The following is a 56,774-nucleotide window of genomic DNA, read 5'->3' on the forward strand; positions in this document are numbered from 1 at the left end:
GTTCCCGGGAAACCGGGGCGAGGATGCGCTGCATGTGCAGCAGCGTGTAGTTCTCGGCGTAGGCGGTCGCGAAGTGATGGCGAATGCCGTCGACGGCCTGCCAGCCGAGGATCGCGGCGGGCACCAAGGAGAGTAGACAGGCCAGCAGCAAGGCCATGGCCGACTTGCCGCGCAGCCCCCAGCGAACTGCCATGTGAATGTCCCTGCAAAGCGTTGGCGGCCTTGGATGAGGTTCTTGGCTGGCCGCTGTCGGCTAAACATGCCACAAACCCGCCTTTTAGACGAGTCTTGTCCGCCATCGGGACTGGCCGCGTTCCTGTTTTGTCATGACGAGCGGGCGATGCGCCGTGCCCGGCCGCGCCAGGCCAGCCAGAACGCCGGCGCCCCGGCCAGCAGGTAGCAGTAGTAGGTGACGAAGCGCCAGACGAGGATCGCCGCCGCCGTGTGACGGCCGCCGAGCATGGGCGTCAGCAGGGCGGCGACGGCGAGTTCGCTGCTGCCCGCGCCGCCCGGCAGCACGCTGACCTGACCGGCGGCCATGGCCAGCATCTGGATCAGGAAGGTCCAGGCCCAGTCGATCTGCCCGCCCAGGCCGCGTACGGCCAGATAAAGCACGCTGTAACGCAGCAGCCAGTGCAGGGTCGCGAGGGCGAAGACCGTCACCAGGATGCGGCGGGGCAGACGCAGGGTGGCGATCAGCGCGCGGCGGAAGTGCAGCAGGCGGCGTACCAGCCCGAGACGATGGCGCAGTGGCAGGCCGAGCCGACGTAGTCCGACGCCGGTGATCCGCAACAGGCTGCGGAAGTGGCGCAGCGTCAAGCCCGCCAGGCCCAGCGCCATGATCAGCGAACCGGCCAGCCCGGCCACCCAGACCGGCTCGACGCCGCTCGAGCCGCTGAGCAGATAGAGCGCCACGGAGAGCAGGGCGACGAGAAAGAAGGTCAGGTCGGTGAGCTGATCGACGGCGAATATCGCGCCGCTCTCGGCGGGGGCGACGCCGCGACGCGCCAGCAGACCCAGCAGGGTCAGGGGGCCGCCGCTGCCGCCGGGGGAAATGCAGATGGCGAACTCGCTGGCCATGACGATCCCCAGCGTCTCGCCGTGACGCAGCCGCCCGGCGCGGCCGGCCAGCAGCAGACGCAGGCGCAGGGCGTTGAGGTTCCAGCAGATCGCCACCAGGGCCAGCATCACGGCCAGCGTATCGAGGGGGAAGGTTGCCAGGGCGGCCAGGGCGTCGCCGCCGCCGAGGGCCAGCGGCACGGCGAGCGCCGTGAGCAGGGCGGCGCCGACCAGTAGACGTCGCTTCATGGCGGCGTCGCTCCAGGGGCCTGGCGACCGAGCCACTGGCGCTTGGTGATCGGCTGGCGGCCCGCGCGGATCTGGGTGACCACGATGCGCAGCCAGCGATCGAAGAGGCCGGGATGGCCCAGGTCGACCGGGTGGATGCCCAGGCGCAGCAGACCGGCCTGGCGGTGATGATGCGCCTGCAGCGTACAGACGCCCAGCGAGAGACCGCGCCGCCAGGCGCTGCGGGCGCTCCATACCAGGCCGGGCGCCGATAGCGGCGTGAACTCGGGTAGCCGATAGAGGCGCTTGCGGCAACTGGTATAGAGGAAGTCGCGACGCGTCAGGGCATGGCGTGTCGCCGCGTTCATCAACCAGGCCGGGGCGACGAAGCCGGGGGTGGGCCAGCCCTGGTCGGCGAACAGGGCCGCCCCGTGATCCAGGCGTTCGTCCACCGTGGCGTCATCGATGGCCTGGAACTCGCCCTCGCGGGTGTATAGGCGGCGCATCCACCACTCCCCGGGCGTGCGGGGCGGCGGCGCGTCGTCGCGATGGTAGTAACCGTGCAGGGCCAGCTCGTCGCCGCGCTCGAGTCGCCGCTGCAGGCGGTCGACGAAGGCCGGGTCGCCATCGAAACGCCCCCGGCCGTGGAAGTCGGGTACCACCAGCCAGGTCAGCGGGATCGGGCCGAGGGTGGCCGCCAGGGCATCCACGGCGGCGACGAAGGGGCGATACGCCGGCCAGGTCGCCGGCGCGACATCGTGCAGCACAATGGCCAGGTGACGCTCAGGCATGGCGCCGCCCTGAGAGGGCCGGGGAGTGGCCGGCGATCGCGCGATAATGGCCGAGCAAGCCGTCGACGACCGTCGCCCAGTCATGATGGCGCTCGACGTGACGTCGGGCGCGGTGCCCCTGCAGTTCGGCATCGTTGGCGAACAGCTCATGCACCGCACGCGCCATGGCCGGGGCCGAGTGCGGCTCGCAGAGCAGCCCGCAGCCCAGCGGCACGTTTTCCGTCAGCGCCCCGGCGCGGGCGGCGATCACCGGGATGCCGCTGGCCATCGCTTCCAGGGCGATCAAGCCGAAGGTTTCCTGGGTGCCGGCGTGGAGCAGGGCGTCGCTGCTGGCCAGCCAGTCGGCGATGGTTTCGGCGGGTGTGTAGCGGTCGATGACGGTGACGTTGTCCGGCACCCGGTGGGGCATGCCCGGGCCGATCAGCAGCAGGTGATAGCCGCGACCCAGCTGTCGGGCGGTTTCCAGCAGTACCGTCAGGTTCTTTTCCCGCGAGGCGCGGCCGACGAAGATCAGCAGCCGGGTGGCATCGTCCAGCCCCAGGCGCTCACGCAGTTCGGGGCGTCGGCGGCGTGGATCGAAGCGTTGCAGGTCGACGCCCAGCGGCTGTACGGCGACGTTGTCCAGCCCCATCGCGGCGAGGCGCGCTGCCATCGTCCGACTCGGTGCGAGTACGCGCTGACAATGGCGGTAGAGATGGCGCACGTAGCCCTCCAGGCGCCGCTGGCTCCAGCGGCCCAGCCGCCGGCCGAACAGCCGCGGCAGATCGGAGTGATAGAAGCCCACCACCGGCACGTCCAGGGCACGACCGGCGTCCAGCGCCGCCCAGGCGCTCAGGTAGGGGTCGCCGGCCTCGATCAGGTCGGGGGCGAGCTCGATCAGGGCGCGTCGCCAGACCTCGCGGCGCAGCGGAAAGCGATAGCCCTGGCCGAACGGCAGGCGCGGGGTGGCCAACTGATGGCAATCGCCGCAGCGATCGTCGGCGGCCCCGGGAATCAGCAGGCTGGTGCGTATCCCGGGGCGCTGTTCCAGCAGGCGGTGCTTGGCATCGAGGTAGGTACGCACGCCGCCGCTCGACGGCGCGTGGAACATGGTGACGTCGACAACGTGCAAGGGCGCGCTCCTGACCGGCGGACGAAATAGCGATCAGGCTAGCGCGACAATGCGACAATTCGACGACAGCCAAGACGGCGGCCCCGGCGGGCCCGCCGTCTTGGCGTTTGACGTGGCGGCGGCGTCAGCCGTCCAGCATGTCGAATCGGCCGGTGTCGATGCCCGTCAGCGCCACCGCGAGATCGTCGCCATCGGCGGTTTGTGCGCTGGGCGAGTCGGGGATCGAGCGGTCCTCGCCGTAAGCCCGGTAGGCGAAACGCCAGGTCTCGCCGGGTTGCAGCGTCCGCTGGTCGTCATCATGGACTCGATAGTCCTCACCGTCGCGCGTGAACTCGCCGTTCCAGACGACGTCGATGTCGTCGGCCAGAGTGAAGTGGAGCTCGGGGGTCTCGATGACCTCGTCGGAGCGGTTCTCGACGAACAGCTGGGCCACGTACCCGCTCGACCAGGCGCTGGTCACGTCGCCGCTCAGCGCCAGATCGGCGGCGTCGCTGTGGTGAGCGTCGGCGGCGAGAATGTCGTCGACCGAGGGGACCTCGGCGGGGTCTCCCTGTTCGCTCTCCCGGGAGGCCACGTCGAGGTGGGTGCCGTCGGCGAAGACGAGCTCTTCGACATGTTCGAGGGTGTCCGTACCGCCCTCGCCGGTGACGCGCAGCGTGTCGTCGTCGAAGTCGATGGTGTAGGCGTCGCGGTCGGCCATGTAGAGAACGCTGTCCCGACCGTCGCCGCCGTCGATGTGGTCGTCGCCATCGTAGCCGTCATCGCCCGGACCGCCTTGCAGGATGTCGTCGCCGTCGCCGCCGGTCAGGGTGTCATGGCCCAGTCCGCCGTCGAGATAGACGCCGTCGTCGCTGCCCTGCAGATGATCGTCGCGGCGCGAGCCGACCACGTAGTCGAAGCGGACCTGATTGGCATCGGGGTCGGTAATGGCGCCAAAGTGTTCGCCGCCGGCGTTGACCCACAGCGTCGTCGAGAGGTCGTCGGTCTCGGGATCGCGGATCGACTGCGCGACATGCACCCGGTTGTCGTGATCGCGGCCGCCGTGGAAGTTGACGTCCCGGTCGGTGGATTCCACGTGAACCTCGTTGCCGACCGACGATCGCCAGGAGGCGAATACCAGGCCGTGGCGCATGCCGCTGTCGATGAGCCCGGTAAAGTCGCCGTCGTAGCTCTCGTGCAGCTCGTAGGCGTAGCCGTTGCCGCCGCCCCCCTTGTTGAAGCTGCCATGGGCCTCGATGTTATCGACGTCGCTGTCGAGCACGCGGGAAAAGCGAAAGGCGGTCGAGGGCCCGTCGACGACCCGGATCTCGTCGACACTAGCGTTGACCGTGCCGTCCAGCAGCACGGCGTGATAGCGGCTCAGCGCGTCGAGGGTATTGTCGAATTCGCCGGCCTCGGGCCGACCCAGCTCGAAGTCGAGGGTAAACCCCTCCAGCGACACGTCATCGACGGTGTCGATACGTTCGACGTGGGTGTCGTCGCCGTCCAGGTCGAAGTGAACGCCGCGATCGAGCGTCAGGTCCCGCCCGTCGATGGCCTCGACGCGGGCCATGCTGGTGCGCAGTTCGGCATGATCCACCTTGCGCCACGAGGTATCGCCGATGTCGTCGAAGAAGTCGTCGTCATTGTCCTGCCAGAGGCGCACGGTGTCCCCGACGGCGAGCGTGTCGGGGGCGTGTTCCAGGCGGACCTGACGATCGCCCTCGTCGGCGTGGGTGTCGAGCGTGCCGATCGTCTCGCCGCGGCCACCGGCGAGGCGGATGGCGAAGTCGTCGTTCTCCAGCGCCTCGTCGCTGAAGGTGAATGTGGTGCGGTCGACGCCGGCGCCGATCAGCGAAATGTCGGAGCGACGAAGGGTGATGGCATCATCGAAGGTGTAATCTCCCGCCGCGAAGCGCAGCGTCGCCCCGCTCGGGGCGTCCTCGATCCGGGCTTCCAGCTCCCGGGCGGAGATATCGGTCTCGATATCGATGGTGCGGCTCATGCGAGGTCTCCAGTCAACCATGTCGGGCTCCCCGGCAGCGTCCATGGCCGCGGAAGCGTCGGAATCTCCTTGTCGATTGTGATGACAGGCCCGGGTGAGCCACTGCGTACCGGGATTTTCCTTTTTTCCGCGAGTCCTGTCTGTTCATGGAGCACGAGGCGAGGGATGGTAGCCAGTTGGCACGGTGCTGGAAAGGGGTTGAGGCAATTTTGGTAAATTAAATATCTTTTTTATGCATATTAGGTTTGGAAGGAGATCGCTGCCTGGCGATCCTTGATGCCATCATGATGGCACCATTTCGGAACGAAAACGGCGAGCCCACTGGGCTCGCCGTTGTCGTTCTGCGAGAGTGCCTGATCGTCAGGCAGCGGGTCGGGCGACCAGCGAGCGGGTATCCTCGCGGGCCTCGGTGAGCACCACCTGGATGTGGTCGCCGAGCTTGAAGCGCTCCTCACCCTCGACCTTGATGCGGCCTTCCTTGTCGTCGATCACCAGCTTGTCGCGATCGCTGTGGATCAGCGGCCCGGGCACGAAGGCGCTGGCACCGTTGGCGGTCAGGCGCACGCGCATCCCGCCGCGATTGATGGCGATGATCTCGGCGTCGAAGGTCTGCTGGTCGCGGGCGGCGGGCGTCAGATAGCGCACGTAGAGCCAGTCCTTGACGTCGCGCTCGGCCATGCGGTTGAGGCGGCGGCGCTCGGTGAGCTGCTCGGTGAGCGCGGTACTCGCCTCGGCGGGCGCCTGCTCGCCCTTGAGCACCCGCTTGATCAGCCGGTGGTTGACCATGTCGCCATACTTGCGGATCGGCGAGGTCCAGGTGGCGTAGGCGGGCAGCCCCAGGCCGAAGTGCGGACCCGGCTGCGCCGACATGCTGGTGAACCCCTGGAAGCGACGCAGGCGGGCGTCCAGCCAGGCGTCGTCGCGGCTCTCCAGGGCGCGCTTGAGCTCGCGGTAGCGGGGCAGTTCGGTGAGCGCCTCGCGCTCGACCTCGATCTCCTGGCCGGCGAGGAACTCCAGCGCCGCGTCGGCCTTCTCCGGCTCGAAGGCGCGGTGCACGTTGAAGATGCCGTGGCCGATGCGGCTGGCCAGCAGGTCGGCGCAGCAGGCGTTGGCCGCGATCATCGACTCCTCGATCATGCGGTTGGCGATGCGCCGGTCCTCGATGCGCACGTCGAGCACATTGCCGGCGGCATCGAGATCGAAGACGTAGTCCGGGCGGTCCTTGAACACCAGTGCGTGTTCGGCCCGCCAGGCCGCGCGCGCCTCGGTGAGCTTGGCCAGTGCCTCGAGCTGCGGCGCCACGCTGGCGCCGGGCGTCCACTCGCCCTGGCCCTCGAGCCAGTCGGAGACATTGTCGTAGACCAGCCGCGCATGGGAGCGCACGGTGGCGGCGAAGAAGCGATACTCGCCGAGGCTGCCGTCGGCCTCGACGTCCAGGCTGCAGGCCAGCGAGGGGCGGTCCTCGCCCTCCTTGAGCGAGCACAGGTCGTCGGCCAGCACCTCGGGCAGCATGGTCACGTTCTGCCCGGGCAGGTAGACGGTGAAGGCCCGCGTCCGGGCTTCCAGGTCGGCGGCATGGCCTTCGGCGACATAGCCGGTCGGATCGGCGATGGCCACCGTCAGCCGCCAACCGCCCTCGGCACGCGGTTCGACGTGCAGGGCGTCGTCCATGTCGCGGGTCTTGTCGCTGTCGATGGTGAAGAAGGGCAGCGCGGTGAGATCCTCGCGCTCGAGCCCCTCGTCGGCCAGTTCCCAGTCGTCGCCGGCTTCCGGCGAGGCCTGTTCCAGGGCGTGACGGGCGAGCGTCACCCGCCAGGGCACGGCCGGGTCGTCGCGCTTGGCGATCAGCTCGTCGATCTGGCCGAAGAAGCCGCGATCGTCGGGCTTGAGCGGGTGGCGCACCAGCCGTGCCACCACCCAGTCGCCGTCGGCGATGCTCTCCTCGTCGAGGCTGCGCTTGATGCGCGATTTCACCACGTTGTTGATCGACGGGTGATCCGGAATCACGGCCAGCCGCCCTTCGCGCTTCTGCACGCGGGCGATGAAGCGCTCCAGCGACTGCTCGATCAGGCGCTCGGGCTCGACCGACTTCTTGTCGCCGTCCTCCTTGAGGACCGCTTCGACGCGGTCGCCGTGGAGCACCTGCTTCATGGCGGGCGGCGGCACGAAATAGGAGTCCCCGTCATCGGTCTCGAGGAAACCGAAGCCACGCTCGGTGGCCTTGATCACGCCCTCGACGCGCGGGGTGTTGTCACGAATCTGTTGCTTGAGCTGCGAGAGCAGCGCGTTGTTTTGCAGCATGGGGGAGTCGGTACGATTGGCGGGGAACGAAGGGCCACTATACGGATTCGGGCCGCCGCCGCCAATCGCCGTGGGCGATCCGGCGGGCGGCGGTGGATTGGGGCGCTCGTCAGGCCAGGGCGTCGCCGATGCGCCGCTCACCGTCGAGCAGCGCGAACTCACGGCGAGTCAGCGCTCGCTCCTGCGCCAGGTACAGCAGGGCATGGGCGACGTTGGCGCGGGAGATGTGATTGTCACCGGCCTCCTCCGGCGAGGTCGCCAGCCGCAGGGTCGCCGCCTCGTCGGTCAGCCGACCGGGCTTGGCGATCACGTAGGGGACCCGGGAGGCGCGCAGGTGGTCGTCGGCGGCGTGCTTGGCGGCCAGGTAAGGGCGCAGTTTCTCCGGGCCGTCGAGGGGCGTCTCGGCGCGGATCGCGCTGACCATCAAGAACCGTGACAGGCCCAGCTCGGCGGCCAGGTCGATGGCGCGTATCGCGCCGTTCAGATCGATCATCAGGGTCTTGTCGGGCCCGGTGTGCGGCCCGGAGCCGGCGGCGAAGACGACCTGATCGCAGCCGTAGAAGGCGTGGCGCAGCGAGCCCTCCAGGTCGGCGATCACCGTCTCGATGCCGCGCTCGCGAAACCAGGTCTGCTGATCGCTGTCGCGGATCATCGCCTTCACGGGCAGCCCGGCGGTTCGCGCCAGTTCGCAGAACTGCCGGCCGATCTTGCCGTTGGCGCCGATCACCAGTGTCTTCATGTCACGCTCCTGTCGTCCGTCATTCAGGCGGCGTCTCCCATGACGCCTCTTCTGCTTCCTTGATGCGGTTGTCGGGTCGAAGAATCAAGGTGTGGGTAATGCCGAGTCGGCGGCAGCCGAAGCTTTCTAAGACCAAAGTAAGACCAATTGGTATTTGATTGGTATTCGAGAGGTTCTATAGTGGATTTACACAAGAGGAGAACACGCCCCATGGATCCCCGTTTCGCGCAAATGACGCTCGACCCTGGCCTGGCCACGCCGCTGTATCACCAGTTGGCGCGCCAATTGGGGGATGCCATCGAGGCGGGCGCCTGGCAGGCCGGCGAGGCGCTGCCCTCGGAGCGCACTCTGGCGGAGACCCTCGAGATTTCGCGGATCACCGCGCGCAAGGCCCTCGACCGGCTCGCCGAGCAGGGGCTGATCCGCCGCAGCCATGGCTCCGGCACCTTCATCGCGCCGCGCTTCAATCAGCCTCTGACTCGCCTGATCAGTTTCACCGAGATGCTCACCCAACGTGGCTTCACGCCGCGCTCGCGCTGGCTGTCGCGTGGCCTGAGCGCACCGAGCAGCGACGAGGCGCTGCGCCTGGGGCTTGCCGGAGAGGCCCGGGTCGCGCGTCTCAAGCGCCTGCGTCTGGCCGACGACGTGGTGATGGCGGTGGAGGAGAGCTGCCTGCCCGAGGCGGTACTGCCCGACCCGGGCACGGTCGAGACGTCGCTCTACAAGACCCTGGAAGCGGCCGGCAAGCCGGTGGAGCGCGCGCTTCAGCACATCACCGCGGTCAACGCCGATGCCGAGCTCGCCGAGCTCGCCGAGGTGCCGCAAGGCGAAGCGCTGCTCAAGGTCACCCGACTGGGCTACCTGCACGACGGCAGCCCCGCCGAGCTCACCGTCACCTACTGCCGGACCGATTACTACGACTTCATGGTCGAGCTTCATCGAGGCGCGAGATGACCCGGTATCGACCGCGGTAGACAAAGCGCTTTTGCGGGCGCGACGGGAAGGAAACGCAGTTCCGGACGCGATCAACAGGCGGCGTGCGACACCGGACGCCACATTTCATCAACCAGAGGTCGCCATGCTCCAAGGCAACATCCTGACTCCCGACGGCTGGTGGTTCGGCGAACTGCACTGGGACGCCGGCCGGATCAGCCGCATCAGCGGCAGCCCGGTCGACCCGGCCGATAACGAGGCGCCGCGCATCCTGCCGGGTTTCATCGACCTGCACGTCCACGGCGGTGGTGGCGCCGACACTATGGAAGGCGCCGCGGCCGTCGCCACGATGGCGCGCACCCACGCCCGCTTCGGTACCACCGGGCTGCTGGCGACCACCATGACTGCGCCCGATGACGAAATCCGTCGCGTGCTCGGCGAGATCGGCGAAGCCATGACGGTGGCCGGGCCGGGCGATGGCGCAAGGGTTCTGGGGGTGCACCTCGAGGGGCCGCACATCAATCCGGGCAAGCTGGGCGCGCAGCCAGCGCATGCCCATCCCGGCACGATCGACGAGCTCGAGGCGCTGTGCGATCTCGCGCTGATCCGCCTGGTGACCCTGGCCCCGGAACTGACCGGGCACGATGCCCTGATTCGGCACCTCGTCGCGCGCGGCGTTCGCGTACAGCTAGGCCACACCCTGGGCAGTTACGAACAGGGTGTGGCGGCGCTGAAGAGCGGTGCTCACGGCTTTACCCATCTGTTCAACGCCATGACCGGACTGCACCACCGCCACCCGGGGATGGTCGGCGCCGCCCTGGCGCATGCCGAGTTCGCCGAGCTGATTCCCGATCTGCTGCACGTCCACCCCGGGGCCATCCGCACCGCCCTGCGCTGCATTCCACGACTCTATGCGGTCACCGATTCCACCGCGGCGGCCGGCATGCCCGACGGCGAGTACCGACTCGGCGAGCAGGCGGTGACCAAATGCCTGGGGGGCGTGCGGCTATCCGACGGCACCCTGGCCGGCAGCACCCTGACCATGGATCAGGCGCTGCGCAACCTGGTCGGGATCGGTCTGTCCCTCGACGAGGCCAGTGCACGACTCTCGCGCCATCCCGCCGACTTCCTGGGTCTGACCGAGCGCGGTCGGCTCAGCGAGGGCTGTTATGCCGACGCGGTGGTGCTCGACGCCGCGCTCACCGTTCGTTCCGTGTACGTCGAGGGAACCCGCGTCGCGGGCGAGTGCGAGGCCATGCACGGCTACCAGGGAGATGCTTCATGAGTTCGTTGATGCTCGACGAGGCCCGGGATGCGCCGGGACGCATCGCCGACCAGCTCAGCCGCAATGCCGGCCCGCTCGAGGCGCTGGGCGCTGATCTGCGCCAGGCGCCCCCGCGCGGTGTGGTGACCGTCGCCCGCGGCAGTTCGGATCACGCCGCCAGCTACTTCGCCTACCTGTGCATGCAGAGCCGGGGCATCCCGGTGGCCTCGCTGCCGCCCTCGCTGTCCACGCTGGCGCGGGCACCCTGGCATCTCGACGGCCAGTTGTCGGTGGCGATCTCGCAGTCCGGGCAGAGCCCCGATCTGGTCGAGACCCAACGCGCGCTGTCTGCCGGCGGGGCACGAACCCTGGCACTGGTCAACACATCGCAGTCGCCCTTGGGCGCGGTCAGCGACGACGAGATCGCGATTCATGCCGGTGAGGAGATCAGCGTCGCGGCGACCAAGAGCTATCTGGCGACGCTGTCCGCCTGCGTCCAGTGGCTGGGGTACTGGGACCGCGACGCGACACTGCTCGAGGCGCTCGAGGCGTTGCCCGAGCAACTGCACCGAGCCTGCGATCAGGACTGGGCACCGGCCGTCGAGGCCCTGCAGGGCGTCGACCGCCTGATGGTGGTGGGGCGTGGTCCCGGCCTGGCGGTCGCCCAGGAGGCGGCACTCAAGTTCAAGGAGACCTGCGCGATCCAGGCCGAGCCGTTCAGTGCCGCCGAGGTCAAGCATGGCCCCATGGCGCTGATCGGCCCCGGCTACCCCGTGCTGGTGCTGGCCCCGCCTGGGCCCGAGCAGGCCGGCTTGCTGGAACTCGTCGACTGGCTGCGCTCGGTGGGCGCCCGGGTGTTGCTGGCGGCGGATGCGGGCGTGACCTCGCGTGACCTGCCGCTGATCGACGCCGGCCACCCGGCGCTGCAGCCACTGTCGGTGATCCAGAGCTTCTACATCATGGCCGCCGGGCTGGCCGAGGCGCGCGGCAGCAACCCGGACCGACCCCGCCACCTCGCTAAGGTCACCAGAACCCGCTGAACCGCAGTGACACGCACAACAACAACTTCGGAGGCATCATGGTTACTCTAGTTGCGATCACGGCGCCGGTCGACGGCGTCATCGTACCCCTCGGCGAGGTCCCCGACCCGGTCTTCGCCGAAGCCACCCTGGGCGATGGGGTGGCGATCGACCCCCTTGGCGACACCCTGTGCACGCCGTTCGACGGCGAGGTCGTGCAGTGCGCGCGCAGTGCCCATGCCGTGACGATCCGACACGCCTGCGGCGTCGAACTGCTCGTTCACCTGGGGCTGGATACCGTCCATCTGGAGGGGGCGGGCATCGAGATGCTGGTCGCGGTGGGCCAGCGTGTCCACGAGGGGGAGCCGCTGCTGCGCTTCGAGCCCGACCGTCTGGCCCGCGAGGCGATGAGCCTGATTACTCCGCTGATCGTTGTTGAGCCTGGCGGCTGGCGGATCGACAGCCGGCGCGGTGATCGTGGCGAACGGGTGCGACGCGGCGATACGCTGCTGATCCTCGAGGTCGCCGCGCAGGCAGCGACCGGACCTTCGCGAGATACGGGCCCGGCAAGGGAACGCGACGTGACGCTGGCCCTCGAGAGCGGCCTGCATGCCCGGCCGGCGGCCCGGCTGCGGGCCATTGCCGCCGAGCACGCCGTCGAACTCGACGTGCTCGCCGGCGAGCGGTCGGCCGACACCCGCAGCCTCAGCAGCCTGATGAACCTGGGCCTGGTCAACGGCGACCGGGTGAGGCTGATCGCCCGTGGCGAGAACGCCGAGGCGGCATTGGTCGCCGCCGGGCAACTGCTCGAGTCCCCGGAGGGGGGAAGCCACGGTGGGGATGTATCGCGCCCGTTGGCACAGGCCGGGGCGGGGCAGTGGGCTGGACGGGTGGCCAGCCCGGGGCTCGCGGTCGGCCCGGTGGTTCGCTACGCGCCGCCGCTGCCCGAGGTCCCGGCCGACGGGGCGGGGGCGGCGGCGGAAACCGCGGCGCTCCGGGATGCCCTTGCGGCCGTGCGCGTCGATCTCGAGGACGGCATGACGCGGGCCGAGCGCGAGCGGCATTCCAGCGAGGCCGAGATCCTCACCGCGCACCTGGCCTGGCTCGACGACCCGGCGCTCGCCGAGGCCGCCGAACGCTACATCGCCGCCGGTCGCAGTGCCGGCCAGGCCTGGCGCGAAGCGCTGGACGACGAGGCCGAACGGCTGCGTGCGACCGGCAACGAATTGCTCGCGGGGCGGGTCAATGATCTGCGCGACCTGCAACGCCGGGTGATGGCGTGCTTCGGCACACCACCGGTGGGCCCCGACATCCCCGAAGGCGCGATCGTTCTCGCCGACGACCTGACGCCGTCGCAACTGATCGCGCTGGCCGCCGCACGGCCGGCCGGCCTGTGTCTGGCCGCCGGAGGTACCACCTCGCATGTGGCGATCCTGGCGCGGGCGCGCAATCTGCCATGTCTGGTGGCGCTGGGGCCGACGCTGCACGAGGCGGCAGGCGAACCCGTCGAGGCGGCGATCCTCGATGCCGAGCACGGACTCTTCGAGCCACGCCCATCGAGGGAGCGTCTGACCGCCGTGCGCGAGCGGGTCGAGGCACGCCGTCGTCGCCAGGAGAGCGAACGCGAGACGGCACACGCCCGGGCGGTGACCCGCGACGGCCGGAGCATCGAGGTCTGCGCCAACGTCGCCGGCGCCGAAGAGGCCGAGCTGGCGGCCGGGGAGGGCGCCGACGGGATCGGCCTGCTGCGCAGCGAGTTCCTCTTCCTCGAGCGTGACAGCGCCCCCGACGAGGAAGAGCAGCGTCGCGAATACCAGGCCGCGCTGGATGCCCTGAATGGCAAGCCGGTGATCGTGCGAACGCTCGACATCGGCGCCGACAAGCAGTTGCCCTACCTGAGCCTGCCCGCCGCGCCCAATCCGGCGCTTGGCGTGCGCGGCATACGGCTATGGCGCAGTCAGCCCGAGCTGCTCGATACCCAGCTACGCGCTCTGGTTGGCGTCGAGCCGCTCGATGCGCTGCGCATCATGTTGCCGATGGTAAGCGATGCCGACGAGGTGCGCGCCGTGCGCCGCCGGCTCAACGAGCTGGCCAGCGAACTGGGGCTGTCGGCCACACCGTCCCTCGGCGTGATGGTCGAAGTGCCGTCGGCGGCGCTTTGCGCCGCCAGCCTCGCCGCCGAGGCCGACTTCCTGTCGATCGGTACCAACGACCTGACCCAGTACACGCTGGCCATGGATCGCGAGGATCCTGATCTGGCGGAGCAGCTCGATGTGCTTCACCCGGCGGTGCTGCGGCTGATCCAGGCAACCGTCAAGGGCGCCGCCGGGCGTTGCCCGGTGGGCGTTTGTGGAGCCGCCGCCAGCGACCCGTTAGCACTGACGGTGCTGGTCGCACTCGGCATCGACGAACTGTCGGTGGAACCGGCCCGCGTCCCCGCGGTCAAGGCGGCGCTGCGCGAACTCGACGCCGGTGCGTTGGCCGAGGTGCTGCCCGACTGGCTCGCTCTGGATGACGGCGGGGCGGTGCGCGAACGACTGACCGCCTGGCTCGAGGCCCGTGCCGCGGCGTGACCCATCCCCGTCGCGGGACCCACAACAAGATCCTCGGAGGATGACTCCATGCATTTCGACATCATGGGCGGCCTGCAGAAGCTCGGTCGCTCGCTCATGCTACCCATCGCCGTGTTGCCGGTGGCCGGGCTTCTGCTACGCCTCGGCCAGCCGGATCTGCTCGATATCGCCTTCATCGCCGATGCCGGTAATGCGATCTTCGCCAATCTGGCGCTGATATTCGCCATCGGCCTGGCGGTGGGGTTCGCCAATGACAGCAATGGTGCCGCGGGGCTCGCCGGGGTGGTCGGCTATCTAGTCCTCGATGCCGTGCTGCACACGCTCAACGCGGACATCAACATGGGGGTGCTCTCGGGCATCATCATCGGCGCCGTGGCGGGGGGGCTGTACAACCGCTTCAAGGACATCAAACTGCCCGAGTATCTGGCATTCTTCGGCGGACGTCGCTTCGTGCCGATCGTCACCGGGCTCGCCGCGGTGTTGCTGGGCATGCTGTTCGGCGTTATCTGGCCGACCGTGCAGACCGGGATCGACACCCTCGGCCAGTGGCTGATCCAGGCCGGCGACCTGGGGCTGTTCGTCTACGGCGTGCTCAACCGTCTGTTGATCGTCACCGGATTGCACCACGTGCTCAACAGCTTCGTATGGTTCGTGTTCGGCAGCTTCGATGGTGCCACCGGCGATCTCAACCGCTTCTTCGCCGGCGACCCCAGTGCGGGCAGCTTCATGGCCGGCTTCTTCCCGGTGATGATGTTCGGCCTGCCGGCAGCGGCGCTGGCAATGTATCACGCGGCGCCCATAGCGCGCCGTCATCAGGTCGGCGGGCTGCTGCTGTCACTGGCGTTGACCGCCTTCCTCACCGGGGTCACCGAGCCGATCGAGTTCACCTTCATGTTCCTGGCGCCGGGGCTCTATGCGCTGCATGCCGTGCTCACCGGGCTGTCGATGGTGGTAATGCACCTGCTTGACGTCAAGTTGGGCTTCACCTTCTCCGCTGGCGCCTTCGACTATGCGCTTTCCTATGGCCTGTCGACCAATGGCTGGCTGATGATTCCGGTGGGGCTGGCCTATGCGGTGATCTACTACGGGGTGTTCCGCTGGGCGATCGTGCGCTTCGACCTGCCGACGCCGGGGCGCGAGCCGGAATCGGCCACGACTCGCGATGCTGCGGTCGATGTTGGCGAGCGTGGTCCGGCGTTCGTCCGGGCGCTGGGCGGTGCCGCCAATCTGACCAGCGTCGGCGCCTGCACCACCCGGCTGCGGCTGGTGCTCGGCGACGCCGCGGCGATCGACGAGCCCATGCTCAAGCGGCTCGGCGCGCGTGGTGTGCTACATCTGCGGGGCGGTGGCCTGCAGGTGGTGCTGGGACCGATCGCCGATGGCGTGGCCGACGAGATCCGTGCGGCGATGGCCGCCGAGGGGGCCGTGCCGACGAGCGCTGCCGATGTCGAGCCGGCCTCGGCCATTAGCGAGTCACCGGCGCTGACTGAGGACGAGGGCGAACGCTGGTGGACGGCCCTTGGCGGTCGACGCAACGTGTGCGAGGCCGAGGCGGTCGCCGTGACCCGGGTGCGGTTACGCCTTGCGGACGGCGAGCGGTTCGACGAGGCGGCCTTGCAGGCATTGGGCGCATCGGGCGTCCAGCGGCTCGGTGACGACCTGATCCATGTCCTGCTCGGAGAGCGAGCGGGTTCTGTCGCCCGCTACCTGGCACCGTCCTGAGTGCCGACGGCGACGGCACGAGCGTTTGAACGGCATTTCGTTCGGCCGTCGCCCACCTGAGGTCATGCCATGCCCGGCGATCGTACTCTACGTCGGGTGCCCTTCCTGATCGGTCTGTACATTGCGCTGGCCAAGGCGGCGGCGCTGTTCTGAAAGGCGGCTGACCCGCCGGTGATGGTTGAGCGCCGGCGGGTCAATGGCGGTCGCTTTCCAGCAACTGCGCGAAGGTGCAGATCTCTCCGCAGCGATCCGGCGCATAGCCGACCAGTTTGTCGATCTCGGTCAGGAAGGGCGCCGACGTCATCAGCGATAGCAACTGTTGCATGTTGTCCTGCTTCAGCCGGTCTTCGGGGCAGATCAACAGGTAGTGCTCGCTGGAGAGGTGGATGAAGTCGAGGCCGAACTGGGCCGCGGCGGCCTCCACGCCGAAGCCGACATCGGCCATGCCGGCGGCGACGTAGGCCGCCACGGCGGTATGGGTGAACTCCTCGTGTTCGGCGCCGTTGATCTGGCCTTCGGTGATGCCCTGCTCGGCCAGCAGCATGTTGAAGAGAATACGGGTTCCGGAGTGTTCGTCGCGGTTGATGAAGCGGATGTCCGGACGCGTGAGATCGGCCAGCCCGGTCACCGTGTCGCGGCTGTCTCGGCGGATGATCAGTCCCTGCTCGCGGGTGACGAAGCGAATGACCCGCAGGTTCTTCAGGTCGAGCTGCTCGCGATAGGCGCGCATGACGCGCTCCGCCAGGCGCGGGCAGGCCGGGAAATGAAAACTGGCCAGGTCGCAGTCGCCGCGGCCGAGGGCGTTCAGCGCCTCCGTCGGATTGCAGTACTGCAGGTCCAGTTCCACCCGGTCGGCGAAGCGGGGCAGCAGAGCGACGGCATAGCCGTGACTGGCGTGCAGCCGCAGGACCGGGTGCGCGCCGGCCAGCAGCTGCTGGAGCTGGTTGTTCAATTCCGACGCCATGCTGTCCATTTGCGGCCCCAGGCGTGCTTTCACGCGCTGCTCGGACCAGAGTAACGTTTCACCGAGCGTCGACAGACGGGTACCGCGCCCCTTGTGCATGTCCACCAGCGGCAAGCCGAAGAAGTCGTTGCCGCGATTGAGGAGGTTCCAGGCATGACGGTAGGAAACGCCGGCCTGACGGGCCGCCAGCGTCAGCTTGCCCCCGTCGCGGATGCCCTCGAGCAGGCGAAAGAGCACGGGGTCGAACAGCTCGCCGTCCTCGCTCTTGAACAACCAGGCCGGCGAGATCTGCAGCTTTTTTCTATGCACGGTTTTGCCTATTTGTGAGTGAAATACGGCGTGCTATTTTCCACGAAAATGGCCTTCCTGCTGCTGCCAAGGGCTGGCAAGTTAGTTCATAGGTTGGCCAGCGACAAGACCCGTGACAAGCGTTGCCGGTTTTCGGCTCGCGACATGCCTGACGCGTCGTGCCCGCGAGCCGCTGACGACCAGACGACAACAACCTGATGTCGAACGACAATAACTGATGAGAGCCCAGCCATGACGCCCTCCGACACACGCCAGCCGCAGGCGTGGACTCGGGAATCGATCCAGCGCGAAGTCGATGCGCTGAAGGACGAGCCCGGGGCCATGCTGCCGATACTTCATGCCATCCAGGACCGCTTCGGCCACGTGCCGGACGCCGCGGTGCCGATCATCGCCGACGCCCTGCGGCAGACCCGTGCCGAAGTGCATGGGGTGATCAGTTTCTACCATCACTTTCGCCGCCACCCGGTGGGCAGTCACGTGATCCATGTCTGCCGTGCCGAGGCCTGCCAGGCGGTCGGCGCGCGCCAGCTGGAAGCCCACGTCAAGGCGCGCCTCGGCGTCGACTACCACCAGACCACCCGCGACAACGAGTTCACCCTCGAGCCGGTGTATTGCCTGGGCAATTGCGCCTGCGGGCCGTCGATTCGCGTGGATGACACCATCCATGGCCGAGTGAGCGCGGCGAAATTCGATACCCTGGTGGACGACCTCACCACGACGGTCGTGGAGGTGAAAGGATGACGGTGACCGTTTACGTACCCGGCGATACCACCGCCTTGGCTATGGGCGCCGATGTCGTCGCCGAGACGATCGAGCGTACGGTGCGCCATCAGGGCGCGGCGGTGACGGTGATCCGCAACGGCTCCCGCGGGCTGTTCTGGCTGGAGCCGCTGGTCGAGGTGGCGACCGCCGCGGGGCGGGTGGCCTACGGGCCGGTCGAGCCGGGCGAGATCGCGGGGCTGATCGAGGCCGGGCTGTTCGAGGGGCGTCAGGATCATCCGCTGGCCCTGGGGCCGACCGAGGAGATCCCCTACCTGAAGAATCAGCAGCGCCTGACCTTCTCGCGCATCGGCGTGACCGATCCGCTGTCCATCGACGACTACCGGGCCCATCATGGCTTCGCCGGGCTGGAGCGGGCGCTGACTCTGGACGCCCAGGCCATCGTCGACGAGGTCAAAACCTCCGGCCTGCGCGGGCGCGGCGGGGCGGCGTTTCCCACCGGCATCAAGTGGCAGACCGTTCACGACGAGCCGCCGGGCCAGAAATACATCGTCTGCAACGCCGACGAGGGCGACTCCGGCACCTTCGCCGACCGGCTGGTGATGGAGTGCGACCCCTACATGCTGATCGAGGGCATGACCATCGCCGGCCTGGCCGTGGGCGCCACCCAGGGCTACGTCTATCTGCGCTCGGAGTACCCGCTGGCGCAAAAGATCTTTAACCAGGCCCTGGAGCGCGCCTACGGGGCGGGCTATCTGGGCGAGGACATCCGTGGCAGCGGCAAGCGTTTCGACCTGGAAGTACGCCTGGGCGCCGGCGCCTACATCTGCGGCGAGGAGACCTCGCTGCTCGAGAGTCTCGAGGGCAAGCGCGGCATGGTGCGTGCCAAGCCGCCGCTGCCCGCCATCAAGGGGCTGTTTGGCCGACCGACTGTGGTCAACAACGTGCTCTCGCTGGCCGCGGTGCCGTTCATCCTCGAACGTGGCGCCCAGGCCTACGCCGACTACGGCATGGGCAAGTCGCGGGGCACCGTAGCGATGCAGCTGGCGGGCAACGTCAAGCGCGGCGGGCTGGTCGAGCTGGCGTTCGGCTCCACCCTGCGCGAGCTGATGGAGGGCTTCGGCGGCGGCACCCTGAGCGGACGGCCGCTCAAGGCCGTCCAGGTGGGGGGGCCGCTGGGCGCCTATCTGCCCGAGAGCCAGTGGGACAATCCCATCGATTACGAAGGCTTCGCCGCCTTCGGCGGCGTGGTCGGTCACGGCGGCGTGGTGATGTTCGACGACAGCGTCGACATGGGCGAGCAGGCGCGCTTCGCCATGGAATTCTGCAGCGTCGAGTCCTGCGGCAAGTGCACGCCCTGTCGGATCGGCGCGGTGCGCGGTGTGGAAGTGATCGATCGCATCCGGACGGGTACCGACAGCGACGCCAATCTCGAACTCCTGTCCGATCTCTGCGAAACCATGGTGGACGGGTCGCTGTGCGCCATGGGCGGAATGACGCCCTTCCCGGTGCAGAGCGTCATGCAGCATTTCCCCGACGACCTGCAACCCCGGCAAGTCTGACCGGAGGAGGCCAACAATGATCAATTACTTCGACCCGAGCCAGCATCGCATCGACCCTGACCGGGACTATGGAACCCCTCCCCGGCTCTCGGAAAAAGCCGTGGCCCTGACCATCGACGGCATCGAGATCAGCGTACCGGAAGGCACCTCGGTGCTGCGCGCCGCCGCCCTGGCGGGTATCACCATTCCCAAGCTGTGCGCCAGCGACAACCTGGAGGCGTTCGGTTCCTGCCGGCTGTGCGCGGTGCAGATCGAGGGTCGACGCGGCTACCCGGCGTCGTGTACCACCCCGGTTGCCGAGGGCATGGACGTCACCACCCAGAACGGCAAGCTGGCCAAGCTGCGCCGCAACGTGATGGAGCTGTACATCTCTGATCACCCGCTGGACTGCCTGACCTGCCCGGCCAACGGCGACTGCGAGCTGCAGGACATGGCCGGCGCCGTCGGCCTGCGCGAGGTGCGTTACGGCTTCGAGGGCGAGAATCACCTGGATGCGGAAATCGACGCCTCCAACCCCTATTTCAGCTTCGATCCCAGCAAGTGCATCGTCTGCTCGCGCTGCGTGCGCGCCTGCGAGGAGGTCCAGGGCACCTTCGCCCTGACCATCGACGGCCGCGGCTTCGACTCCAAGATCGCCGCCGGCCAGAACGAGCCGTTCATGGACTCCGAGTGCGTGTCCTGCGGGGCCTGCGTCCAGGCCTGCCCGACCTCGACGCTGATGGAGAAGAGCGTCATCGACCAGGGCGTGCCGGAGCACAGCGTGGTCACCACCTGCGCCTACTGCGGCGTGGGCTGCTCCTTCGAGGCGCAGATGAAGGGCGATCAACTGGTGCGCATGGTGCCCTACAAGGGCGGCGACGCCAATCACGGCCATTCCTGCGTCAAGGGCCGCTTCGCCTTCGGCTACGCCACCCACCAGGATCGCATCACCGAACCGATGATCCGCGATTCCATCGACCAGCCATGGCGTCCGGTGTCCTGGGAGGAAGCCATCGGCTTCGCCGCCCAGCGCCTGAAGGACACGCAGGCGCGGTATGGCCGGGAGAGCATTGGCGGCATCACCTCCTCGCGCTGCACCAACGAGGAAACCTATCTGGTGCAGAAGCTGGTCCGCGCCGGTTTCGGCAACAACAACACCGACACCTGCGCCCGGGTGTGCCACTCGCCCACCGGCTACGGCCTGAAGACCACCCTCGGCGAATCCGCCGGCACCCAGACCTTCGATTCGGTGATGAAGGCGGACACCATTCTGGTGATCGGCGCCAATCCCACCGACGCCCACCCGGTGTTCGGCTCGCAGATGCGCCGCCGGCTGCGTGAGGGCGCGACGTTGATCGTCGCCGATCCGCGGCGCATCGATCTGCTGAAGACGCCCCACGGCGGCCGCATGCTGCATCTGCCCCTGAAACCCGGCACCAACGTGGCGCTGATCAATTCCCTGGCCCACGTGGTGGTCACCGAGGGGCTGGAGGACAAGACCTTCATCGAGACGCGTTGCGAGACCGAGGCCTATCGGGTCTGGCGCGACTTCATCAGCGAGGCGCGCAATTCGCCGGAGGCCCTCGAGGCGGAAACCGGCGTGCCGGCCGCGCAGGTTCGCGAGGCCGCGCGGGCCTACGCCAGCGTCGGCAACGGTGCCATCTACTACGGTCTGGGCGTCACCGAGCACAGCCAGGGGTCCACCATGGTCATGGGCATCGCCAACCTGGCCATGGCCACCGGCAATCTGGGACGCGAGGGCGTGGGCGTGAACCCGTTGCGCGGCCAGAACAACGTCCAGGGCTCCTGCGACATGGGCTCCTTCCCCCACGAACTGCCGGGGTATCAGCACGTCGCCGACCTCGACGTGCGCCAGCGCTTCGAGAGCGTGTGGCAGACCACGCTGGACGACGAACCGGGGCTGCGCATTCCCAACATGTTCGACGCCGCCATCGCCGGCACCTTCAAGGCGCTGTACGTGCAGGGCGAGGACATCGCCCAGTCGGACCCCAACACCCAGCACGTGCAGGCGGCACTGACCAGCCTGGACTGCCTGATCGTGCAGGACATCTTCCTCAACGAGACCGCCAAGTACGCCCATGTGCTGCTGCCCGGTTCCACCTTCCTGGAGAAGAACGGCACCTTCACCAACGCCGAGCGGCGCATCAACCGCGTACGCAAGGTGATGGCACCGGTGGCCGGCAAGGAGGACTGGGAAGTGACCCAGGACCTGGCCAACGCCCTGGGCTACCCGATGAACTATTCGCACCCGTCCGAGATCATGGACGAGATCGCCCAGCTCACGCCGACCTTCACCGGCGTCAGCTACGCCAAGCTGGAGGAGCAGGGCAGCATCCAGTGGCCGTGCAACGCCGAGCACCCGGACGGCACGCCGACCATGCACGAGCTGGACTTCCCCATCGGCAAGGGGCACTTCGCGGTCACCGAGTACGTGCCCACCGAGGAGCGCAGCAATCGTCGCTTCCCGCTGCTGTTGACCACCGGGCGTATCCTCAGCCAGTACAACGTGGGCGCCCAGACCCGGCGCACCGACAACAGCCAGTGGCACGAGGAGGACGTGCTGGAGATCCACCCCAGCGACGCCGAGGTGCGGGGCATCGCGGAGGGTGACTGGCTGGGCGTGTCCAGCCGCGTGGGCCACACCGTGCTGCGCTGCCGCATCAGCGACCGCATGCAGCCCGGCGTGGTCTACACCACCTTCCACCATCCCGGCAGCGGCGCCAACGTGATCACCACGGACAGCTCCGACTGGGCCACCAACTGTCCCGAGTACAAGGTCACCGCGGTGCAGGTGGAGAAGGTGTCGCAGCCGTCGGAGTGGCAGAAACGGTTCCACCATTTCGACCAACGCCAGCGCGGCTACCTGGAGCAGGGCGCCGAGGAACCGGCGCCCGCCGGGCAATGAGGGAGGCACGCTCATGAGCGATCAGCAGCTGAGTCAGTTGGTGAAGATGGTCAACCAGATCGCCGCCAACCAGCACGGTGACCCATCGACGGCGGCGCAGCGCGTGACGTCGCACCTCCAGAAGTTCTGGGCGCGCAGCATGAAGGCGCAGATCATCGACTACCTGGACAGCGACGGCTCGCAACTGTCGCCGGTGGCGCGCGAGGCGGTGGCGGATCTCAAGCGCCTGCGGCAGGCGAGCTGAATGCGCCGCCGGTGTCGTTCCGGCACCGGGCGGTGCCCGCGAATGCCAAGACGGGCCCTGGTCGAGGGCCCGTCCGGTGATGCTCGGCGGTAAACCCGCCGGCCGTTACCGGGCGCTCGTTTTGCGGTAGCCTGAAGAGCCAGTCACTCATCAGGACGCCGCATGGACCCGCATCTGATCGTCACCGATCTCGACAACACCCTGCTCGATGCCGAGCACGACCTCGACGACCTGACCATCGAGACGCTCCGCGCCCTGTCCGCGCGCGGCCATCACCTGGCGCTGGCCTCGGGGCGGCATTTCCTCGACATTGCCGCCTTCCGTCGCCGGCTCGGCGTTCCCGCCTATATCCTCAGCACCAACGGTGCCCATCTCCACGCGCCGGACGATACCCTGATCGCCGAGCAGTGGGTGCCCGCCGAACTGGTGCGCGAGCTGGTCGCGCTGCCGCGTGAGGCCGATATCCGCCTCAACTTCTATACCAACGAGGAGTGGTTGATCGATGCCCCGGCGCCCGAACTGCTGGCGCTGCACGCGCATACCGGTTTCGGTTACCGGGTCGCCGACCTGGCGGCCCATGACGGTCGCGGGGTGGGCAAGGTGCTGTGCATCGGCGACCCCGAGGCACTCGCGGCACTCGAGGCGAGCATCCCCGCCGGCCTCGGCGAGCGCCTGCACCTGACCTACTCGATGGCCGACTCGCTGGAGATCATGGCCCAGGGGGTCAACAAGGGGGCCGCCCTGGAACGGCTGCTGGCCCACCTCGACCTGCCCGCCGAACGTTGCCTGGCCTTCGGCGACAACCTCAACGATGCCGAGATGCTGGCCCTGGCCGGGCACGGCTTCATCATGGACAACGCCAATCCCGCGCTCTTCGCGCGGGTGCCGCGGGCGACGCGCATCGACCATCATCACCCTCACGGTGTCGCGCGTCGGCTGCAGCGCTTCTTTGCGCTGGAGGCATCCCTGAGCTAGCGTTCCCGGCTGTCATGCGACGACAAGGAGTGTCGATGTGAGCGATGACGACGAAGCGCGTGTCGCGGTCTTTGCCCGGCGTATCTGGACCGTGGCCGGCATCGCCGTGACGGTGCTGCTGGTTTCCGCCCTGGTATGGTTCGGCTATCCGATTCTGCTGCTGGTCTATGCCGGACTATTGCTGGCCCTGGCGCTGTCGGTGCCGGCCGGCTGGCTGGAACGGCATACCTTCCTCGGCCGCCGCGGGGCGCTGGTCACGGTGATGGTCTCGCTATGTCTGCTGCTGGCCGCCTTCGTGCTCAAGTTCTCGATGAGCCTGACGCGGGAGATCAGCCAACTGGTCCAGGTTCTGCCGCAGTCGATGAGCGGTCTGGAACACTGGCTGCGGCAGAGCTGGCTGGGCGACTACGCGGTGACCCGGATCGAGCGCGAGACCTCGCTGGCCGGGATCTTCCGCCACTGGTCGCCGCAGGTCACGACCCTGTTCTCGACCACCCTGGGCAGCCTGCTCAATGTCGCGGTGGTGGTCTTCATCGGCCTGTTCGTCGCCTTCGAACCGCGCCGCTACCGCCAGGGGCTGATGCACCTGGTGAGGCCTGCCTGGCGGGCGCGAACCGGCGCGCTGCTGGACGATGCCGCGCATCGCCTGACCTGGTGGCTGCTGGGGCGGCTGGCCTCGATGAGCGTGGTGGGCGGGCTGTCGGGGCTCGGCCTGTGGCTGCTCGATGTGCCGATGGCCTTCACCCTGGGGCTGCTGGCGGGGCTGCTGTCGTTCATTCCCTATCTCGGCCCGGTTCTCTCGGCGGTGCCGGCGTCACTGGTGGCCTTCTCGCAGAGCCCGATGGCGATGCTGCACGTCGCCCTGCTCTATCTGGTCATCCAGTTCCTGGAAAGCTATCTGATCACCCCGCTGATCCAGCGCGAGGCGGTGAGCATTCCGCCGGCGTTGCTGCTGGTCGTCCAGCTGTGGCTGGGCCTGTTCGCCGGGATGATCGGCCTGCTGATGGCCGAGCCGCTGGTGGTGGTGGGCATGGTGGTCGTCGAGCGGCTCTACGTGGAGGGCTGGGTCGAGCGTCGGTCGGCAGCGAGTCCGACCGACGACGGCGCCTGATGGCGATCAGTGCACGGTGATGACGTGGCAGGGCGCGGCGTGGGACACCTTGTGCGACACGCTGCCGACCATCAGGCCACGGATGTCGCTGAGCCCACGGCTGCCCATGACGATGGTATCGACGCCGAGCGACTTGGCGCGTTCCAGGATCACCCGCGCCGGATCGCCCTGATGCACCGAGCCCTCGACATCGGTGGCGCCATGCTCGGCGGCGGCCTGCTTGGCGGCCTCGAGCATCTCGTGACCCGCCCGCTCGACCTCCTCTTCGGGGGCCTCCAGGTTCACCGCGCCGACGCCCCACACCAGCACGTTGTCGTGGGCGAGGCGCTCCGGGATGTGCAGGATATGCAGTTTCGCCTGATCGTTGGCGGCCAGCTTGCAGGCGACCTCGAGGGCGAGCTTCGCCTGTTCGGAACCGTCGACGGGGACCATGATCGTCTTGAACATACCGTTCTCCTTGGGCCTTGATTGTTGGTAAAAGGGCCTGGTGCCTTCAGCGTAGCGCCACCCCGGCGCCGTGTCGTGACTCGGATCAAGTCTGTCGGCTTTCGTCCCCGCGGGGGGCATCGGCCTTCTCGAGCCGACGCAGGCGCCGCCAGAGTTCGCTGCGCAGATCGGCGACGCGCGGCGCCTCGCCCTCGAGAAAGGGCAGCGGGCGTGTCAGGCGCAGGGCGCGCAGGCCCAGGCGTGCCGACAGCAGGCCCACGCCGAGTCCCTGGCCGGCACGGGTCGAGAGCTTGCCGGCGAGGTTCATCGAGAACAGCTCCATGCTCGCCTCGCTGGCGATCTCGCTGGCGCCGGCGAAGGCCAGGTTGGCGAGTACCTGACGAAACAGCCTAAGCCGGCTGGCGTAGCCCAGCTCCAGGCCGTAGAGCGCGGCGATGCGCTCGAGCATCGCCAGGTTGCGCCAGGCGACCAGCATCATGTCGACCAGGGTCAGCGGGCTGACGGCGACCATGACCGCGGTATCCCCGGCCATCCGCGAGATCAGCCGGCGTGCCTCGCGGTCGCGCGGCGCCAGCAGATGGTGGGCGAGCAGGTCGCGGGTCTCGGCGCCATCGTGATGCGCCTGCTGGGCGGCGAGAAAGGCCTGCCAGTGCGGATCGTCGCGATCGAGCCGCATCTGCTCGCGCAGCGCCTCGGCGAGGCGCCGGGCCTCGCCGGCATCGGTTCCGGCCAGGGCGTCGAGGCGCTGGCGCAGGTCGGTGTGGCGACGCAGCCGGCGCAGTCGCCACAGCTCGCGCAGCAGGGCCGAGCCGCCCAGGCCCAGCGCCAGCAGGGCCAGCGCGCTCCAGGCGCCGCTCATGAGGTCGCCGCCCAGGGTGGCGTGGTACAGCGTCTGACCGGCCTCCACGGCGCCCAGGGCGAGACTGCCGCCGAGCAGCGTGAGCAGCCCCCAGCGCCGCTTGCGGGGACGGGTCAGGCCGGCGTCGAGTGCCGCCGTGGTGTCGGGATCCTCGCCGTCGTCGCGCTGGCGACTCGTCGTGGTGACCGGATAGTGCTCGGCGGGGTGCGGATCGGGGGCGCTGGCCTGTGGCTCGTCGAGAGTGAAGCGCTGGTGGGGGCGCGGATCGTTCATGTCAGCTTGTCTCCGATCAGCCAGTCGAGCGCGGCGTCCATGCGGATGTGCGGCAGCCCCTCGCCGCGCGTCTCCCGCGACAGCGGTCGGAACGCCTCGAAGGTGAAGCCCTGCCGGGCCCAGAAGTCATGGTCGGGGAGCTGCGCGGGAACCTCGCCGGGAAACAGCAGCGTCTCCTCGCCGGCCAGGGTGGTGCCGCGCAGCGCCGGCGTGCGCCGTCCGTCGCGTTCGACGTCGTGCACCCGGGTGGCGCGGATCGACGCCAGGGACAGCGCCTTGACCGGCACGTCGGCGAAACGCAGGTCCTGGATCGGCTCGGCGAGCAGCGCCTCGAGCAGGGCGATGAGGTTGGCGTGCTGTTCGGGCGTGACGTGATCGGCCTTGGTGGCGGCGATCGCCAGGCGATCGATGCGCGGGGCGAACAGCCGCGAGAGCAGGCTACGCTTGCCGTAGTCGAAGCTCTTCATCAGCGTGGCGAGCGCCCGGGACAGATCCTCGAAGCGCTCCGGCCCGGCGTTGAGCGCACCGAGCACGTCGACCAGCACGATCTGCCGGTCGAAGCGCCGAAAATGCTCGCGATAGAAGGGCTTGACCACATGCTGCTGATAGTGGGCGAAACGCCGCGCCAGGGTGCGGTAGACGCTCTCCTCGGGGAGCGAGGCGAGCCGCTCGCGATCGGCCTCGCCGATGCCGGGCAGCGGGAAGAACTGCAGCACCGGGGCGCCGGCCAGATCGCCGGGAAGCAGGAAGCGCCCCGGCTGCAGGTCGGCGAACCCCGCCTCGCGGGCGGCGCGCAGGCCACTGGCGTAGCGCTCGGCGATGTCGGCCAGGCGGGCCTCGTCGGCGACGGCGTCGGGGGCGAGTTCGCCGACGGCGGCGAGCCAGTCCTCGGCCAGCTCGCGCCGCGCCGGGGTCAGCCCGGCCTGCTGGCGCTCGCTCCAGCTCAGGAAATCGTGCTCGAGCAGCGGCAGGTCGAGCAGCCATTCCCCGGGGTAGTCGAACAGGTCGAGGGTCAGGGTGGCACTGTCGCCGACGAACGCGCCACGCAGCCCCTGGCGCTCGGGGCGGTAGCGGATCTGCAGGCGCAGCTCGCTGATGCCGCGGGTGGGCTCCGGCCAGCGCGGCGGGGTGCCGTCGAGGGCGGCGATCGCCGGGTCGTAGGGAAAGCGCGGCACGCCGAGGTCGGCCTGGGCGACGCGCCGGGCACCCAGCAGGCGACCCTCGCGGGCGCAGGGCAGCAGATCGAGTCGCGCTTCCAGGCCGGCGTGGCGCAACTGATGGACCAGCGAGGTGAGGAAGGCCGTCTTGCCGGCGCGGGACAGGCCGGTGACCGCCAGGCGCAACTGGCGGTCCCGGCCACGTTCGATGAGGTTGCTGAATTCGCGAGCCAGGCTCTGGCGCATGCAGTGAGGATCCGCAGGAAATGTCAGCCCCTAATCTGCGGGCGATCGGCGGCGCTGACAAGTCGTTGCCATGTGAGTGCCAGCAGCGGCAGCAGCGCGAACGGGATCAGCAGGGCGTTGAGACCGGCCCAGCCCAGACTGGCCTCGAGTGGCGCGGCGAGCAGGGCGCTGATGCTGACCGTGGTGAACACCAGGCACTCGTTGGCGGCCTGGGTGCGGGCCTTCTCGGCCGGACGATGGGCCTCGGTCAACAGGCCGGTGGCGGGCAGGAAGGTCGCGTTCCAGCCCAGGCCGAGCAGGATCAGCGCCGTGTAGTAGCCGCCCAGGCCGAGATCCAGCTGGGCGATGAGCGCGCAGCCGATCAGCAGCAGGCAGCCCGTGGCGATCATCGTCGGCGCACCCAGGCGTGCGGTCAGCCGTCCGGTGACGAAGGAGGGCAGGAACATCGCCAGCACGTGCCACTGGATGGTCGTGGCGATGGGGTCGAAGGCGAAGCCGGCGCGCTGCATCGCCAGCGGCGTGGCGGTCATCGCCAGGTTCATGACCCCGTAACCGACCAGGCCGCTGACGGCGGCGACGACGAAGATCGGCTGGCGCAGGATCTCGCCCAGCGGCCGGGCGGGGCCGTCGCCGTGGCTGCGCGAGGGTGCCGGCAGACGGGTGAAGAGCAGCAGCATCAGGGCCAGCAGGTAGAGTGCGCCGAGCCCGATGAAGCTGCCCAGGAACGGCGTGGCGAGCAGGTCGCGGCTGGCGCGGGCCAGCCAGGGGCCGAGGAAGGCCGCCATCACGCCGCCGCCCATCACCAGGCCGATGGCCCGGTCGCGGCCTGCCGGGGGCGCTGCCTCGGCGGCGGCGAAGCGATACAGCATGCCGAAGCCGATGCCCACGCCGATCAGTGCGGTGCCCAGCATGAACATCCCGAAGCGCTGATGGACGAGGGCCAGGGCGGCGACCGCCACGCCGGCCAGCCCCACCAGGTTGCCGAGCACGAAGCCGCGCTTGCGGCCCAGCCGCGCCATGATCAGCGAGGCGGGGATGGTCGCGCTCATCAGGCCCAGCAACTGGGTGGCGACCGGCGCGGTGGCCCAGCTCGGCCCCGGGGCGAGCTGGGCGCCGATCAACGGTGAAACGGCGATCAGGAGGATGTTGCCGCTGACCAGCAGGGCCTGGCATAGCGAAAGCAGCACGACGCTGACGGGCATGGTCAGTCTCCGGTGATGGACGAGGAAGGGGCGGTGTAAAAGCGCTGGCGATAGACCGAGGGCGAGACGCCGTAGTGGCGCTGGAACAGTCGGCGTAACTGCTCGGCGCCGCCCAACCGCCAGTCGCGTGCCAGGCGTTCCAGCGGCGGCGGGGTGGGGCTGTCGATCAGCACCCGCCGGGCCTGCTCGAGGCGCAGCCGGGTCAGGTAGGTGCCGGGTGTGGTGTCGAGATGACGACGGAACAGCCGCGAGAGGTGCCGGGGCGTCACCGCCAGCCGCGCGGCCATGGTCTCGAGACGGTGCTCGGCGGCCGGGGCGGCGTGCAGGTCGTCGAGCAGGGCGCGCAACGGGCCGGTGTCGCGCTGCTGGCTGCGCAGCGCTTCGCTGAATTGCGACTGGCCACCCGGCCGGCGCAGGAAGACCACCAGTTCGCGCGCCACGCGCCCGGCCAGGGCCGAACCGTGATCGGCCTCGAGCAGCGACAGGGCGAGGTCGATGCCCGCGGTGACGCCGGCGCTGGTGTAACGCGCCGCCTCGTCGTCGTGGGTCGGCGGGTTGCAAACGTAGAGCGCATCCGCCGCCACCTGGATCTGCGGATGGGTGGCGGCGAGACGCTCGACATGGCGCCAGTGGGTGGTGGCGCGCTGCCCGTCGAGCAAGCCCGCGGCGGCGAGCAGGAAGGCGCCGCTGCATACCGAGCCCAGCCGTCGCACCCGGGTGAGGCTCGCGGCGAGGAGCGCGCGTAGCGCCGGGTCGTCGCATTGGGCAAACACCCCGCGGCCGCCGGCGACGAGCAGGGTGTCCGGCGCCGGCGCGTCGAGCAGGCTGTGCCAGGCGCGGTCGGCCTGCAGGGGCAGTCCCGAGTTGGTACGCACCAACCCCGGTGACTCGGCCAGCAGGCTCAGACGGTAGAGCGGCGAACCGGAGAGTTCGTTGGCGGTGGCGAACACCTGCCAGGGCCCGGTGACGTCGAGCAGCTGACAGTCGGGATAGGCGAGCAGGGCGATCGGGCGAGACATGATGAACGGTCCGAGGTGACGATGCCTCGATTGTCACCGGCGGTCGCAATGTCGGCAACGACCATCATCCCACCGATAGGGACATCCGGGGGCGAAAATGCAACGACCCCGCCAGGGGCGGGGTCGTCGTCGGGGAGTCTCGGCGGTCGGCTCAGGAAACGCCGCCGGCGAAGGAGGCGTAGATCGCGATGACCAGCACGATCAGCAGGATCCCGGTGGGGATGGCGCCCTTCCACGGTGTCAGGTCGACCTGGCCGGCGTCCTCCTGGACCCAGTCGGTCGTGCGCGGGCTGAGCTTGCCGATCACCAGCATCATCGCCACCAGCAGCACGAAGACCAGCCCCACGAAGTGGAAGTTCTGGATGACGTCGAGCAAGCCGTTGAACGGCGGCACGAAGTAGACCAGCCCGATCACCAGGCAGCCGCCGATCAGGGCGATCTTGGCAGCGATGGGCGGCACGCGCTTGGTCAGCAGGCCGACCAGCACCACCGCCAGGATGGGGATGAAGTACAGGGCGTTCATCTTCTGCAGGTAGCCGAACAGGCTGTCCTGGCCGGCGAGCAGCGGGGCGATGGTCATCGCGGCGAACGCCATGATCCAGCCGAAGACCTTGCCCGACTTGACCACCTGCTCCTCGCTGGCGTTCTTGTTGATCAGCGTCTTGTATAGCCCCAGGCTGAACAGCGTGGTGGTGCTGTTGAGCGCCGAGTTGAACGACGACAGGATGGCGCCGACCATCACCGCGGCGAAGAAGCCGGTCAGGTAGGGCGGCAGGACGTTGAACACCAGATGGCCGTAGGCGGCGTCGGCCTTGATGCCGTCGCCGGCGTAGAGGTTGTAGGCGATGATCCCCGGCAGCACCAGATAGAGCGGCCCGAGCAGCTTGAACAGGCCGGTCAGCAGCACGCCCTTCTGGCCTTCGGCGAGGGTCTTGGCGGCGAAGGTGCGCTGGATGATCTGCTGGTTGGTGGTCCAGTAGAACAGGTTGATCAGGAACACCCCGGTGAACAGGGTGGCGAAGGGCACCTGCTGATCGTCACCGCCGATGGAGTTGAGCTTGTCGGGATTCTGCTGCTTGAGCGTCTCCCAGCCGGCCATCACGCCGTGGCCGTCGCCGACCGCCTGCAGGCCGAAATAGACCACCACGAAGCCGCCGATCAGCAGGCCGATGCCGTTCAGGGTATCGGAAACCGCGACCGTGCGCAGGCCGCCGAACAGGGCATAGATCGAGCCGATCAGGCCCACCACCCAGACGGTGCCCCAGAGCAGCACGGTGGGCGACTGGATGCCGGTCAGACCCGGCAGGTCGAGCATGCCTTCGAGGCCCACGGCGCCGGAGTAGAGGATGATCGGCAGCAGGATCACTGCGTAGGCGAGCAGGAAGATGATGTTGCAGATCATCTGCGTGCCGGCGTCGAAGCGGATCTCGAGCAGTTGCGGCACGGTCGCGATGCCGCTGCGCAGAAAGCGCGGCAGGAAGAACAGACCCAGCGCCACCAGGGCGACCACCGCGACCACCTCCCAGGCCATCACGCTCAGCCCGTCGGTGAAGGCGCTGCCGTTGAGGCCCACCATCTGCTCGGTGGACAGGTTGGTCATCAACAATGACCCGGCGATCAGCGGGAAGGTCAAGCTGCGTCCGGCGAGGAAGTAGCCACGGGTACTGCGGTGATCGTCGCGGTGGGTGATCCACCAGGTGATCGCCGCTACCAGGCCCGTGAAGAAGAGAAACGATAGGATCGTCAGGGCATGCATAGTATGAGGGTCCTTGGATGACTGGACGGCGTGGTGGCGGGCACCGCGCCGGTTACGGCAGGCTCCGCTGCAACTCACGGCAAGACGAAAGTATATGAGCGGACGTCGATTTTGCCATTATCCCTTTGTCGGACATAACTTTTTCAATGTCTTTGCAAGCCGGCGGGGCGTGACGCGAAGCGCGCCACCCGCGAGCGGACATGGCGAGAGGTCGCGCGAGGTGACGGATGCGGTTTTTCGCGGGGCGGTCGACGCCTCGGCTATGCTCTGCTTACGGGCCCCGACAAGGGCATTTCCCACCGCGACGGACATCGGCATGAGCGAAACGACGGCACAGACGATTCTCGATTTCTGGTTCAACGGCCTGACGCCCAGGCAGTGGTTCGCCAAGGACGCGGCGCTCGACCGGCAGATCGCGCAACGTTTCCAGGCGGTCTTCGAGGCGGCGCGGGCCGGCGAGCTGTGGACCTGGCGCCAGTCGCCCCAGGGCCGGCTGGCCGAGATCCTGATTCTCGATCAGTTCTCGCGCAACCTGTATCGCGATCGGCCCGAGGCCTTCGCCCAGGACTCGCAGGCACTGGTGCTGGCCCAGGAAGCGGTGGCGCATCACGCCGACCGGCACCTGGAGGGCCCCCGGCGCGCCTTCCTCTACATGCCCTACATGCACAGTGAGTCGCTGGCGATCCACGACGAGGCGTTGCGATTGTTCGACCAGCCGGGGCTCGAGGACAACCTGAAATACGAACGCCGGCATCGCGAGATCCTCGTGCGCTTCGGCCGCTATCCGCACCGCAACGCCATCCTCGGGCGGGCCTCGACGGATGAAGAGCGGGCCTTCCTCGAGCAACCCGGGTCGTCATTCTGAGCGCGCTTGTGGCACCCTTGCCACGCGGGTTTCGCATTTCATGGACTGGAGGAAGGAGAGAACGATGGACCTGATACTGTGGTTGATCATCGGTGGCCTGGCCGGCTGGATCGCCGGCAACATCATGCGCGGTGGTGGCTTCGGGGTCCTCGGCAACATCGGGGTGGGGATCGTCGGTGCGGTGATCGGCGGCTTCCTGTTCGGCCTGCTGGGCCTGTCGTCGAGCGGTTTTCTCGGCTCGCTGGTGACCGCCACCGTGGGTGCCGTGGTGTTGCTGTGGGTGGTCGCCAAGCTGCGCAAATCATCCTGAGACGTATTTGCCCGATGCGACATTCGGTGTCTACCTTCTAAGAGGCAAACGATGACGTACTGATAAAACATCCACCGCTCGTCGCCGCGCCAGGGAATAGCGAGGCCAAGGCGCGAGCGGTGCCCTATCAGAGGATGGGTAGCCAACAGCAAACAGGAGCGTTTGACCATGGCGAAGAACCCGCATACGCGCCCCAACAGTGACGCGGCGCACGACACGGATTTCAAGACCACCAAACAGAGCAAGTCGGAGAACCTGGAACCCCACCGCAGCGACGCCGAAGGCCACGACCTGCGCACCAACCAGGGCACCCGGATCGCCGACAACCACAACTCGCTGAAGGCCGGCGAGCGGGGTCCGACCCTGATGGAAGATTTCATCTTCCGCGAAAAGCTCAACCACTTCGACAACGAGCGCATCCCGGAGCGCATCGTGCATGCCCGCGGCGCGGCCGCGCATGGTTTCTTCCAGCCCTACGACAACGCCGCGCAGTATTCCAAGGCGGGTCTCTTTCAGGACCCTGACAAGAAGACCCCGGTATTCGTGCGCTTCTCCACCGTCCAGGGCCCGCGGGGCTCCAACGACACGGTGCGCGACGTGCGCGGCTTCGCGACCAAGTTCTATACCGACGAGGGCAACTGGGACCTGGTCGGCAACAACATGCCGGTGTTCTTCATCCAGGACGCCATCAAGTTCCCGGATTTCGTCCACGCCGTGAAGCCCGAGCCGCACAACGAGATCCCCCAGGGGCAGTCGGCCCACGACACCTTCTGGGACTTCGTCTCGCTGATGCCGGAAGCCAGCCACATGGTGCTGTGGACGATGTCCGACCGCGCCTTCCCGCGCAGCTATCGCGCCATGGAAGGCTTCGGCGTGCACACTTTCCGGCTGGTCGACAAACAGGGCAAGGCGCGCTTCGTCAAGTTCCACTGGAAGCCGCTCGCCGGCACCTGGTCGCTGATCTGGGACGAGGCCCAGAAGCTCTGGGGGCGCGACCCCGACTTCAACCGCCGCGAGATGTGGAACGACATCGAGAACGGTGACTTTCTGGAGTGGGAAATGGGCATCCAGGTGGTCGAGGAGGAAGACGAACATGCGTTCGACTTCGATCTGCTCGATCCCACCAAGCTGATCCCCGAGGAGCAGGTCCCGGTGACGCCGATCGGCAAGCTGGTGCTCAATCGCAACCCCGACAACTACTTCGCCGAGACCGAGCAGGTCGCCTTCAATCCGGCGAGCGTGGTGCCGGGCATCGACTTCACCAACGACCCGCTGCTGCAGGGGCGGCTGTTCTCCTACCTGGATACGCAGATGCTGCGTCTGGGCGGTCCCAACTTCCACGAGATCCCCATCAACCGGCCGGTGGCACCGTTCCACAACAACCAGCGCGATGCCATGCATCGCCAGACGATCAACAAGGGCCAGGCCTCCTACGAGCCCAACTCGATCGACGGCGGCTGGCCGCGCGAGACGCCGCCCGCCGAGGAGAACGGCGGTTTCGAGACGGTCAACGAGCGCGTCGATGCCAACAAGATACGCGCACGCAGTGCGTCGTTCGGCGATCACTACTCCCAGGCGACGCTGTTCTGGAACAGCCAGACCGAGGTCGAGAAGGAGCACATCATCGCCGCCTACGCCTTCGAGCTCTCCAAGGTCGGCCGGCCGTGGATCCGCGAGCGGGTGATCCAGGAGATCCTGCCCAACATCGACCTCGAACTGGCACGCCGGGTCGGCGAGATGCACGGCATCGAGGCGCCCACCGAGAAGCCGGCGCCGGCGGAGGAACTGGGCCAGAGTTCGCAACGCTCCTCCGAGGCACTGAGCCTGATGGCGCGGCTGCCGCGGGACATCAAGTACCGCAAGGTGGCGATTCTCGCCGCCGACGGCGTCGACGCCGATCAGGTCGAGCAGATCCGCCAGCAGCTCGAGGCCGGCGGTGCCCAGGGCCTGGTGATCGCGCCGAGCATGGCGCCACTCCAGGCCGCCGACGGCCGGACGGTGACGCCGGATGCGATGCTCAACGGCCTGCCGTCGGTGACCCTGGACGCGGTGATCGTCGCCGGCGGCGCCGAGAGCGCCCGGGCGCTGACTCAATCCGGGCTGGGCGTGTACTACGTGCAGGAAGCCTACAAGCACCTCAAGCCGATCGCCGCGGTGGGCGAGGGCAAGACGCTGCTCGACACTGCCCGGGTACCCGATGCCGAGGAGGGGGTATTCGTCGGTGGCGCGGTGGACGACGTCTTCACGCCGTTCGCCGAGTCGCTGGGCCAGCATCGCGTCTGGACGCGCGATTCCAAGGCCAATGCCATGCCGGCCTGACCGGTCACCCCGGCTGAAGCCACCCAGCAAACGCCCCGCCAGACCGGCGGGGCGTTTGCGTTGGGGGCTATCGAGGGGCGTTGACTGACACCGCCCCTTGCGGTCAGGCCGTCTGTTTCTGGCCGACCAGTTCGGTCAGGGTTTCCTCGATGAGCGCCAGGCCTTCGTTGAGGACCTCGTCGCTGATGGTCACCGGCATCAGGAAACGGATGGTGTTGCCGTAGAGACCGCAGGAAAGCAGGATCAGCCCCTTTTCGCGGGCCTTCTTGCAGAGCTTGCCGGCCAGTTCGGCGTCCGGCGTATGGTTGGCCTTGTCCGATACCAGGTCGAAGGCCGCCATGGCGCCCAGGTTGCGGGGATTGTCGACGCAGTCGAAGTCCTGCTGCCACTGGCTGAAGCGGCTGGCCAGCTTGTCGCCCAGGGCCTGGCTCTTGTCGAGGATCTTTTCCTCCTCGAAGACCTCGAGCACCGCCAGCACTGCCGCGCAGGAGACCGGGCTGCCGGTGTAGGTGCCGCCCAGCGAGTTGCCGCCGGAAGCGTCCATGTGCTTGTCGGTGCCCACCACGGCGGAGATCGGCATGCCGTCGGCCATGCTCTTGGCCATGGTGACGATGTCCGGCTCGACGCCGCTGTGTTCGATGGCGAACATCTTGCCGGTACGCCCGAAGCCGGATTGCACCTCGTCGACGATCATCAGCATGCCGTGCTCGTCGCAGATCTCGCGAATCTTCTTCAGGAAGCTCGCCGGCGCGGCGTAGAAGCCGCCTTCACCGAGGACCGGCTCGATGACGATGGCGGCGGTATCCTTGGGGTTGGCGTCGGTCTTGAGAGCCATCTTCAGGCCGCGTATCGCCTCGTCCTCGCTGACCCCGTGGTAGGGCACCGGGTAGGGCGCGCGGAAGACGTTGCCCGGCATGCTGCCGAAGTCCGTGGCGTAGGGGGCGACCTTGCCGTTCATCGCCATGGTCATGAACGTCCGCCCGTGATAGCCGCCGTCGAAGCAGATCACGTTGTTGCGCCCGGTGGCGGCGCGCGCCACCTTGACCGCATTCTCCAGCGCCTCGGCCCCGGAGTTGGCGAGCATCACCTTGGCATGGCCGCGGACCGGGGTGATCTGGCTGAGCTTCTCGGCGACCCGCACGTAGCCCTCGTAGGGCATCACGGTCTGGCAGGTGTGCATCACCCGGTCGAGCTGCGCCTTGACCGCCTCGACCACCTTGGGATGGCGGTGGCCGATGTTGAGCACGCCGATGCCGCCGGCGAAGTCGATGAAACGCTTGCCGTCGGCGTCCCACAGTTCGGCGTTCTCGGCCCGGTCGGCGAACTGCTCGGCCGGACTGGCCGCGCCGCTGGCCACGTAGCGTAGCTTGAGCTCGTTGAGTTGGGCGTTGTTCATGCTGACCTCCTGGTTGGGGATGGCGATGCGCGATCGACCGCTATCGACACGCGAAACGCCGGCAGGGTTTCGCGCCGATGCGCGAGAAACGCATTTGTCTCGAGCAAAGCGTCGTACACAATGACCATAACCGGCAAGCTCCGTGTTTGCCGGTATCGCCCGCCGCGGGACGGGCACGTGGGCATCGGCGAACGTACGGCTTTCCGCTACACTATGTCGCCCGGAAACCGTCTCCGCTAGTCAGTCAACAAGAGGTGCGTCTTGGTCGATCCGCTCTATGCCTGGTGGGCCCAACAGCTGGTGTTATGCGGCTGGGCCTTCGAACCCGACCCTACCTCGCTGGAACTGGCCCTGGCCATCGAGCGATTGTCGCAGTTGGGCGTTCCGGATCGCGGCGAACTGGGCTGGCGTCTGATCGAGGGCTTTCCGCCCGGCGGCAACGATCCCCGGGCCCAACTGGCGGCGCTGGAGATGCTGGCGCTGGGCGCGGCGGCGGGCTGGCTGCCCGAGGAGCGCGTCGATGCCTGGCTGCACGCCCTGTGTCGCGGCATCCACAGTCATCACGATTCGCTCGACGCCTGGCTGAGTTCGCTGCGCCGGGCGCGGCTCGCGGCCGGCTGGCACCACGGCGATGAAGCCTTCGCCGCGGCCGGCGAGGCACTGTCGAAGATCGAGGCGGATGGCGACGGCGTGACCTGGCCGCTGCTCGCCGACGCGCTCGAACGTCGCCCCCGGGGCACGCCGTGGCCCGAGGCGCCCGGTGCCTGGCCATTGCGCGCCGCCTTTGCCCCGGTGCTGGTGCTGCCGCCGGCGCAGCGGCCCGACTGGCCGGATGCCGAAGCCTGGCTGGCCGAGGGCTGGCAGGTGCATGGCCGCGACGAGTTGATCCGCGTGATGCTGTGGCTGGCCGGGCAGGGGCATCGCTACGGCTGGGACATCGATGCCGCCCGCCTGGTCGAGATGGATGCCGCGGCACGCCAGGCTTGGCTCGCCGGGCTGGGCGAGCAACGCCGCTACGGCAAGGTGCTGCTGCGCTTCCTGGAGCGCGGTGAACCCCTGGAGTGGGCGGCCTGGGACTGGCTGCGACTGGCCGATCTGGCCTATGCCGGGGCGGCGCTGGGCTGGCTCGAGCCCGACGAAGCCGAGCAGTTCGCCGGTCATGCCGCCGATCTGGTGATGCGGCGCTACAGCGACTGGACCGCACTGACCCTGGCCTATCAGCGCGGCCGCAGCCTGTTCGAGGGCCGCGACGAGATGGCCGCTCACGCCGACGACTGGGCGCTGTTGCTGCATTCGCCGCTCAGCCCCTGGCATGCACCGCTGGCGGAGCTGCTCGACGAGCCACGCCGCGAGGCATCGCGGCAGGCGATGCGCGCCTGGCGTCACGATACCCGTCACTGGCTGCTGGCCCTGGCCTCGGTACGTGAACCCGATCTGCTCTACCGCCAGGGCATCCCCGTCGCGGTCGACGACGCGCGGCGTCGGGACGTGCGGCGCTATCTGCAGGAAACCCTGGCGCTGTTTCCCGACGAGGGTGTCGGTGGCCTGGCGCGTTTCTGGCTGCCCGCTCAGGTCCACCATCTCAACCAGTTGGCGGCCGATGCCGCGCACAACGCCCTGCCGTCGCTGGAGACCCGCCTCGGCCGCCCGCCCGCCGAGGCGGTCGGCCTGCGCGACGCCCTCAAGCCGTGCGTGCGGCATGCGGCCACCATCTTCATGGCCGAGAAGTACGCCTTCTACCTGCTGATGGCGGATGACAGCGGCGATTTCGAGGCGACCGGGCTGCAACGTCTGGCCGAATCGCTGCGCGGCGTGCTGTGCCGCTTCTATCCCGATCCGCGCCGGCTGCTGGACGCCTGGGCGAGCTGGGAGGCGGCGCTGCCGGAACTGCCGGACGACAGCCTGGTGCACGAGATCCGCTGGCATCGCGACGATCCGGGCAGCCCCTTCCACTGGCTCGACTGGCGCCAGACGGCCTGGCAGGAGCCGGGGCCACGGCCGACGCTCTCGCGCTTCACCGCCCTGGCGCTGGCCGGGCCGCTGAATGCCGGGGTATGGGCCGAGCCGCAGCCCGAGGGGCATGTCGAACGCGAGGCCGTGCGCCAGTGGCTGGACAGCCAGTACGGCCTGCACAGCGCCGCCGAGCTCGACGACTTCCTGAGTTTCCTGCTCGAGGCGGGGGATCGCCAGGAATACCAGATCAACTATGCCCCCTATACGCTCAATGCGTCCCGGCTCGAGGAGGAGATCGCCATCCTCGAGTCGGGCGAGTGCGACGAGGACTCGCGCAATCACCTGCTGCGACTCAAGCGGGTGCGCGACAACGATGCCGGTTGCAACGAGGCCGACATGACCGCCTGGGACATCGCCCAGGCGGTGGACATCGCCGTCGCCGGGCGCAGTCTCGACTGGCTGGGTCGCGACGCCTTCGGCGGGATTCTCGACGCCGCCCTGGGCATCGCCCAGCGCCATTACGGCAACTGGCGGGATTACGCCCTCGGCCTGTACGCCGGCTTCTCGTTCTTCATGGGCGAGACCGACGAGCGCGAGGCCCTGCTCGACAACTTCCGTCAGGCGCTGGTGGCCTGGCTGAGCGGCGCTCCGCCGCTGGCCGGTTGCTGGGCGAGCCTCGACTTTCCGGGGGCCCGGCCGCGACACTGGGCGCCCATGCACATCGATACGCTGCCCGGGGATGCGCGCACCCTGCATTGACCGCGTACCCCGGCGCGGCATCGACCGTGGCGTGGCGTTGAAAGATGTCTCATCACATTGCGTGACAACGCCCCGGGCTCTTGCCTATCATCCTTCCGATCAACGCGGGTGCCGCTGTCGGGCATCCGTCCAACACCTAGCCGGACCGATGACAGGCCGCTTTGGGAGTGGTACCCGGGCATCACTCCCACAGCGACGCCCCTCCCGTGCCTCACGCGGCGGGTCGGTCCCACGGATCGCGATGGGGTCGCTGGATGCTCCGTGTCATTTTCGCTGGCCTGGCTCTCGCCGGGCTGTTGGCGGGCTGTGCCGGCTCGCCGTCGATGTCGTCCCCGCAGACGGCCGACACCCACAATCTCGCCTCCTATGCGTTGTCGGCCACCCGCTCGCCGTCGGATACCCTGGCCGAGCGGCTGCGCCATTTCCGGCAGGCATCCCCCCAGGTGATCCGTGAAGCGCTGCTCGACGAACACCAGCGCTGGATGGGCACGCCCTATCGGCTGGGTGGCGAGGGCCCCCAGGGGATCGACTGTTCGGCACTCATGCAGCGTATCTTCAGCGAAGCCTTCGCCCTGATGCTGCCGCGTACCACCGACGACCAGGTTCGCGAGGGCGAGCAGGTGGCCCGCGGCGACCTCAAGCCCGGTGATCTGGTCTTCTTCCGCCCGCCCGGCCCCTACAACCACGTCGGCGTCTACGTCGGCAGCGGACGCTTCCTGCACGCGTCCTCTTCTCAGGGCGTGAAGATCTCGCGTCTCGACAACATCTACTGGCGCCGCTACTACTGGCAGGCGCGTCGTCCGCTGCCGCGCGTGGAGCTGGCCGAGCGCTGGCTGGCGACCCGCGAAGGCTGAAACCGCCATCCCGCCCGCGATCCCTGCCGGCGGGACGAGTCCGGTCCGTCAGAGTTGCTCGCGATGTTCCAGCACGAACTCGACGAAGGCGCTCTCGGCCCGCGACAGGTAGGCGCCACGCCCCCAGGCCAGCGACAGGTCCAGCCAGGCCGGTGGTGACAGCGAGACGGCGACCAGATCCGTCTCGGTGACCACCCGGCGCAGGAAAGTGGTGATGCCGAAGCCCTGACGGACGATCGCCTTGGTCAACGGAATCAGGTTCGACTGGAAGGCGATCTGCGGCTCGCGACCGATCCGCGTGGCCAGCCGGTCGACGAACTCGCGATGAAAGTAGCCGTCCTGGAACAGCACCAGCGGCTCGTCGAAGACCTCCTCGGCGCTCACCGCGTCGCGGTCGGCGAAGCGGTGATCCGCCGGCACGCAGACCACCATCTCCTCGCGCAGCAGCGCGCGTCGCTCGAGCCGTTCGTTGCTGGCATCCGAGGTGATCACGCCGAGGTCCAGCTCGCCGGCATCGATCATCTGCTGCAGACGCCGGGTTCCCGCCTCGACCACGGTCAGGCGGATGCCGGGGTGGCGCGCCTTGAAGCCCATCAGCAGCGGCGGAAAGTAGTACGACCCCAGCATCGAGGGGATGCCGATGCGCACCTCGCCCTTGACCAGCCCGTTGATCTCGCGCATCGCCAGGTGGACCTGATCCGCCCGCTCCAGCAGCTCGCGGGCCCGGTCGCGTAGCAGCGCCCCCTCCGGGGTCAGCGTGATGCGCCGCTCGTGCCGGTGGAAGAGCGTCAGCTCCAGGCGTGCCTCGAGCGTGGCGATGGTCTGGCTGACCGCCGACTGGGCGGTGTGCAGCTCGCGAGCGGCCCGGGTGAAGCCGCCCAGATCGGCGACGGCGAGAAAGACGCGCAGGGCGCGCAGGTCGAAGGGTAGAGTCATCACGAAAACCGATCGTTGCCATCTTCAAGCTCTATTTGGCCGATGATAGCGCGATGCGCGATCCTGTGCGCCCCGACCGAGGAGAAACCGATGATCGAAGCGCACAGTCGTGACTGGTGGCGCGCCACCCTGGCCCTGTGCCTGGGCTCCTTTACCGTGTTCGTCAATCTCTATGCGGCGCAGCCGTTGCTGCCCGACCTGCGTCATGCCTTCGAGGTCTCGACACTGGCCAGTGCCATGGTGATGGGGGTGTCGACTCTGACGCTCGCGGCCTCGCTGCTGATCTACGGGCCGCTCTCGGACGCCATCGGGCGTGGCGCGATCATGCGCATCACACTGTTGCTGGCGGCGTTGTGTTCGCTGCTGCTGCCGCTGGTACCCAACTTTGCCTGCCTGCTGGCGCTGCGGGCACTGCAGGGGCTGGTGCTCGGTGGCCTGCCGGCGGTGGCGATCGCCTGGATGGGCGACGAGTTCGACCGCCGCGCCCTGATGCTGGCGGTGGGGCTCTACATCAGTGCCAACACCCTGGGCGGCATCGGCGGCCGGGTGATCGGCGGTTTCGCGGGGGAATACGGCGGCTGGCATGCCAGCTTCTTCACCGTGGGGGCGCTGAGCGTGGCCTGCGTGGCGATCTTCTGGCGCCTGCTGCCGGCGGCGCGCAATTTCCACCCGACATCGCTGCGCCTCGACGTCGCCCTCGGCGGGATCGCCGATCATCTGCGCAACCCGCTGCTGCTCGGCGCCTACCTGATCGGCGGGCTGAACTTCTTCATCTTCATCAACCAGTACAGCTACATCACCTTCCGCCTCAGCGATGCCCCCTATGCGCTGTCGACCCAGTGGCTGGGGATGATCTTCGTCACCTACCTGGGCGGCACCCTGGGATCGGCGCTCTCCGGGCGGGTCGCTCAGCGCGTTGCGCAGCCGCTATGCATGCTGCTGGGGATCGTCATCCTCATGCTGGGCAACCTGGTCACGCTCAGCGCGGCGCTGCCCGGGATCCTGCTGGGACTCACCGTCAACGCCTTCGGTTTCTTCTTCTGCCATTCCATGGCCTCGAGCTGGGTCAGCCGCCAGGCCCGGGCGGCGCGGGGCACGGCCTCGGCGCTGTATCTGGTGTTCTACTACCTGGGCGCGAGTCTCGGCGGGCTCTATCTGGAGCCGTTCTGGCACGCCGGCGGCTGGCCGGCGGTGATCGCCGGCTCCTGGCTGGTGCTGGCGGTGACGCTGGCCACCGCCGCCTGGCTATGGCGCCGCGAGCGGCGGCCGCTGGCCGCCACCGACGGCGTCTGAGACGGAGCGCCCGAATGCCGCCGGCCGGGGGTATTCGTCACTTCCCGGGGTGGCCGGCCTGGTCGCCCCAGACCTCTTTCAGGCGTTCGACGCGTCCGCAGCCGGCCTTGTAGAAGCGGTAGCGCACCGGGTTCTTCTGGTAATAGTTCTGGTGATACGCCTCGGCCTTCCAGAAGCGCCCGGCGGGAACGATCTGGGTGGCGATCGGCCGGTCGAAGCGTTCGGCGAGTTCGGCCTTCGAGGCCTCGGCGAGGCGTTGTTGCTCGGCGTCGTGATAGAAGATCGCGCTGCGGTACTGGCTGCCGCTGTCGCAGAACTGGCGATTCTCGGCGAAGGGGTCGATGTTGTGCCAGAAGGCCTGCAGCAGGGTGGCGTAGTCGACCTTGCGCGGGTCGTAGACGACCTCCACGGATTCGGTATGGCCGGTGTCGCCGGCGGAGACCGCCTCGTAGGTGGGGTCGGCCTGATCGCCACCGGTGTAGCCCGAGGTGGTCTCGAGGACACCGTCGACCTCGTCGAAGGCCTGCTCCACGCACCAGAAGCAGCCGCCGGCGAAGGTGGCGGTGCGGGTTTCCTGATCCTGGGGCTGAGCCTGGGCCTGGACCGAGAGACTCGCGGCCCCGAGCACAAGCAGCAGGGGCAAGATGATCTGACGCATGGGGGTACCTCCCGGGTCGTGATCGTCGCAAAGCGGATGAATCCAATAGCAAGGTTCTTCAGTATAACGGTACGGACGATCGCCCTGGCTGGATGCCGGATCGTCGTCAATCCAACCGGGGAGCCCTTTTCGTGAATCGAACGCGCCTGATCCTGCTGCTCGTCCTCGTTCTGCTCGTGGCGATGTTCTTCGTCAGCGGCGCCGACGACGTCCTGACCCTCGCCACCCTCAAGGCGCAACAGGCGCAGTTCCAGGCCCGGTTCGCGGCGCACCCCCTGGCGATGGCCGGTGGCTTCTTCGCGGTCTACGTGGCCATGGCCGCGCTGTCACTGCCGGGCGCGGTGCTGCTGACCCTGCTCGCCGGCGCGCTGTTCGGGCTCGGCTGGGGCGTGCTGATCGTCTCCTTCGCCAGTTCCATCGGTGCGGCGCTGGCGTTCCTGGCCGCCCGCTGGCTGGCGCGGGGTGCCGTGGAGCGGCGTTTCTCGCGGCAACTGGAATGGATCAATCGCGGTATCCGCCGGGAAGGCGCGTTCTATCTGTTCACCTTGCGCCTGGTGCCGATCTTCCCGTTCTTCATCATCAACCTGGTGATGGGCCTGACCCGGATGCGCCTGGTCACCTTCTACTGGGTCAGTCAACTGGGCATGCTGCCGGGCACGCTGCTCTACGTGAACGCCGGACGGGCGCTGGGCGAGGTCGACAGCGTGGGCGGGATCCTGTCGCCGGTGGTGATCGCCTCCTTCGTCGCGCTGGGGCTGTTTCCGCTGCTGGCGCGGCGCGGCGTCGACTGGCTGAAACGGCGGCGCACGGCGCGGCGCTTCGGCAAACCGCGCAGCTTCGACTACGACGTGGTGGTGATCGGGGCCGGTTCTGCGGGGCTGGTGGCCAGTTACATCGGCTCGGCGCTGCGTGCCCGGGTGGCACTGGTCGAGCGCGAGCGCATGGGCGGCGAGTGTCTCAACACCGGCTGTGTGCCCTCCAAGGCGCTGATTCATGCCTCGCGCCTCGCCCAGCAGGTGCGCGAGGCACCGCGTCTGGGCATCCAGACCGCGGCGCCGCGCGTCGACTTCGCCGCGGTGATGGCCGGCGTGCACCGCGCCGTCGAGCGGGTGGCGCCCCACGACAGCGCCGAGCGCTACCGGTCGCTGGGTGTCGAGGTCGTCGCCGGCCAGGCATTCCTGCAGACGCCCTGGGAGGTGCGGGTCGGCGAGCGCGTCCTCACCACGCGTCACGTGATCGTCGCCACCGGGGCGCGGCCGCGTGTGCCGGATCTGCCGGGACTGGACACGATCGACTATCTGACCTCCGACTCCCTGTGGTGGCTCGAACGGTTGCCCGAACGGCTGGTGATTCTGGGGGGCGGGCCGGTCGGCTGCGAACTCGGCCAGGCCTTCGCGCGGCTGGGCAGTCGAGTGACCCTGGTTCAGCGCGGCGATCAGCTGCTGCCCCGCGAGGACCGCGACGTGACCGAGCCGCTCGTCGCCCGGCTCGAGGCGGAAGGCGTCGAGGTGCGGTTGTCGACACGGGCGTTGCGTGTCGAAACACGGGGCCGTGAGAAGTGGCTGGTGGTCGAGCGGGACGCGGCGGAGGGCCCCGAGGCACCGGACGGCCGGGCGCCCGCCACGAGGCAGCGTCTGGCGTTCAGCCATCTGCTGCTGGCGGTGGGCCGCGAGGCCAACGTCGCGGGGCTGGGCCTCGAGACGCTGGGGATCGGCGTCGGCGAAGCGGGCACCATCGAGGTGGACGAGACCCTGCGTAGCCTGCATCCCAACGTCTGGGCCTGCGGCGACGTGGTCGGACCGCATCGCTTTACCCATGCCGGCGCGCATCAGGCCTGGCACGCCACGGTCAATGCCCTGTTCGGCGAGTTCAAGCGCTTCGCGGTGGATTACCGCAACCTGCCGATGGTGACCTTCACCCAGCCCGAAGTCGCCCGGGTCGGGCTCAACGAACGTGACGCCGCGGCCCGGGGCATCGCCGTCGAGGTGACCCGCTACGATTTTGCCGAACTCGATCGGGCGATCGCCGAGGACGCCATCGAGGGTTTCATCAAGGTGCTCACCGTGCCGGGCAAGGACCGCATTCTCGGCGTCAGTCTGGTGGGGCAGGCGGCCGGCGAACTGCTCGCCGAGTTCACCCTGGCGATGACCCAAGGCATCGGCCTCGACAAGCTGCTGGGCACGATCCATGCCTATCCGACCTATGCCGAAGCCGCCAAGGCCAGTGCCGGGGTCTGGAAGAACGCCCACAAGCCGGAGCGCGTGCTGGGCTGGCTGGCGCGCTACTTTGCCTGGCGGCGCCGGGCGCGGCGCGACGAGACCCTCTGACGAAAGGAGCGCACATGCTCGACCGCTGGACCGCCAACTGGGTACAACCGCCGCTCGCCCGGGTGGCGTCACGCCTCGCCACGCGGGGGGTGTCGCCCGACCAGATCACCCTGGCGGGGTTCGCCATCGGCATGCTGGCCCTGCCGCTGCTGGCCGTCGAGGCCTATGGCGCGGCACTCGTGGCGATCCTGCTCAACCGCCTGGCGGACGGCCTGGACGGCGCGCTGGCGCGCCACACGCATCGCGCCAGCGACGCCGGGGGGTTTCTGGATATCGGCCTGGATTTCGTATTCTACGCCGCCGTGGTGGTGGGCTTTGCCCTGGCCGATCCAGCGGCCAACGCCCTGGCCGCGGTCTGGTTGCTGTTTGCCTTCGTGGGCACCGGCAGCACCTTCCTGGCCTTTGCGATCATGGCCGCCCGGCACCGCCTGGAGCGGCCGGCATTTCCCCACAAGGCGTTCTTCTATCTGGACGGCCTGACCGAGGGTACCGAGACGATTCTCGCCTTCGTGGCGTTCTGCCTGTGGCCGGGGCAGTTCGTCTGGCTGGCGGGGGGCTTCACGGTGGCGTGCCTGATCACCACGCTGACCCGGCTGTGGGGCGGCTATCGGACGTTGTGCGAGGTGGGGCGGGGCGAGGCGTCGGCAGGCACGCCCCGGTGATTCCCGCCCACGAAAAAGGGCAGCGCCTGGCGCTGCCCTCGATGTTCTCGGCCGTTGCGGCGTGCGAACTCAGTGCTCGTGACCGTCCTCACCGTGGACATGACCATGCTCGACTTCTTCGTTGGTCGCTTCGCGGACTTCGGCGATCTCGACGTCGAAGTTGAGCTTCTGGCCAGCCAGCGGATGGTTGCCGTCGACGGTGACGGTGTCGCCCTCGACCTTGGTGACGGTGACCATCAGCGGTCCGCCCTGGGTCTGAGCCTGGAACTGCATGCCCGGCTCGACGCTCTCGACGCCCTGGAAGGCATCACGCGGAACTTCCTGGACCAGTGCGTCCTGCTTCTCGCCGTAGCCTTCCTCGGGGTTGACGTTCACCTGCAGCTTATCGCCGCTCTGGTGGCCTTCCAGCTCCTTTTCCAGGCCGGGGATGATGTTTCCGGCGCCGTGAAGGTACGTCAGCGGCTCGCGGCCTTCCGAGCTGTCCAGCACTTCACCCGAGTCGTTGGTCAGGGTGTAGTGGAACGCGACAACGGAATTCTGCGCAATCTGCATGATGTGATGGACCTTTCGGTATGTGTATGTCACGACAATGGTAACGTCTCGTCCCAGGGCTGTCAGGGGCTGCGGGAATTTTTTCATGCATCCCGGGCCCGGCATGACTGTGCTTCAAGACGCGTGCGGCGGCAGTCGCGGGAAAGCCCCGGACGCCCGCTCCGGGGCGGCCTGACGGCTGGTTGCGCCGCTCACGGGGCAGGGGTACCCTGCCGACAGGATTCGCAAGCCCAGGCCCGATGGCACCGAACATGCAATTCGACTGCTTCCCCGTTACCGCCTTTGCCCAGAACTGTTCGTTGCTGTACTGCGAGACCACCGGCGAGGCGGCCCTGGTCGACCCGGGTGGCGACGCCGATCGCCTGCTCGACGCCGTCGCGCAGCGTCGCCTGACCCTGACCGCCATCCTGCTCACCCACGGCCATCTCGATCATGTCGGTGCCGTGGGTGAACTCAAGCGGCGCACCGGGGTCGAGATCATCGGTCCGCACCGCGACGACCGGTTTCTCATCGACGGCCTGGACGAACAGGCCGCGCTGTTCGGCCTGCCGACACCGGAACCCTTCCTGCCCGATCGCTGGCTGAGCGAGGGCGATGCGGTCAGCATCGGTCGCGAGCGGCTGGCGGTGTTGCATTGCCCCGGCCATACGCCGGGCCACGTGATCTTTCATTCGGCGACCGCGCGGCTCGCCTGGGTCGGCGACGTGCTGTTCCACGGCGGCATCGGGCGTACCGATTTCCCGCGGGGCAATCAGGCCGACCTGTTGCGCTCGATCGTCGACAAGCTCTGGCCGTTGGGCGACGACGTGCGTTTCGTGCCCGGCCATGGGCCGCTGTCGACCTTCGGCGAGGAGCGACGCAGCAACCCGTTCGTCGCCGATCGCGTGACGGGGCGGGCTCGATCCCGATAACAACGCTATCCACCACCGACCTCGAGTGACTCTCAGGAGCTAATCAATGACCTTGACCGTGATCTGGCTGATCGTCTTCGCCCTGATTCTCTTTCTGACCTGGAAAAGCTGGGACGGCCCGTTCGGCCACTTCATCGACCGCCGCGTGCCCCGGGTGCTGCGCAGCCAGGACGACCGCTGGGTCTGGTGCGCAGCGGCGGCGATCATCGGCGCCACCTGCATCGTCGAGCCGGTCTCCATGCTGCTGACGGTGCTGATCCTGCTGCTGGTGGCTTGGCTGGCGACCAAGCTGATCGGCTGGGGCATGAGCAAGGCCAGAACCCGCAAGTAGGCTGCCAGCGTCAGCCGCGCCTTTCGATCCACGAGGCCAGCCGTATCCGGCTGGCCTCGCGCGTTCCGGGGCCTACGGGCCGAGCGTCAGCGGTACCGATAGACCAGCCGCTCCTGCTTGCGCGGGCCGTCGATCGTCCAGCTCAGTTCGAAACCGTCCTCGCCCAGTACCAGACGGGCCTGGTAGCGGTCCTCTCCGCAGAGATGCGCCGCGGCCGACACCAGGGTGTCGGGCGTCTCGCCGGCGATCAGATCGAACAGCCAGACCGCCGCCTCGCTGCCGCGCCTTTCGTGGGACAGGGCGATGCGCCCGGGGTAGGGCGTCCAGCGAAAGACGTTGCGAAACGCCACCGGCGCGCCCGGTGGGCGACGGTCGCCGGCCGCGAGACGAAAGTGGCCGGTCTCGGTGAAGGTCACGCTGGCGTCGGTGTGCTCGGCCACCACGACAGCGCCGTCGCCATGGCCGGCCCAGCCGCTGAGCGACTGCTCGCCTGGCTGTGAACTAAAGGAAACTGTTTTGGTTGACAGGAGCCGGCGGCGCAGCGCTAAGATGGCCGGCTCGTCTCCTTGCTCGACGGAATGCTGACTCATGTCCTACCTGATCGGTGTCACCGCCCTGTGGGCGTTCTCGTTTTCCTTGATCGGCGCCTATCTGGCCGGTCAGGTCGATAGTTATTTCGCGGTGCTGGTGCGCATCTCGCTGGCCAGCCTGCTGTTCCTGCCGTTCCTGCGCCCCCGGGCGCTGAGTCACGGGGCGAAGCTCGCGCTGATGGCGATCGGTGCCGTCCAGCTGGGGCTGATGTACATCTTCTTCTATCAGTCGTTCCTGCTGCTGTCGGTGCCGGAGGTGCTGCTATTCACCATCTTCACGCCGCTCTACGTCACGCTGCTCGACGACGCCATCGGCGGGCGCTTTTCGCCATTCTACCTGCTCACCGCGGCGATTGCCGTGGCCGGGGCGGCGGTGATCCGCTACCAGGGGGTGAGCGAGGACTTCTGGCTGGGCTTTTGGGTGGTGCAGGGCGCCAACCTGTGCTTCGCCGTGGGGCAGGTGGCCTACCGGCATCTGGCGCTGCGTTTGCCGGACGGGGTCTCCCAGCGCAGCGTGTTCGGCTGGTTCTATCTCGGCGCGCTGGTGCTGGTGGCCATGGCCTACCTGGGCCTGGGCTCGGCCAAGCTGCCGACGAGTGGCGTGCAGTGGGGCGTGCTGGCCTGGCTGGGCCTGGCCGCCTCGGGGCTGGGCTACTTCCTGTGGAACAAGGGCGCGACCCGGGTCGACGCCGGGGCCCTGGCGATCATGAACAACGCCCTGATCCCGGCCGGCCTGCTGGTCAATCTGTTGATCTGGAATCGCGATGCCGATCTCCTGCGCCTGGCCTCGGGCGGTGCGGTCATCGTCGCCGCCCTGCTGGTCAACGAGTGGTGGGTGCGGCACCGCCGGCGCGCCACGGCCGCCGCATGAGCCGGACTTGATCCCGGTCAGCTTGGCGGCGGGCCATCGCCAACGGGAATGATGCACGTCAAGGCGGGGCGGCGGTCATGCGCCATGCTCCTTGGGCACTCTCGAAATGCCGCCGGCACGGGTCGGCGGCGGGGTAGTGCCGACGGGCGACGCGACGTCGCCCCAGCGTGAGGAGCCTCGTTCCATGAAAGCACTGGTCTACCAAGGGCCTGGCAAGAAGGCCTGGCAGCAAACACCCGATCCCACCCTCGAAAAGCCTACCGATGCGCTGGTGCGGATCCTGTACACCACCATCTGCGGTACCGATCTGCATATCCTCAAGGGCGACGTCCCCGAGGTCGAGTCGGGACGCATTCTGGGCCACGAGGGCGTGGGCATTGTCGAGGCGGTCGGCGACGCCGTGGCCAATTTCCAGCCCGGCGATCGGGTGTTGATCTCGTGCATTACCGCGTGCGGTCGCTGTTCTGCCTGCAAGAAGCAACTCTATTCGCACTGCGAGGACGGGGGCTGGATTCTGGGCCACCTGATCGACGGTACCCAGGCGCAGCGCGTGCGCATTCCCCATGCCGACAACAGCCTCTATCCGGTGCCGGCGGAGGCCGACGAGGAGGCGCTGGTGATGCTCAGCGACATCCTGCCCACCGGCTTCGAGATCGGCGTGCTCAACGGCCGGGTCCAGCCGGGAGACAGCGTGGCGATCGTCGGCGCCGGACCGGTCGGCATGGCGACCCTGCTGACCGCGCAGTTCTATGCGCCTTCGCGGCTCATCGTCGCCGACATGGACCCGGCACGGCTCGAGATGGCGCGCCGGCTGGGGGCTACCGATACCATCGACGCCCGCGAAGGGTCGGCCGTCGAGGCGATCATGGCGCTCACCGACGGCAAGGGCGTCGACGTGGCCATCGAGGCGGTGGGCGTGCCGGCCAGCTTCGACGTCTGCCAGTCGATCGTCACGCCCGGCGGACACATCGCCAACGTCGGGGTGCACGGCAAGAGCGTGGAGCTGCACATCGAAAAGCTGTGGATCCAGAACATCACCCTCACCACCGGCCTGGTCAACACCAACACCACGCCGATGCTGCTGCAGACCGTGCAGGGCGGCAGGATCGCGCCGGCCGAGCTGATCTCGCATCGCTTCGATCTGGACGACATCGAACAGGCCTACCGGGTCTTTGCCAACGCCGCCGACGAGCGGGCGATGAAGGTGCTGCTGATCGCCGATTGAACGCGCCGCCGCGCTTCAGCCCGCCGCGCGTGGGGCGAGCGGGACGAGGCGCGGCCAGTCGTCGGCGACCACGAACAGCCTGTGCCGTGTGCCGCTTGCCGTCTTCGCCACCAGCTGGCGCGGGGTGGTGTGCTGGCGAAAATGGCCGTCGAGTCGCTCGCCGAGCGCCGCCAGGGGCTGCAGGGCGTCGTCGGGTGGCGGCGCCAGCCAGTGCGGCTTGTCGAGGAAGGCGCCGCGCGCCTCGCCGAGGGTGGCGCGAAAGGCCGGCCAGTCGGCGAGGTGCAGCCAGACGCCGACCGGCGCCCCGGGCGCGCAGCCCCGCGGCAGGGGCAGCACCGCCCGCCAGGGCCGAAACAGTACGCCGAGAATCGCCAGTCGCCGTGCCAGGGGTGGGGCGCCGAACGGAGCGAGCAGGGCTCGGGCTTCGGGACGCCGACTCATCGGCAACTGGTGGGTGAGGGCATGGTGGTGCTTGAGGGCCAGGGAGTCGGCACAGCCGGGGCCGATCCAGCGTGCCGGGGCATCGGGCGCGCCCGGCCCGTCGGCGAGTCCCAGGTAGTACTTGATCGCCAGTTCGAGATGCACCGGCGGCCCGTCGCCTTCGCGTCGATAGATCAGATCGAGCTCGCCGAGCGTCGCCCCGTGGGCGTCGCGGACCGCTAGGTTGCGCCCCAGCAGCCGGGTCGCCGGGGCGCGGTCGAGCAGGAAGTGCCACAGTGCCTCGTGATAGAGCCCCAGCCGCCCCGTCAGGCGATGGTCGAGGGCCGTCTCGAGCGCTGCCGGGTCCGCTTCCAGCGCCGCCAGCCATGCCGCGCACGTCGGCGCGTCGCCGAGCCCCAGCTCGTCGAGCGTCGGCCGGCCGGGGTAGGGCGTGACCAGCAGGTCCGGGGCGTGCAGCAGCCAGGCCAGGTCACGGACCAGCGGATGGCGCAGGGTGTCCAGATAGGCTGACGGCGAAGGCGCCTGGTTCATGAGCATTTCCCCCGATCGGGCTCGTGATGGGCGGCGGCGTGGCGGCTGCGCGACGCCCGGCGCGTTTGCCCGGGGCCGGCCCTGCCCGCATAATGGCGGGCTCGACGAGGCAGGGGAGCGTGCATGGAACCCTTCAAGAACATCGGCCTGATCGGCCGCCTGGGCAGTGCCAAGGTGGTCGAGACCCTCAGGCGCCTGATCCGCTTCCTCAATGCCCGGGGTCATCATGTCATCATCGAGGACCGCACCGCCACCGTGCTGCTCGACCACGGCCAGCAGGAGTCCAGCCGGCGGTTGCTCGGCGACATCTGCGATCTGGTGATCGTGGTCGGTGGCGACGGCAGCATCCTCGGCGCCGGCCGGGCGATGTGCCTGAGCGGCACGCCGGTGCTGGGCGTCAATCGCGGGCGGCTGGGCTTTCTCACCGATATCTCGCCCGCGGAGGTCGAGGAGAAGGTCGGCGAGGTGCTCGACGGCCATTACGACAGCGAAGAGCGCTTCCTGCTCGACGCCGAGGTCTATCGCAACGGCACCCTGGTGGGCACCGCCGATGGGCTCAACGACGTGGTCATCCATCCCGGCAAGGCGGCGCGGATGATCGAGTTCGAGCTGTTCGTCGACGATCAGTTCGTCTACAGCCAGCGTTCGGACGGCCTGATCATCGCCACGCCGACCGGCTCGACCGCCTATGCGCTGTCCGGTGGCGGGCCCATCGTCCATCCGCGACTCGAGGCCATTACCCTGGTGCCGATGTTCCCGCACACCCTGTCGAGCCGGCCGATCGTGGTCGACGCCGGCTGCGAGATCAAGATCCACATCGGCGAGACCAACGAAGCCTACCCCCACGTCAGCTGTGACGGTCAGACCCAGGTGGTCTCCAAGCCCGGCGACATCCTCCACGTGCGACGCAAGCCGCAACGCCTGACGCTGATCCATCCGCACGGTCACAACTACTACGAGATCTGTCGCAGCAAACTCGGCTGGAGCAGCCGGCTGGGGGAATGAGATGAGCATGACCGACGGCATCGATGGCTATGACCTGATCGGCGACGTTCACGGCTGCGGCGCGACCCTGGCGGCGTTGCTGGAGAAGCTAGATTACCGCCGCGAGGGCGGCGTCTACCGCCATCCGCGGCGCAAGGCGATCTTCCTGGGCGATCTCATCGATCGCGGACCGCGGATTCGTCTGGCGGTGTCGATCGCCCGCCGCATGGTCGAGGCCGGCGAGGCCCACATCGTGATGGGCAATCACGAGATCAATGCCCTGGCCTACAACCGGCGCTGTCCCAGCGGGTCGAGCTGCGAGTGGCTGCGCGAGCATACCCCGCGGCACAATCGCATCATCCGCGAGACCCTCGAGCAGTATCGCCATCATCCCGGCGAGTGGGAGGATGCCCTGGCCTGGTTCATGACGATTCCGCTGGTGCTCGAGATCGATGGCCTGCGGGTGGTGCACGCCTGCTGGGACGCCCCGCTGATCCGGCGCTTTCTGGCGCGTCATCCGAGCGGACGCATCGATGAGGCCTTCCTCGCCGAGTCCGCGGATTCCGGCAGCTTCGCCTTTCGCGTCCTCGAGCGGCTGACGCGGGGGACCCACCTGCGCCTGCCCGAGGGCGTCGAGATTCATTCCGGCGACGGCTTTACCCGGCGAACCTTCCGGGCGCACTTCTGGGCGAGGGAGCCGCGCACCTACGGCGACGTGGTGTTCCAGCCCGACAACCTGCCCGGCGATCTGGAGACCCAGCCCCTCTCCGAGGCCGAGCTGGCCAGTCTGCCTTATTACGGCCCCGACGAGCCGCCGCTGTTCCTCGGCCATTACTGGTGCGAGGGCGTGCCGGCGCTGCCCGCGCCCAACATCGCCTGCCTGGACTACAGTGCGGTGAAGTTCGGGCGGCTGGTGGCCTATCGCTGGGACGGCGAGGCGACGCTCGATGCCGACAAGTTCGTCTGGCTGCGAGTCCCACGCGACGAACGGGCGCGTCCCCGCCCCTGGGAGATCGATCTGGATTGAGCCCCGGGCGCTCGGGAACCGCGGCGTTCGAGGCGCGATTGGTCGATTACAATTAATTACACATTTTTTTGCCTCGCCATGAAACTTACCCGCGTGACCGCCGTCAGAGTGAGTGTTCCCTTGAATGATCCCTTGCTCTTTGTCCGGCGGCCCCCTCCGCCGGATTTTTCTTTTTGCGCGTCCCGCGCCCCGTCACCCATCGCCTCCGAGGAACGCCCATGCAGCCGGTGCTGAGGATCTCCCGCGACATCGACATCCGTGGCCTGCGCCAGGCGCTGTGGGCGCAGCGCATCGGCCACCGCATCAGCGAGGAGGACGAGGCGCTGGTGATATGGCTGGCCGACCCCGGCCAGCACGAGGCGTTCTGGCAACTGGTCGAGCGCTGGCGTCGGGGCGAGCCGCTCGATGTCGAGCCGCCGGCACGCGCCCGCGGCCACTGGAAACGGGGGGCGCTGGCCGAGGCGCCGGTCGCCGCCGGGCTGGTCGGCATGTGTGTGATCGTCTTTGCCCTGATGGCCCTGCTCGGCGACCGGGTGCTCGCCTGGCTGATGATCACGCCGGTCAGTGTGGTCGGCAACGCGGTGCATCTCGGCTCGCTCGGCGAGACCTTGGCCAGCGGCCAGGTGTGGCGGTTGTTCACGCCGGTGCTGCTGCATTTCGGCTGGATGCACCTGATCTTCAACATGCTCTGGCTGTGGTACTTCGGCCGTCAGGTCGAAAGCCTGAATGGCGCCCGACGTCTGGCCCTGGTCGTGGTGATCGGCGCGGTGGGCTCGAATCTGGCCCAGTACGCCACCGGCACCGTGCTGTTCGGCGGCATGTCGGGGGTCGACTATGCATTGCTGGGCTACGTCTGGCTGATGTCGCGGCGTCGCCCGTCGAGCGGTTTCTTCGTGCCGCAGATGCTGGTGGTGTTCATGCTTGGCTGGATGGTCTTCACCATGACCGATTTTGCCGAGCCGCTGGGCTTCGGCAACGTTGCCAACGAGGCGCACCTCGGCGGCCTGTTGCTGGGCCTGGCGTTCGGGGGCTGGGCCAGCCGCAAGAAACGCGCCGGTTGAACACCGCGGGCCGGCGTGACGTGAGACAATCAGGCCGACAAGGCGAAGGAGACGACGATGAGCGACATGACGTTCGAACGCATGATCCAGCAGATGACGCCCGAGGTCTATCGCAGCCTCAAGCAGGCGGTGGCGCTGCGCAAGTGGCCCGACGGGCGGCGCCTCTCCGAGGAGCAGACCGAGCTGTGTCTCGAGGCGGTGATCCGCTACGAGATCGAACACGACGTGCCCGAGACCGAGCGCGTGGGCTATCTCCAGGGCAGTTGCCAGAGCGCGTCCGGCAACGGCGAGGAACGCATCAAGTGGCTGAACTGATGGCCGCCCGGGGCTGCCTGAGCAAGATGGCGATCGCCCCCGGCGACGGCGGGCCGGCGCGCTACACCTTGCGCGCCGGCGAGGCGCGCCTGGATCTCAATGCGCGGCTGGGGCAGACGCTGGGCCTCACCCACACCGGCGCCATCGCCTGCACGCATTGCGGGCGGGCGACCCGCAAGAGCTTCGGCCAGGGGTACTGTTACCCCTGCTTCAAGCGTCTGCCCCTGTGCGATACCTGCATCGTCAAGCCGGAAACCTGTCACTACTTCCTGGGTACCTGCCGCGACCCGGCATGGGGCGAACGGCACTGCTTCCAGCCGCACGTGGTCTATCTCGCCAATTCCTCGGGGCTCAAGGTCGGCATTACCCGCAAGACCCAGTTGCCCACCCGCTGGCTGGACCAGGGGGCGATCCAGGCGTTGCCGATCCTCGAGGTCGCCACCCGCCAGCAGTCGGGGCTGGTCGAGACGCTGTTCAAGACCCAGGTCGCCGACCGCACCAACTGGCGGGCGATGCTCAAGGGCGAGGTGGCAGCGCTCGATCTCGTCGCCGAACGCGACCGTCTGCTCGATGTCCTGGCCGAAGGCCTCGAACAACTCCGCGAGCGCTTCGGCGCCGACGCCATCCGTATCCTCGACGAAACACCGGTGACACTCGACTATCCGGTGCTCGAAGCGCCCACCAAGGTGGTCTCGCTCAACTTCGACAAGACACCCACCGTCGGCGGCACCCTGATGGGGATCAAGGGGCAGTACCTGATGTTCGACACCGGGGTGATCAACCTGCGCAAGTTCACCGGCTACGAGGTGAGTGTCGGTTAGGTGCCGTCTGAAGCGTCGACGAGCGAAGGCGTTATCGTTGCTGACTCTCGGCCGGCTATACAAGGGGCCCAGATCGTACAGCGTTTCCAGGAAGGTCGACGCCTTCATCGGGCTTCCGTTATCCGCGCGGAGAGTCAGCGGCTTGTGACGAGCCGTCAGGTGCTCTCGCCAGCACGGTGGGCCGCCTGCTCGATCAGGCCAAATCCACATTGGGTGACGAAGAACTCTTTATTATCACTCTTTCAAAGTGGCTAGCCTGGGTGGTTCATCATATGAGAACTTGAAATTGTATTGGCCATCATTTTGAATCTCAAGGTCGCATATAGTCCAGGCTCGGCCTTCCCTGTCGTTCTGAGTCATAACCTTTCGGAGTTCTTTGAAAGCATTGGTGGCATCAACCCCTAAACGTAACTCATGAGATTCGTCATCAATAAGGAATGTCCCCTTCGGGCTGATGACCAGTTCGCCTTCAATATCATCAATTTCAATATTCAGCTGAATTTTATCCCACTTGTGGGGTGCTAGAAGCGCGATCTCTTGAATTGCAGTTTCTTGTGGCTCAACACTCATTTTAAGACTCCTTTCTGGTTGTTAATCATACTGGGCCCGACAACTATCCGTGATGCTGGAGGGCGCTGCCTGGATCTCGGTACGGATCTTCGGCGTCGTGGGCGCTTGTTTATGCAGCTTGATGTCCATGAATCTGTTCCTGCATGAATTGTTGAAGGAGCATCTTGGCGGCCAGCAGGGGATAACTTCTATATGCGATCCGATCATTCGGGACCCTATAGCTGCCAACCTCCGATCAGTCAGCTGAGGCTTTCCGTGAACAACCCGGATGATTCACACAACTAGAGGGAGTCCGCGAGACATGTGGCAGGTGAATACTGTCACTGTACACGCTGTGTTTTTGATGGACTGTCCCGGCACCATTTTCAACTAAAACCTTTTTTCATTTTAGACGAGGCGTTAAATAAAGTCATTCATCATTCTCATAAAGGGCATCTAAGAAGTCACTAAAGGCGCGGGATACCTTTGCAGTGCTTTCGGGCAGTGTGCCGTTTTCAGGATCAAAAGGAGATTTGTCTTCAAGTTCATGATCTTTATAAAAGACCTCTCCATAAGAGTCCTCTCGCAAAGATAGCAGGAAAAAGTTTCCGCCATGAGTATTTGCAATAAAGATAAGGCCTGCTGGAAGATTGCAGCCGATTTCTTTCATTTTGTGAAGAATGTCATTTGCAGGCTTTGCATTTAGCCCATAAAACTTCTTTATCTCATCGCCTGGTAGCTTTAGTTTCTCGGCCTCAAA

Annotated in this window: 50 protein-coding genes (2 of these 50 cut by a window edge); 28 read left to right on the forward strand and 22 right to left on the reverse strand. The window is 67.8% G+C overall.

Features of this window, described 5'->3' with window-relative positions; translation table 11 throughout:
- The 7 genes from siaA to KGR00_RS14715 form a co-directional block, all read right to left on the reverse strand.
- Positions 1-193, reverse strand: the 5' portion of a protein-coding gene (siaA, locus tag KGR00_RS14685) for a biofilm regulation protein phosphatase SiaA (RefSeq protein ID WP_224419455.1). 1,862 nt of this gene lie to the left of the window's left edge; 193 of the gene's 2,055 nt are visible here — the first part of the coding sequence; it begins with the start codon at positions 191-193; its stop codon lies off the left edge, out of view.
- A gap of 131 nt (positions 194-324) precedes the next feature.
- The gene (locus KGR00_RS14690; RefSeq protein WP_224419456.1) at positions 325-1,308 is read right to left on the reverse strand and encodes a lysylphosphatidylglycerol synthase transmembrane domain-containing protein; all 984 of its coding nucleotides are present in this window, start codon (positions 1,306-1,308) and stop codon (positions 325-327) included.
- The gene (locus tag KGR00_RS14695) at positions 1,305-2,078 is read right to left on the reverse strand and encodes a polysaccharide deacetylase family protein (RefSeq protein ID WP_224419457.1); all 774 of its coding nucleotides are present in this window, start codon (positions 2,076-2,078) and stop codon (positions 1,305-1,307) included. The genes KGR00_RS14690 and KGR00_RS14695 overlap by 4 nt, the downstream gene beginning before the upstream one ends.
- Positions 2,071-3,189: a glycosyltransferase gene (locus KGR00_RS14700; RefSeq protein WP_224419458.1), complete on the reverse strand. Its 1,119-nt coding sequence runs from the start codon at positions 3,187-3,189 to the stop codon at positions 2,071-2,073. Before KGR00_RS14700 ends, KGR00_RS14695 begins: the two co-directional genes overlap by 8 nt.
- Before the next feature lie 124 nt (positions 3,190-3,313).
- Positions 3,314-5,173 carry a cellulose binding domain-containing protein gene (locus tag KGR00_RS22450; RefSeq protein ID WP_275423182.1) on the reverse strand — a complete coding sequence of 620 codons (1,860 nt, stop codon included), beginning with the start codon at positions 5,171-5,173 and terminating at the stop codon, positions 3,314-3,316.
- A gap of 360 nt (positions 5,174-5,533) precedes the next feature.
- Entirely contained in the window at positions 5,534-7,474 is a 1,941-nt protein-coding gene (locus KGR00_RS14710; protein ID WP_224419459.1) for an exoribonuclease II, read from the reverse strand.
- Positions 7,475-7,583: 109 nt separating this feature from the next.
- Positions 7,584-8,213, reverse strand: a complete 630-nt coding sequence (locus tag KGR00_RS14715; RefSeq protein WP_224419460.1) for an SDR family oxidoreductase — start codon at positions 8,211-8,213, stop codon at positions 7,584-7,586.
- Positions 8,214-8,423: 210 nt separating this feature from the next.
- Between KGR00_RS14715 and KGR00_RS14720 the strand changes: the two genes are divergently transcribed.
- The 5 genes from KGR00_RS14720 to nagE all read left to right on the forward strand — a co-directional run bounded on the left by KGR00_RS14720 (position 8,424) and on the right by nagE (position 15,724).
- Complete coding sequence (locus KGR00_RS14720) at positions 8,424-9,167, forward strand: GntR family transcriptional regulator (protein ID WP_224419461.1); 744 nt, start codon at positions 8,424-8,426, stop codon at positions 9,165-9,167.
- Between the two features lie 124 nt (positions 9,168-9,291).
- Positions 9,292-10,431: an N-acetylglucosamine-6-phosphate deacetylase gene (nagA, locus tag KGR00_RS14725; protein WP_224419462.1), complete on the forward strand. Its 1,140-nt coding sequence runs from the start codon at positions 9,292-9,294 to the stop codon at positions 10,429-10,431.
- On the forward strand, positions 10,428-11,450 hold the full coding sequence (locus tag KGR00_RS14730; protein WP_224419463.1) for an SIS domain-containing protein: 1,023 nt from the start codon (positions 10,428-10,430) through the stop codon (positions 11,448-11,450). The genes nagA and KGR00_RS14730 overlap by 4 nt, the downstream gene beginning before the upstream one ends.
- 38 nt (positions 11,451-11,488) lie before the next feature.
- Positions 11,489-14,002 carry a phosphoenolpyruvate--protein phosphotransferase gene (ptsP, locus tag KGR00_RS14735; RefSeq protein WP_224419464.1) on the forward strand — a complete coding sequence of 838 codons (2,514 nt, stop codon included), beginning with the start codon at positions 11,489-11,491 and terminating at the stop codon, positions 14,000-14,002.
- A 48-nt stretch (positions 14,003-14,050) separates the two neighbouring features.
- Entirely contained in the window at positions 14,051-15,724 is a 1,674-nt protein-coding gene (gene nagE, locus KGR00_RS14740; protein WP_224419465.1) for an N-acetylglucosamine-specific PTS transporter subunit IIBC, read from the forward strand.
- Positions 15,725-15,917: 193 nt separating this feature from the next.
- On the opposite strand, the gene KGR00_RS14745 is transcribed toward nagE, so the two are convergent.
- Positions 15,918-16,997, reverse strand: a complete 1,080-nt coding sequence (locus KGR00_RS14745) for a substrate-binding domain-containing protein (protein ID WP_129140541.1) — start codon at positions 16,995-16,997, stop codon at positions 15,918-15,920.
- 231 nt (positions 16,998-17,228) lie between these two features.
- Between KGR00_RS14745 and KGR00_RS14750 the strand changes: the two genes are divergently transcribed.
- The 6 genes from KGR00_RS14750 (at position 17,229) to KGR00_RS14775 (ending at position 24,514) form a co-directional block, all read left to right on the forward strand.
- Positions 17,229-17,738, forward strand: a complete 510-nt coding sequence (locus KGR00_RS14750; RefSeq protein WP_224419466.1) for a formate dehydrogenase subunit gamma — start codon at positions 17,229-17,231, stop codon at positions 17,736-17,738.
- Positions 17,735-19,279, forward strand: coding sequence for a formate dehydrogenase beta subunit (locus KGR00_RS14755; RefSeq protein WP_224419467.1), 1,545 nt, complete (start codon positions 17,735-17,737; stop codon positions 19,277-19,279). Before KGR00_RS14750 ends, KGR00_RS14755 begins: the two co-directional genes overlap by 4 nt.
- A 16-nt stretch (positions 19,280-19,295) precedes the next feature.
- Complete coding sequence (gene fdhF, locus KGR00_RS14760) at positions 19,296-22,184, forward strand: formate dehydrogenase subunit alpha (RefSeq protein ID WP_224419468.1); 2,889 nt, start codon at positions 19,296-19,298, stop codon at positions 22,182-22,184.
- 13 nt (positions 22,185-22,197) lie between these two features.
- Entirely contained in the window at positions 22,198-22,428 is a 231-nt protein-coding gene (locus tag KGR00_RS14765; protein ID WP_129140545.1) for a formate dehydrogenase subunit delta, read from the forward strand.
- Between the two features lie 162 nt (positions 22,429-22,590).
- Entirely contained in the window at positions 22,591-23,403 is an 813-nt protein-coding gene (locus tag KGR00_RS14770; protein ID WP_224419469.1) for a Cof-type HAD-IIB family hydrolase, read from the forward strand.
- Between the two features lie 37 nt (positions 23,404-23,440).
- Positions 23,441-24,514 carry an AI-2E family transporter gene (locus tag KGR00_RS14775; protein WP_224419470.1) on the forward strand — a complete coding sequence of 358 codons (1,074 nt, stop codon included), beginning with the start codon at positions 23,441-23,443 and terminating at the stop codon, positions 24,512-24,514.
- A 6-nt stretch (positions 24,515-24,520) separates the two neighbouring features.
- On the opposite strand, the gene KGR00_RS14780 is transcribed toward KGR00_RS14775, so the two are convergent.
- The 6 genes from KGR00_RS14780 to KGR00_RS14805 all read right to left on the reverse strand — a co-directional run bounded on the left by KGR00_RS14780 (position 24,521) and on the right by KGR00_RS14805 (position 31,473).
- Positions 24,521-24,961 carry a universal stress protein gene (locus tag KGR00_RS14780; RefSeq protein WP_224419471.1) on the reverse strand — a complete coding sequence of 147 codons (441 nt, stop codon included), beginning with the start codon at positions 24,959-24,961 and terminating at the stop codon, positions 24,521-24,523.
- Between the two features lie 85 nt (positions 24,962-25,046).
- A complete protein-coding gene (locus tag KGR00_RS14785; protein ID WP_224419472.1) occupies positions 25,047-26,093 on the reverse strand; it encodes a TIGR01620 family protein in 1,047 nt (348 codons plus the stop codon).
- Positions 26,090-27,496 carry a YcjX family protein gene (locus KGR00_RS14790; RefSeq protein ID WP_224419473.1) on the reverse strand — a complete coding sequence of 469 codons (1,407 nt, stop codon included), beginning with the start codon at positions 27,494-27,496 and terminating at the stop codon, positions 26,090-26,092. The genes KGR00_RS14785 and KGR00_RS14790 overlap by 4 nt, the downstream gene beginning before the upstream one ends.
- 23 nt (positions 27,497-27,519) lie before the next feature.
- Positions 27,520-28,698 (reverse strand): MFS transporter, encoded by a 1,179-nt coding sequence (locus KGR00_RS14795; RefSeq protein WP_224419474.1) that lies wholly within the window; start codon positions 28,696-28,698, stop codon positions 27,520-27,522.
- A gap of 2 nt (positions 28,699-28,700) precedes the next feature.
- The gene (locus KGR00_RS14800) at positions 28,701-29,717 is read right to left on the reverse strand and encodes a helix-turn-helix domain-containing protein (RefSeq protein WP_224419475.1); all 1,017 of its coding nucleotides are present in this window, start codon (positions 29,715-29,717) and stop codon (positions 28,701-28,703) included.
- Between the two features lie 151 nt (positions 29,718-29,868).
- On the reverse strand, positions 29,869-31,473 hold the full coding sequence (locus KGR00_RS14805; RefSeq protein ID WP_129140043.1) for a solute:sodium symporter family transporter: 1,605 nt from the start codon (positions 31,471-31,473) through the stop codon (positions 29,869-29,871).
- 316 nt (positions 31,474-31,789) lie between these two features.
- Between KGR00_RS14805 and KGR00_RS14810 the strand changes: the two genes are divergently transcribed.
- From KGR00_RS14810 to katE, 3 genes are all read left to right on the forward strand, one after another.
- Positions 31,790-32,338, forward strand: coding sequence for a DUF924 family protein (locus tag KGR00_RS14810; RefSeq protein WP_224419476.1), 549 nt, complete (start codon positions 31,790-31,792; stop codon positions 32,336-32,338).
- 64 nt (positions 32,339-32,402) lie between these two features.
- Positions 32,403-32,648 (forward strand): GlsB/YeaQ/YmgE family stress response membrane protein, encoded by a 246-nt coding sequence (locus KGR00_RS14815; RefSeq protein WP_129140041.1) that lies wholly within the window; start codon positions 32,403-32,405, stop codon positions 32,646-32,648.
- 126 nt (positions 32,649-32,774) lie between these two features.
- Complete coding sequence (gene katE, locus KGR00_RS14820) at positions 32,775-34,967, forward strand: catalase HPII (RefSeq protein WP_224419887.1); 2,193 nt, start codon at positions 32,775-32,777, stop codon at positions 34,965-34,967.
- A gap of 103 nt (positions 34,968-35,070) precedes the next feature.
- Here the strand turns inward: katE and gabT are convergent, their stop codons facing one another.
- Positions 35,071-36,363, reverse strand: a complete 1,293-nt coding sequence (gene gabT / locus KGR00_RS14825; protein ID WP_224419477.1) for a 4-aminobutyrate--2-oxoglutarate transaminase — start codon at positions 36,361-36,363, stop codon at positions 35,071-35,073.
- A 261-nt stretch (positions 36,364-36,624) separates the two neighbouring features.
- Here gabT and KGR00_RS14830 point away from each other — a divergent pair, with 261 nt between their 5' ends.
- Together KGR00_RS14830 and KGR00_RS14835 are read left to right on the forward strand one after the other, a co-directional pair.
- Positions 36,625-39,075 (forward strand): DUF1266 domain-containing protein, encoded by a 2,451-nt coding sequence (locus tag KGR00_RS14830; RefSeq protein ID WP_224419478.1) that lies wholly within the window; start codon positions 36,625-36,627, stop codon positions 39,073-39,075.
- 254 nt (positions 39,076-39,329) lie between these two features.
- The gene (locus tag KGR00_RS14835; RefSeq protein ID WP_224419479.1) at positions 39,330-39,929 is read left to right on the forward strand and encodes an NlpC/P60 family protein; all 600 of its coding nucleotides are present in this window, start codon (positions 39,330-39,332) and stop codon (positions 39,927-39,929) included.
- A gap of 48 nt (positions 39,930-39,977) precedes the next feature.
- On the opposite strand, the gene KGR00_RS14840 is transcribed toward KGR00_RS14835, so the two are convergent.
- Positions 39,978-40,865 (reverse strand): LysR family transcriptional regulator, encoded by an 888-nt coding sequence (locus KGR00_RS14840; RefSeq protein WP_224419888.1) that lies wholly within the window; start codon positions 40,863-40,865, stop codon positions 39,978-39,980.
- Positions 40,866-40,955: 90 nt separating this feature from the next.
- Here KGR00_RS14840 and KGR00_RS14845 point away from each other — a divergent pair, with 90 nt between their 5' ends.
- A complete protein-coding gene (locus tag KGR00_RS14845; RefSeq protein ID WP_224419480.1) occupies positions 40,956-42,158 on the forward strand; it encodes an MFS transporter in 1,203 nt (400 codons plus the stop codon).
- Between the two features lie 37 nt (positions 42,159-42,195).
- Here KGR00_RS14845 and msrA read toward each other — a convergent pair whose 3' ends face one another.
- On the reverse strand, positions 42,196-42,816 hold the full coding sequence (gene msrA / locus KGR00_RS14850) for a peptide-methionine (S)-S-oxide reductase MsrA (protein ID WP_224419481.1): 621 nt from the start codon (positions 42,814-42,816) through the stop codon (positions 42,196-42,198).
- Between the two features lie 131 nt (positions 42,817-42,947).
- Between msrA and KGR00_RS14855 the strand changes: the two genes are divergently transcribed.
- Together KGR00_RS14855 and KGR00_RS14860 are read left to right on the forward strand one after the other, a co-directional pair.
- Entirely contained in the window at positions 42,948-45,143 is a 2,196-nt protein-coding gene (locus KGR00_RS14855) for a bifunctional TVP38/TMEM64 family protein/FAD-dependent oxidoreductase (RefSeq protein WP_224419482.1), read from the forward strand.
- A gap of 14 nt (positions 45,144-45,157) precedes the next feature.
- The gene (locus tag KGR00_RS14860) at positions 45,158-45,805 is read left to right on the forward strand and encodes a CDP-alcohol phosphatidyltransferase family protein (protein WP_224419483.1); all 648 of its coding nucleotides are present in this window, start codon (positions 45,158-45,160) and stop codon (positions 45,803-45,805) included.
- A gap of 69 nt (positions 45,806-45,874) precedes the next feature.
- On the opposite strand, the gene slyD is transcribed toward KGR00_RS14860, so the two are convergent.
- On the reverse strand, positions 45,875-46,357 hold the full coding sequence (gene slyD / locus KGR00_RS14865; RefSeq protein WP_224419484.1) for a peptidylprolyl isomerase: 483 nt from the start codon (positions 46,355-46,357) through the stop codon (positions 45,875-45,877).
- 251 nt (positions 46,358-46,608) lie between these two features.
- Between slyD and KGR00_RS14870 the strand changes: the two genes are divergently transcribed.
- Both KGR00_RS14870 and KGR00_RS14875 read left to right on the forward strand, forming a co-directional pair.
- A complete protein-coding gene (locus tag KGR00_RS14870; protein ID WP_224419485.1) occupies positions 46,609-47,268 on the forward strand; it encodes an MBL fold metallo-hydrolase in 660 nt (219 codons plus the stop codon).
- 46 nt (positions 47,269-47,314) lie between these two features.
- Positions 47,315-47,599: a hypothetical protein gene (locus KGR00_RS14875; RefSeq protein WP_129140030.1), complete on the forward strand. Its 285-nt coding sequence runs from the start codon at positions 47,315-47,317 to the stop codon at positions 47,597-47,599.
- A gap of 86 nt (positions 47,600-47,685) precedes the next feature.
- Here the strand turns inward: KGR00_RS14875 and KGR00_RS14880 are convergent, their stop codons facing one another.
- The gene (locus KGR00_RS14880; protein WP_224419486.1) at positions 47,686-48,189 is read right to left on the reverse strand and encodes a DUF6314 family protein; all 504 of its coding nucleotides are present in this window, start codon (positions 48,187-48,189) and stop codon (positions 47,686-47,688) included.
- Here KGR00_RS14880 and KGR00_RS14885 point away from each other — a divergent pair.
- On the forward strand, positions 48,188-49,060 hold the full coding sequence (locus KGR00_RS14885; protein WP_224419487.1) for an EamA family transporter: 873 nt from the start codon (positions 48,188-48,190) through the stop codon (positions 49,058-49,060). The genes KGR00_RS14880 and KGR00_RS14885 overlap by 2 nt on opposite strands.
- A 184-nt stretch (positions 49,061-49,244) precedes the next feature.
- Positions 49,245-50,285 (forward strand): zinc-dependent alcohol dehydrogenase family protein, encoded by a 1,041-nt coding sequence (locus KGR00_RS14890; protein ID WP_224419488.1) that lies wholly within the window; start codon positions 49,245-49,247, stop codon positions 50,283-50,285.
- Positions 50,286-50,300: 15 nt separating this feature from the next.
- Here KGR00_RS14890 and KGR00_RS14895 read toward each other — a convergent pair whose 3' ends face one another.
- The gene (locus tag KGR00_RS14895; protein ID WP_224419489.1) at positions 50,301-51,257 is read right to left on the reverse strand and encodes a DUF1853 family protein; all 957 of its coding nucleotides are present in this window, start codon (positions 51,255-51,257) and stop codon (positions 50,301-50,303) included.
- A gap of 123 nt (positions 51,258-51,380) precedes the next feature.
- On the opposite strand from KGR00_RS14895, the gene KGR00_RS14900 reads away from it, so the two are divergent.
- The 5 genes from KGR00_RS14900 to KGR00_RS14920 all read left to right on the forward strand — a co-directional run bounded on the left by KGR00_RS14900 (position 51,381) and on the right by KGR00_RS14920 (position 55,465).
- Positions 51,381-52,262, forward strand: coding sequence for an NAD(+) kinase (locus KGR00_RS14900; RefSeq protein WP_129140025.1), 882 nt, complete (start codon positions 51,381-51,383; stop codon positions 52,260-52,262).
- A gap of 1 nt (position 52,263) precedes the next feature.
- A complete protein-coding gene (locus KGR00_RS14905) occupies positions 52,264-53,268 on the forward strand; it encodes a metallophosphoesterase (RefSeq protein ID WP_224419490.1) in 1,005 nt (334 codons plus the stop codon).
- 218 nt (positions 53,269-53,486) lie between these two features.
- Positions 53,487-54,329, forward strand: coding sequence for a rhomboid family intramembrane serine protease (locus tag KGR00_RS14910; RefSeq protein WP_224419491.1), 843 nt, complete (start codon positions 53,487-53,489; stop codon positions 54,327-54,329).
- 57 nt (positions 54,330-54,386) lie between these two features.
- Positions 54,387-54,644 carry a DUF1315 family protein gene (locus KGR00_RS14915; protein ID WP_224419492.1) on the forward strand — a complete coding sequence of 86 codons (258 nt, stop codon included), beginning with the start codon at positions 54,387-54,389 and terminating at the stop codon, positions 54,642-54,644.
- Between the two features lie 26 nt (positions 54,645-54,670).
- On the forward strand, positions 54,671-55,465 hold the full coding sequence (locus tag KGR00_RS14920; RefSeq protein ID WP_224419889.1) for a DUF2797 domain-containing protein: 795 nt from the start codon (positions 54,671-54,673) through the stop codon (positions 55,463-55,465).
- A gap of 234 nt (positions 55,466-55,699) precedes the next feature.
- On the opposite strand, the gene KGR00_RS14925 is transcribed toward KGR00_RS14920, so the two are convergent.
- Positions 55,700-56,035, reverse strand: coding sequence for an immunity protein YezG family protein (locus KGR00_RS14925; RefSeq protein WP_224419493.1), 336 nt, complete (start codon positions 56,033-56,035; stop codon positions 55,700-55,702).
- Positions 56,036-56,444: 409 nt separating this feature from the next.
- Positions 56,445-56,774, reverse strand: partial view of an SMI1/KNR4 family protein gene (locus tag KGR00_RS14930; protein ID WP_224424447.1) — the 3' portion only. The gene runs 150 nt beyond the window's last position; 330 of the gene's 480 nt are visible here — the last part of the coding sequence; its start codon lies beyond the right edge, outside the window — the gene reads right to left on this strand; it ends in the stop codon at positions 56,445-56,447.

Origin of the sequence: Modicisalibacter sp. MOD 31.J, from assembly GCF_020147985.1 — a bacterium.
In the GTDB taxonomy this organism is placed as follows: domain Bacteria; phylum Pseudomonadota; class Gammaproteobacteria; order Pseudomonadales; family Halomonadaceae; genus Modicisalibacter; species Modicisalibacter coralii.

Bases quoted from the DNA above. Each gene is read 5' to 3' on its own strand.
- KGR00_RS14785 (WP_224419472.1), bottom strand. From the start codon at position 26,093: ATGAACGATCCGCGCCCCCACCAGCGCTTCACTCTCGACGAGCCACAG.
- KGR00_RS14710 (WP_224419459.1), bottom strand. From the start codon at position 7,474: ATGCTGCAAAACAACGCGCTGCTCTCGCAGCTCAAGCAACAGATTCGT.
- ptsP (WP_224419464.1), top strand. From the start codon at position 11,489: ATGGTTACTCTAGTTGCGATCACGGCGCCGGTCGACGGCGTCATCGTA.
- KGR00_RS14810 (WP_224419476.1), top strand. From the start codon at position 31,790: ATGAGCGAAACGACGGCACAGACGATTCTCGATTTCTGGTTCAACGGC.
- KGR00_RS14845 (WP_224419480.1), top strand. From the start codon at position 40,956: ATGATCGAAGCGCACAGTCGTGACTGGTGGCGCGCCACCCTGGCCCTG.
- KGR00_RS14720 (WP_224419461.1), top strand. From the start codon at position 8,424: ATGGATCCCCGTTTCGCGCAAATGACGCTCGACCCTGGCCTGGCCACG.
- KGR00_RS14880 (WP_224419486.1), bottom strand. From the start codon at position 48,189: ATGAGTCAGCATTCCGTCGAGCAAGGAGACGAGCCGGCCATCTTAGCG.
- KGR00_RS14890 (WP_224419488.1), top strand. From the start codon at position 49,245: ATGAAAGCACTGGTCTACCAAGGGCCTGGCAAGAAGGCCTGGCAGCAA.
- KGR00_RS14875 (WP_129140030.1), top strand. From the start codon at position 47,315: ATGACCTTGACCGTGATCTGGCTGATCGTCTTCGCCCTGATTCTCTTT.
- KGR00_RS14895 (WP_224419489.1), bottom strand. From the start codon at position 51,257: ATGAACCAGGCGCCTTCGCCGTCAGCCTATCTGGACACCCTGCGCCAT.
- KGR00_RS14920 (WP_224419889.1), top strand. From the start codon at position 54,671: ATGGCGATCGCCCCCGGCGACGGCGGGCCGGCGCGCTACACCTTGCGC.
- msrA (WP_224419481.1), bottom strand. From the start codon at position 42,816: ATGCGTCAGATCATCTTGCCCCTGCTGCTTGTGCTCGGGGCCGCGAGT.
- KGR00_RS14755 (WP_224419467.1), top strand. From the start codon at position 17,735: ATGACGGTGACCGTTTACGTACCCGGCGATACCACCGCCTTGGCTATG.
- nagE (WP_224419465.1), top strand. From the start codon at position 14,051: ATGCATTTCGACATCATGGGCGGCCTGCAGAAGCTCGGTCGCTCGCTC.
- KGR00_RS14770 (WP_224419469.1), top strand. From the start codon at position 22,591: ATGGACCCGCATCTGATCGTCACCGATCTCGACAACACCCTGCTCGAT.
- KGR00_RS14800 (WP_224419475.1), bottom strand. From the start codon at position 29,717: ATGTCTCGCCCGATCGCCCTGCTCGCCTATCCCGACTGTCAGCTGCTC.
- KGR00_RS14795 (WP_224419474.1), bottom strand. From the start codon at position 28,698: ATGCCCGTCAGCGTCGTGCTGCTTTCGCTATGCCAGGCCCTGCTGGTC.
- KGR00_RS14815 (WP_129140041.1), top strand. From the start codon at position 32,403: ATGGACCTGATACTGTGGTTGATCATCGGTGGCCTGGCCGGCTGGATC.
- fdhF (WP_224419468.1), top strand. From the start codon at position 19,296: ATGATCAATTACTTCGACCCGAGCCAGCATCGCATCGACCCTGACCGG.
- KGR00_RS14905 (WP_224419490.1), top strand. From the start codon at position 52,264: ATGAGCATGACCGACGGCATCGATGGCTATGACCTGATCGGCGACGTT.
- KGR00_RS14910 (WP_224419491.1), top strand. From the start codon at position 53,487: ATGCAGCCGGTGCTGAGGATCTCCCGCGACATCGACATCCGTGGCCTG.
- KGR00_RS14695 (WP_224419457.1), bottom strand. From the start codon at position 2,078: ATGCCTGAGCGTCACCTGGCCATTGTGCTGCACGATGTCGCGCCGGCG.
- KGR00_RS14870 (WP_224419485.1), top strand. From the start codon at position 46,609: ATGCAATTCGACTGCTTCCCCGTTACCGCCTTTGCCCAGAACTGTTCG.
- KGR00_RS14860 (WP_224419483.1), top strand. From the start codon at position 45,158: ATGCTCGACCGCTGGACCGCCAACTGGGTACAACCGCCGCTCGCCCGG.
- KGR00_RS14690 (WP_224419456.1), bottom strand. From the start codon at position 1,308: ATGAAGCGACGTCTACTGGTCGGCGCCGCCCTGCTCACGGCGCTCGCC.
- KGR00_RS14750 (WP_224419466.1), top strand. From the start codon at position 17,229: ATGACGCCCTCCGACACACGCCAGCCGCAGGCGTGGACTCGGGAATCG.
- KGR00_RS14765 (WP_129140545.1), top strand. From the start codon at position 22,198: ATGAGCGATCAGCAGCTGAGTCAGTTGGTGAAGATGGTCAACCAGATC.
- KGR00_RS14840 (WP_224419888.1), bottom strand. From the start codon at position 40,865: ATGACTCTACCCTTCGACCTGCGCGCCCTGCGCGTCTTTCTCGCCGTC.
- KGR00_RS14780 (WP_224419471.1), bottom strand. From the start codon at position 24,961: ATGTTCAAGACGATCATGGTCCCCGTCGACGGTTCCGAACAGGCGAAG.
- KGR00_RS14885 (WP_224419487.1), top strand. From the start codon at position 48,188: ATGTCCTACCTGATCGGTGTCACCGCCCTGTGGGCGTTCTCGTTTTCC.
- KGR00_RS14900 (WP_129140025.1), top strand. From the start codon at position 51,381: ATGGAACCCTTCAAGAACATCGGCCTGATCGGCCGCCTGGGCAGTGCC.
- KGR00_RS14835 (WP_224419479.1), top strand. From the start codon at position 39,330: ATGCTCCGTGTCATTTTCGCTGGCCTGGCTCTCGCCGGGCTGTTGGCG.
- gabT (WP_224419477.1), bottom strand. From the start codon at position 36,363: ATGAACAACGCCCAACTCAACGAGCTCAAGCTACGCTACGTGGCCAGC.
- KGR00_RS14915 (WP_224419492.1), top strand. From the start codon at position 54,387: ATGAGCGACATGACGTTCGAACGCATGATCCAGCAGATGACGCCCGAG.
- KGR00_RS14790 (WP_224419473.1), bottom strand. From the start codon at position 27,496: ATGCGCCAGAGCCTGGCTCGCGAATTCAGCAACCTCATCGAACGTGGC.
- slyD (WP_224419484.1), bottom strand. From the start codon at position 46,357: ATGCAGATTGCGCAGAATTCCGTTGTCGCGTTCCACTACACCCTGACC.
- KGR00_RS14730 (WP_224419463.1), top strand. From the start codon at position 10,428: ATGAGTTCGTTGATGCTCGACGAGGCCCGGGATGCGCCGGGACGCATC.
- KGR00_RS14925 (WP_224419493.1), bottom strand. From the start codon at position 56,035: ATGAGTGTTGAGCCACAAGAAACTGCAATTCAAGAGATCGCGCTTCTA.
- KGR00_RS22450 (WP_275423182.1), bottom strand. From the start codon at position 5,173: ATGAGCCGCACCATCGATATCGAGACCGATATCTCCGCCCGGGAGCTG.
- nagA (WP_224419462.1), top strand. From the start codon at position 9,292: ATGCTCCAAGGCAACATCCTGACTCCCGACGGCTGGTGGTTCGGCGAA.
- KGR00_RS14805 (WP_129140043.1), bottom strand. From the start codon at position 31,473: ATGCATGCCCTGACGATCCTATCGTTTCTCTTCTTCACGGGCCTGGTA.
- KGR00_RS14715 (WP_224419460.1), bottom strand. From the start codon at position 8,213: ATGAAGACACTGGTGATCGGCGCCAACGGCAAGATCGGCCGGCAGTTC.